At 58.6% G+C, this 57515-nt stretch carries 54 protein-coding genes and 1 other RNA gene (2 of these 55 only partly in view); 33 read left to right on the plus strand and 22 right to left on the minus strand.

The genetic code is table 11. The features are described 5' to 3' along the window. The 3 genes in view from tatB to MARHY_RS15745 are tightly spaced (each overlapping or abutting the next) and all read left to right on the plus strand, a layout consistent with a single transcriptional unit that may run on beyond the window. Positions 1–433, plus strand: partial view of a Sec-independent protein translocase protein TatB gene (tatB, locus tag MARHY_RS15735; protein ID WP_014422691.1) — the 3' portion only. It extends 23 nt beyond the left edge of the window; the window shows 433 of its 456 coding nt (coding positions 24–456); its start codon lies beyond the left edge, outside the window; the stop codon is at positions 431–433. Next, on the plus strand, positions 430–1212 hold the full coding sequence (gene tatC, locus MARHY_RS15740) for a twin-arginine translocase subunit TatC (RefSeq protein ID WP_014422692.1): 783 nt from the start codon (positions 430–432) through the stop codon (positions 1210–1212). The genes tatB and tatC overlap by 4 nt, the downstream gene beginning before the upstream one ends. Continuing rightward, complete coding sequence (locus MARHY_RS15745; RefSeq protein WP_014422693.1) at positions 1212–1931, plus strand: 16S rRNA (uracil(1498)-N(3))-methyltransferase; 720 nt, start codon at positions 1212–1214, stop codon at positions 1929–1931. Before tatC ends, MARHY_RS15745 begins: the two co-directional genes overlap by 1 nt. A 21-nt stretch (positions 1932–1952) precedes the next feature. Here MARHY_RS15745 and MARHY_RS15750 read toward each other — a convergent pair whose 3' ends face one another. From MARHY_RS15750 to MARHY_RS15770, 5 genes are all read right to left on the minus strand, one after another. Continuing rightward, a complete protein-coding gene (locus MARHY_RS15750) occupies positions 1953–2867 on the minus strand; it encodes a DUF808 domain-containing protein (RefSeq protein WP_014422694.1) in 915 nt (304 codons plus the stop codon). A gap of 92 nt (positions 2868–2959) precedes the next feature. Continuing rightward, positions 2960–4186 (minus strand): UbiH/UbiF/VisC/COQ6 family ubiquinone biosynthesis hydroxylase, encoded by a 1227-nt coding sequence (locus MARHY_RS15755; RefSeq protein ID WP_014422695.1) that lies wholly within the window; start codon positions 4184–4186, stop codon positions 2960–2962. Further along, positions 4176–5462: a 2-octaprenyl-6-methoxyphenyl hydroxylase gene (gene ubiH / locus MARHY_RS15760; protein WP_014422696.1), complete on the minus strand. Its 1287-nt coding sequence runs from the start codon at positions 5460–5462 to the stop codon at positions 4176–4178. The genes MARHY_RS15755 and ubiH overlap by 11 nt, the downstream gene beginning before the upstream one ends. Positions 5463–5466: 4 nt before the next feature. Continuing rightward, on the minus strand, positions 5467–6786 hold the full coding sequence (gene pepP / locus MARHY_RS15765; RefSeq protein ID WP_014422697.1) for a Xaa-Pro aminopeptidase: 1320 nt from the start codon (positions 6784–6786) through the stop codon (positions 5467–5469). Positions 6787–6798: 12 nt separating this feature from the next. Next, positions 6799–7395, minus strand: coding sequence for a UPF0149 family protein (locus MARHY_RS15770; RefSeq protein ID WP_011786840.1), 597 nt, complete (start codon positions 7393–7395; stop codon positions 6799–6801). Between the two features lie 184 nt (positions 7396–7579). Between MARHY_RS15770 and MARHY_RS15775 the strand changes: the two genes are divergently transcribed. Further along, entirely contained in the window at positions 7580–8161 is a 582-nt protein-coding gene (locus MARHY_RS15775) for a ZrgA family zinc uptake protein (protein WP_014422698.1), read from the plus strand. A gap of 4 nt (positions 8162–8165) precedes the next feature. On the opposite strand, the gene MARHY_RS15780 is transcribed toward MARHY_RS15775, so the two are convergent. After that, entirely contained in the window at positions 8166–8681 is a 516-nt protein-coding gene (locus MARHY_RS15780; protein WP_014422699.1) for a DUF3299 domain-containing protein, read from the minus strand. 69 nt (positions 8682–8750) lie between these two features. On the opposite strand from MARHY_RS15780, the gene MARHY_RS15785 reads away from it, so the two are divergent. The 5 genes from MARHY_RS15785 to ssrS all read left to right on the plus strand — a co-directional run bounded on the left by MARHY_RS15785 (position 8751) and on the right by ssrS (position 11601). Beyond that, positions 8751–9464: an ABC transporter ATP-binding protein gene (locus tag MARHY_RS15785; RefSeq protein ID WP_014422700.1), complete on the plus strand. Its 714-nt coding sequence runs from the start codon at positions 8751–8753 to the stop codon at positions 9462–9464. After that, positions 9461–10738, plus strand: coding sequence for an ABC transporter permease (locus MARHY_RS15790; RefSeq protein WP_014422701.1), 1278 nt, complete (start codon positions 9461–9463; stop codon positions 10736–10738). Before MARHY_RS15785 ends, MARHY_RS15790 begins: the two co-directional genes overlap by 4 nt. Positions 10739–10856: 118 nt before the next feature. Beyond that, positions 10857–11063, plus strand: a complete 207-nt coding sequence (locus tag MARHY_RS15795) for a TIGR02449 family protein (protein WP_011786845.1) — start codon at positions 10857–10859, stop codon at positions 11061–11063. Further along, the gene (locus MARHY_RS15800) at positions 11063–11359 is read left to right on the plus strand and encodes a cell division protein ZapA (protein ID WP_011786846.1); all 297 of its coding nucleotides are present in this window, start codon (positions 11063–11065) and stop codon (positions 11357–11359) included. Before MARHY_RS15795 ends, MARHY_RS15800 begins: the two co-directional genes overlap by 1 nt. 61 nt (positions 11360–11420) lie before the next feature. Beyond that, positions 11421–11601: non-coding RNA, 6S RNA (ssrS, locus tag MARHY_RS18650), on the plus strand. A gap of 7 nt (positions 11602–11608) precedes the next feature. On the opposite strand, the gene MARHY_RS15805 is transcribed toward ssrS, so the two are convergent. Continuing rightward, a complete protein-coding gene (locus MARHY_RS15805) occupies positions 11609–13393 on the minus strand; it encodes a tetratricopeptide repeat protein (RefSeq protein WP_081496578.1) in 1785 nt (594 codons plus the stop codon). Between the two features lie 118 nt (positions 13394–13511). On the opposite strand from MARHY_RS15805, the gene MARHY_RS15810 reads away from it, so the two are divergent. After that, positions 13512–14147 carry a 5-formyltetrahydrofolate cyclo-ligase gene (locus MARHY_RS15810; protein ID WP_014422703.1) on the plus strand — a complete coding sequence of 212 codons (636 nt, stop codon included), beginning with the start codon at positions 13512–13514 and terminating at the stop codon, positions 14145–14147. On the opposite strand, the gene MARHY_RS18870 is transcribed toward MARHY_RS15810, so the two are convergent. Together MARHY_RS18870 and ilvA are read right to left on the minus strand one after the other, a co-directional pair. Beyond that, positions 14129–14293 (minus strand): hypothetical protein, encoded by a 165-nt coding sequence (locus MARHY_RS18870; RefSeq protein ID WP_022993092.1) that lies wholly within the window; start codon positions 14291–14293, stop codon positions 14129–14131. The two genes, MARHY_RS15810 and MARHY_RS18870, sit on opposite strands and share 19 nt — an antisense overlap. Positions 14294–14443: 150 nt before the next feature. After that, positions 14444–15979 (minus strand): threonine ammonia-lyase, biosynthetic, encoded by a 1536-nt coding sequence (gene ilvA / locus MARHY_RS15815; protein WP_014422705.1) that lies wholly within the window; start codon positions 15977–15979, stop codon positions 14444–14446. A 134-nt stretch (positions 15980–16113) separates the two neighbouring features. Between ilvA and rpiA the strand changes: the two genes are divergently transcribed. The 3 genes from rpiA to ppa all read left to right on the plus strand — a co-directional run bounded on the left by rpiA (position 16114) and on the right by ppa (position 18702). Then, on the plus strand, positions 16114–16791 hold the full coding sequence (rpiA, locus tag MARHY_RS15820) for a ribose-5-phosphate isomerase RpiA (protein WP_011786849.1): 678 nt from the start codon (positions 16114–16116) through the stop codon (positions 16789–16791). A gap of 146 nt (positions 16792–16937) precedes the next feature. Further along, positions 16938–18077, plus strand: a complete 1140-nt coding sequence (locus tag MARHY_RS15825) for an acyl-CoA dehydrogenase family protein (protein ID WP_014422706.1) — start codon at positions 16938–16940, stop codon at positions 18075–18077. 97 nt (positions 18078–18174) lie between these two features. Continuing rightward, positions 18175–18702 carry an inorganic diphosphatase gene (gene ppa, locus MARHY_RS15830; RefSeq protein WP_014422707.1) on the plus strand — a complete coding sequence of 176 codons (528 nt, stop codon included), beginning with the start codon at positions 18175–18177 and terminating at the stop codon, positions 18700–18702. Positions 18703–18789: 87 nt separating this feature from the next. Here ppa and MARHY_RS15835 read toward each other — a convergent pair whose 3' ends face one another. Both MARHY_RS15835 and MARHY_RS15840 read right to left on the minus strand, forming a co-directional pair. Beyond that, positions 18790–19842: a DUF2333 family protein gene (locus MARHY_RS15835; RefSeq protein ID WP_014422709.1), complete on the minus strand. Its 1053-nt coding sequence runs from the start codon at positions 19840–19842 to the stop codon at positions 18790–18792. Positions 19843–19864: 22 nt separating this feature from the next. Further along, complete coding sequence (locus MARHY_RS15840; RefSeq protein ID WP_081496579.1) at positions 19865–21856, minus strand: bifunctional diguanylate cyclase/phosphodiesterase; 1992 nt, start codon at positions 21854–21856, stop codon at positions 19865–19867. Between the two features lie 213 nt (positions 21857–22069). On the opposite strand from MARHY_RS15840, the gene MARHY_RS15845 reads away from it, so the two are divergent. The 12 genes from MARHY_RS15845 to MARHY_RS15900 all read left to right on the plus strand — a co-directional run bounded on the left by MARHY_RS15845 (position 22070) and on the right by MARHY_RS15900 (position 35683). Beyond that, positions 22070–23683 carry a diguanylate cyclase gene (locus MARHY_RS15845; RefSeq protein WP_014422712.1) on the plus strand — a complete coding sequence of 538 codons (1614 nt, stop codon included), beginning with the start codon at positions 22070–22072 and terminating at the stop codon, positions 23681–23683. Between the two features lie 255 nt (positions 23684–23938). After that, on the plus strand, positions 23939–24379 hold the full coding sequence (aroQ, locus tag MARHY_RS15850; protein WP_011786855.1) for a type II 3-dehydroquinate dehydratase: 441 nt from the start codon (positions 23939–23941) through the stop codon (positions 24377–24379). 26 nt (positions 24380–24405) lie between these two features. Next, positions 24406–24876 (plus strand): acetyl-CoA carboxylase biotin carboxyl carrier protein, encoded by a 471-nt coding sequence (gene accB / locus MARHY_RS15855; RefSeq protein WP_014422713.1) that lies wholly within the window; start codon positions 24406–24408, stop codon positions 24874–24876. Between the two features lie 24 nt (positions 24877–24900). Then, the gene (gene accC / locus MARHY_RS15860; protein WP_227499547.1) at positions 24901–26241 is read left to right on the plus strand and encodes an acetyl-CoA carboxylase biotin carboxylase subunit; all 1341 of its coding nucleotides are present in this window, start codon (positions 24901–24903) and stop codon (positions 26239–26241) included. A 2-nt stretch (positions 26242–26243) separates the two neighbouring features. Next, on the plus strand, positions 26244–27140 hold the full coding sequence (gene prmA, locus MARHY_RS15865) for a 50S ribosomal protein L11 methyltransferase (protein ID WP_014422714.1): 897 nt from the start codon (positions 26244–26246) through the stop codon (positions 27138–27140). 73 nt (positions 27141–27213) lie between these two features. Next, positions 27214–28479, plus strand: coding sequence for a DUF3426 domain-containing protein (locus tag MARHY_RS15870; protein ID WP_014422715.1), 1266 nt, complete (start codon positions 27214–27216; stop codon positions 28477–28479). A gap of 208 nt (positions 28480–28687) precedes the next feature. Further along, on the plus strand, positions 28688–29686 hold the full coding sequence (gene dusB / locus MARHY_RS15875) for a tRNA dihydrouridine synthase DusB (RefSeq protein WP_014422716.1): 999 nt from the start codon (positions 28688–28690) through the stop codon (positions 29684–29686). Further along, positions 29683–30000, plus strand: a complete 318-nt coding sequence (gene fis / locus MARHY_RS15880) for a DNA-binding transcriptional regulator Fis (RefSeq protein WP_011786861.1) — start codon at positions 29683–29685, stop codon at positions 29998–30000. The genes dusB and fis overlap by 4 nt, the downstream gene beginning before the upstream one ends. 104 nt (positions 30001–30104) lie before the next feature. After that, positions 30105–31685 carry a bifunctional phosphoribosylaminoimidazolecarboxamide formyltransferase/IMP cyclohydrolase gene (gene purH, locus MARHY_RS15885; protein ID WP_014422717.1) on the plus strand — a complete coding sequence of 527 codons (1581 nt, stop codon included), beginning with the start codon at positions 30105–30107 and terminating at the stop codon, positions 31683–31685. A 22-nt stretch (positions 31686–31707) separates the two neighbouring features. Beyond that, positions 31708–32994, plus strand: a complete 1287-nt coding sequence (gene purD / locus MARHY_RS15890; protein WP_014422718.1) for a phosphoribosylamine--glycine ligase — start codon at positions 31708–31710, stop codon at positions 32992–32994. A 103-nt stretch (positions 32995–33097) separates the two neighbouring features. After that, entirely contained in the window at positions 33098–34033 is a 936-nt protein-coding gene (locus MARHY_RS15895) for an alpha/beta fold hydrolase (RefSeq protein WP_014422719.1), read from the plus strand. Between the two features lie 78 nt (positions 34034–34111). Further along, positions 34112–35683: a cation:proton antiporter domain-containing protein gene (locus MARHY_RS15900; protein WP_014422720.1), complete on the plus strand. Its 1572-nt coding sequence runs from the start codon at positions 34112–34114 to the stop codon at positions 35681–35683. On the opposite strand, the gene senA is transcribed toward MARHY_RS15900, so the two are convergent. The 3 genes from senA to MARHY_RS15915 all read right to left on the minus strand — a co-directional run bounded on the left by senA (position 35653) and on the right by MARHY_RS15915 (position 41568). After that, a complete protein-coding gene (gene senA / locus MARHY_RS15905) occupies positions 35653–36987 on the minus strand; it encodes a selenoneine synthase SenA (RefSeq protein WP_014422721.1) in 1335 nt (444 codons plus the stop codon). The genes MARHY_RS15900 and senA overlap by 31 nt on opposite strands. Positions 36988–37282: 295 nt before the next feature. Next, positions 37283–40393, minus strand: a complete 3111-nt coding sequence (locus tag MARHY_RS15910) for an efflux RND transporter permease subunit (RefSeq protein ID WP_014422723.1) — start codon at positions 40391–40393, stop codon at positions 37283–37285. Then, positions 40393–41568, minus strand: a complete 1176-nt coding sequence (locus MARHY_RS15915; RefSeq protein ID WP_014422724.1) for an efflux RND transporter periplasmic adaptor subunit — start codon at positions 41566–41568, stop codon at positions 40393–40395. The genes MARHY_RS15910 and MARHY_RS15915 overlap by 1 nt, the downstream gene beginning before the upstream one ends. Positions 41569–41788: 220 nt before the next feature. Here MARHY_RS15915 and MARHY_RS15920 point away from each other — a divergent pair, with 220 nt between their 5' ends. Further along, a complete protein-coding gene (locus tag MARHY_RS15920; RefSeq protein WP_014422725.1) occupies positions 41789–42397 on the plus strand; it encodes a TetR family transcriptional regulator in 609 nt (202 codons plus the stop codon). 7 nt (positions 42398–42404) lie between these two features. Here MARHY_RS15920 and MARHY_RS15925 read toward each other — a convergent pair whose 3' ends face one another. Further along, entirely contained in the window at positions 42405–44222 is a 1818-nt protein-coding gene (locus MARHY_RS15925) for an SLC13 family permease (protein WP_014422726.1), read from the minus strand. A gap of 261 nt (positions 44223–44483) precedes the next feature. On the opposite strand from MARHY_RS15925, the gene MARHY_RS15930 reads away from it, so the two are divergent. Next, a complete protein-coding gene (locus MARHY_RS15930) occupies positions 44484–45866 on the plus strand; it encodes a sigma-54 dependent transcriptional regulator (protein WP_014422727.1) in 1383 nt (460 codons plus the stop codon). Next, complete coding sequence (locus tag MARHY_RS15935; RefSeq protein ID WP_014422728.1) at positions 45863–46924, plus strand: transporter; 1062 nt, start codon at positions 45863–45865, stop codon at positions 46922–46924. Before MARHY_RS15930 ends, MARHY_RS15935 begins: the two co-directional genes overlap by 4 nt. Positions 46925–46930: 6 nt before the next feature. Here MARHY_RS15935 and MARHY_RS15940 read toward each other — a convergent pair whose 3' ends face one another. The 5 genes from MARHY_RS15940 to MARHY_RS15960 all read right to left on the minus strand — a co-directional run bounded on the left by MARHY_RS15940 (position 46931) and on the right by MARHY_RS15960 (position 51636). After that, complete coding sequence (locus MARHY_RS15940) at positions 46931–47395, minus strand: hypothetical protein (RefSeq protein WP_014422729.1); 465 nt, start codon at positions 47393–47395, stop codon at positions 46931–46933. A gap of 4 nt (positions 47396–47399) precedes the next feature. Continuing rightward, the gene (locus tag MARHY_RS15945) at positions 47400–48185 is read right to left on the minus strand and encodes a C39 family peptidase (RefSeq protein ID WP_014422730.1); all 786 of its coding nucleotides are present in this window, start codon (positions 48183–48185) and stop codon (positions 47400–47402) included. Between the two features lie 15 nt (positions 48186–48200). Then, positions 48201–48539: a hypothetical protein gene (locus MARHY_RS15950; RefSeq protein WP_014422731.1), complete on the minus strand. Its 339-nt coding sequence runs from the start codon at positions 48537–48539 to the stop codon at positions 48201–48203. Between the two features lie 52 nt (positions 48540–48591). Beyond that, the gene (locus tag MARHY_RS15955) at positions 48592–49659 is read right to left on the minus strand and encodes a hypothetical protein (RefSeq protein WP_014422732.1); all 1068 of its coding nucleotides are present in this window, start codon (positions 49657–49659) and stop codon (positions 48592–48594) included. A 384-nt stretch (positions 49660–50043) separates the two neighbouring features. Continuing rightward, positions 50044–51636: an isocitrate lyase gene (locus tag MARHY_RS15960; protein ID WP_014422733.1), complete on the minus strand. Its 1593-nt coding sequence runs from the start codon at positions 51634–51636 to the stop codon at positions 50044–50046. A 311-nt stretch (positions 51637–51947) separates the two neighbouring features. Between MARHY_RS15960 and MARHY_RS15965 the strand changes: the two genes are divergently transcribed. The 5 genes from MARHY_RS15965 to MARHY_RS15985 all read left to right on the plus strand — a co-directional run bounded on the left by MARHY_RS15965 (position 51948) and on the right by MARHY_RS15985 (position 56934). After that, complete coding sequence (locus tag MARHY_RS15965; protein ID WP_014422734.1) at positions 51948–53435, plus strand: DUF1538 domain-containing protein; 1488 nt, start codon at positions 51948–51950, stop codon at positions 53433–53435. Further along, the gene (locus tag MARHY_RS15970; RefSeq protein ID WP_014422735.1) at positions 53432–53782 is read left to right on the plus strand and encodes a P-II family nitrogen regulator; all 351 of its coding nucleotides are present in this window, start codon (positions 53432–53434) and stop codon (positions 53780–53782) included. The genes MARHY_RS15965 and MARHY_RS15970 overlap by 4 nt, the downstream gene beginning before the upstream one ends. Before the next feature lie 13 nt (positions 53783–53795). Further along, positions 53796–54185 (plus strand): CBS domain-containing protein, encoded by a 390-nt coding sequence (locus MARHY_RS15975; protein WP_014422736.1) that lies wholly within the window; start codon positions 53796–53798, stop codon positions 54183–54185. A gap of 174 nt (positions 54186–54359) precedes the next feature. Further along, positions 54360–55046 (plus strand): transglutaminase-like cysteine peptidase, encoded by a 687-nt coding sequence (locus tag MARHY_RS15980; RefSeq protein WP_041655640.1) that lies wholly within the window; start codon positions 54360–54362, stop codon positions 55044–55046. After that, on the plus strand, positions 55033–56934 hold the full coding sequence (locus MARHY_RS15985) for an EAL domain-containing protein (protein ID WP_014422739.1): 1902 nt from the start codon (positions 55033–55035) through the stop codon (positions 56932–56934). Before MARHY_RS15980 ends, MARHY_RS15985 begins: the two co-directional genes overlap by 14 nt. Here MARHY_RS15985 and MARHY_RS15990 read toward each other — a convergent pair. Both MARHY_RS15990 and MARHY_RS15995 read right to left on the minus strand, forming a co-directional pair. Then, positions 56931–57269, minus strand: coding sequence for a hypothetical protein (locus tag MARHY_RS15990; protein ID WP_014422740.1), 339 nt, complete (start codon positions 57267–57269; stop codon positions 56931–56933). The two genes, MARHY_RS15985 and MARHY_RS15990, sit on opposite strands and share 4 nt — an antisense overlap. After that, a protein-coding gene (locus MARHY_RS15995; RefSeq protein ID WP_014422741.1) for a helix-turn-helix transcriptional regulator crosses the window boundary here: on the minus strand, positions 57253–57515 show its 3' portion. The gene runs 385 nt beyond the window's last position; the window shows 263 of its 648 coding nt (coding positions 386–648); its start codon lies beyond the right edge, outside the window; the stop codon is at positions 57253–57255. The genes MARHY_RS15990 and MARHY_RS15995 overlap by 17 nt, the downstream gene beginning before the upstream one ends.

The raw sequence follows: 57515 nt of genomic DNA on the forward strand, positions 1-57515 counted from the left end.
GCTGCTGATCTGCGGCGTGATTGCATTGCTCGTGCTCGGCCCGGAGCGTTTGCCGACGGCGGCGCGGGCGGCTGGCCGCTGGATCGGTGGCGCCCGGCGCATGGTCAGCCAGTTCACCAGTGAACTGGACCGGCAGTTGAAGGCCGAAGAACTCCGGGAGGAGCTGCGCAAGGCGGGTGATGTGGGCCTGGACGATGTGGAGAAGACCGTGCGCGGCGCCCTGGATGAGGCGAAAAAGTACGAGCACATGATCCTGCCGGACGATCAGACCCGCAAGCCCAGGCCGGCGCCGGCAACCCGGCGGGTCACGCCCCCCTCTCCGGAGGCGGACGACCAGCCCGAACCTCCGCATGAACCCGTCAGGGACGAGGCGGCGGCCAGCGATCAACCCAGTGAATCCTCACCGACCAGCCCTTCGGACAAGCATTCATGAGTGCCACCCAAAACGGCCAGCAGACGTCGTCTGAACAGCAGGAAATGCCCCTGATCGAGCATTTGCTCGAGCTGCGCAACCGACTACTGAAAATGGTGCTGGCGGTGATTATCTGTTTCGCCGTCATCTATCCGTTTGCCAACGAACTCTATCTTCTGCTGTCCCAGCCGTTGCGCGAACTTTTGCCGGTCGGCCAGACCATGATCGCCACCGACATCACCTCGCCTTTCTTTGCGCCCCTGAAGCTGGCACTGGTTCTGGCGGTATTTGTCGCCATTCCGATCATTCTCTACCAGCTCTGGAGTTTTGTGGCGCCCGGGCTCTATGCCCATGAAAAGCGCCTGGCCTTCCCGCTGTTGTTTACTTCCGTGCTGTTGTTCTACGCTGGCGCGGCTTTCGCCTATTTCGTGGTCTTTCCGCTGGTGTTTGGTTTCTTTACCGCCATCGGCCCGGAGGGCATTGTCGAACTGCCTGACATCAGCAGTTATCTGAACTTCGTGCTCAAGATGTTCTTTGCCTTCGGCATTGCGTTTGAAATCCCCATTGCGACGGTACTGCTGATTCTGACCGGCGCCACCACGCCGCAAGACCTGGCCGCCAAGCGCCCCTATGTGGTCGTGGCCTGTTTCATCATCGGCATGCTGCTGACCCCACCAGATATCATCTCCCAGACGCTCCTGGCCGTGCCCATGTGGATTCTGTTCGAGTTCGGCATCATATTTGGTCGCCTCGCCTACCGGGAACGGGCAGAGGCCGACGGAGAAGAGCCCGAAGCCTGATGAATCTGGCCCTGCTGTTTGAGGAAGACTTCGTCGCCCCGGACCGGGTGCGTCTCCGCGGCCGTCGGCTGGAGCACCTGAAAACGGTGCTCAAAGCCGGCACCGGCCATCGCATACCGGCTGGCCGGGTAAACGGCCTGATGGGCCATGCTGAAGTGCTGTCAATGACAGAGACCGAGGCCGAATTGCTGGTAACCCTGGATCAGCAGCCCCCTGCTCCCTTACCGCTCACGCTGATACTGGCTATGCCCCGGCCCAAGATGTTCCGGCGGGTACTGCAGACCTGCGCCTCTCTGGGTGTGAAGGATCTCTGGCTGATTAACAGCTACAAGGTGGAAAAGAGTTTCTGGCAAACGCCCTGGCTCACCGAGGATCATCTGAGAGAGAACCTGGCCCTCGGCCTTGAACAGGCCAAAGACACGTTGATGCCTCAGGTCCATATCCGCAAGCTGTTCAAACCCTTTGTGGAGGATGAACTACCGACACTGCTAGGTGGCAAACAGGCACTGGTGGCGCATCCGGGCATGGCGGCCCCCTGCCCCACCCACCTCAATGAGCCGGCTGCCCTGTGCATTGGTCCGGAAGGGGGCTTTACCGATTACGAAGTCGGCAAGCTGGAGGAGGCCGGCTGCCGGAGCGTGCATCTGGGCCCGAGAATTCTTCGGGTGGAAACCGCTGTGCCAGTGCTGATCAGCCGGCTGTTTGACGCCTGCCTGTGAACGGGCCGGCCCCGCCACGGATTACGCCGCCCGGCGCTCCCAAAGCTTCGCAACGGGCGTAATAACAAGAACCAGAATAGCACCGGCCAGCAGGCCAAACAGGCCATCCCCGACCGTGGTGACCAGCACTTCCGGCACTGAAGAAATCATTCCGGCCACATGGTGAATGGCCCCGTACACCGCCGGTATACCATGGGTCAGAATACCTCCGCCCACCAGGAACATTGCAATGGTGCCCAGTACCGACAGGGTTTTCATCATCCAGGGCGCCAGCCACAGAATGCCCTGCCCCAGCTTCTGAGCGAAGGCACTGGCTTTCTGGCTCAGGTAAAGGCCGGCGTCGTCCAGCTTCACAATACCCGCCACCAGCCCATACACACCGACGGTCACCATCAACGCCACGACGGTCAGCACCGCAAACTGCATTCCGAAGCTCTTGTCGGCCACGGTTCCTAACGTGATGGCGATGATTTCGGCGGAGAGAATAAAGTCGGTCCTGACAGCGCCCTTGATCTTGTCTTTCTCAACCGCTTTAAGGTTCACCTCCGGCTTTTTCAGAGCCTCCCGCAGCTCTTGCCGGTGCTTTTCTTCCTGCTCTTTGTGCAGGAACCTGTGAACCAGCTTCTCGGCCCCCTCAAAGCACAGGAAAGCACCACCGAGCATCAACAGCGGGGTAATGAGCCAGGGTACAAAAAAGCTGATGGCCAGTGCCGCCGGCACCAGAATGGCCTTGTTGATAAACGAACCCTTGGCGACCGCCCACACCACCGGGATTTCCCGGGCAGGTCGAACACCGGTGACCTGCTGCGCATTCAACGCCAGGTCATCGCCCAGCACACCGGCGGTTTTCTTGGTAGCAGCTTTGGTCATCACCGCCACGTCATCCAGTACGGCAGCAATGTCATCAAGTAATACGAGCAGGCTGGAGCCGGCCATAGACAGTTCCTTTGCAAATTGAACACGAAGGCGAGGAGTTTACGAAAACAGGCCGCCGGAAAACAGTTCCGGCGACTCAGAATGGACAACCGTTAGCGTTTTATACCCATAGCCTCGGCGGCAATGCGGTTCTTCAGCGGCGCCAGGTTGTCCAGCCAGCGCATACCGGTATTGCGCAACCACCGGATAGCCAGCTCATCCCGGGCAAACAACTGCTTGAAGCCCTCCATGGCCGCCATCATCGCCAGGTTCTCGCCTTTACGGCGGCGCTGATAACGAGCCAACACGGTCTGGTCTGCCGGCGAAAGTGCCAGTTCTTTGGCCCGCCCCAGCTCGCCCATGAGGGCCGACACATCGCCATAGCCAAGGTTTGCACCCTGGCCGGCGAGCGGGTGAATGGTGTGGGCAGCATCGCCCACCAGTGCCAGGCCGTCGGCAACATACTCCTTGGCATGACGCTGACGCAGCGGAAACGCAAAGCGGCGCGAAACGGATTCGATAACCCCGAGCTGCTGCTCAATCGCCCGCTCCAGCTCCAACCGGAATTGCTCGGTCTCCAACGCCATCAGGCGGCGGGCTTCGGCCGTATCCTGTGACCAGACGATAGAGCAATAGTGCTCGTCTCCAGACTCCGTCAACAACGGCAAAAACGCCAGCGGCCCGGTGGGCGAAAAACGCTGCCACGCAGTGTACTGGTGCGGCTGCCGGGTACGGACGGTGCACACAATCGCTTGCTGATCGTAATCCCATTCCCGGGTAGCCAGTCCCGACCACTGGCGCAGCCGCGACTGGGCACCATCGGCCCCGACCACCAGTTTGGCGGACAGCGTTCGGCCATCGTCCAACTGGATGCCGGCTCCAGCACTCCAGCCCTGCACACGCACACCATCCATCACCGTAACGTTACTGTCCGCCAGCTCGGTAAACAAAGCGCGGACAATCGACCGGTTCTCAACAATGGTACCCAGGGTATCAGCATGGAGTTCAGCCGCATCGAAGTGAATGCGACCGGTACCGTCGGCATCCCAGACCGTCATGCCACGATAGCCGCAATGCCTGCCGGCCTGGACATGGCGCCAGGCCCGGAGACGATCCAGCAGCTGCTCACTGGCCAGGGAGATGGCGCTGACCCGGGGTTCGAAGTCATCGGTATGGCTGGCGGTCTCTCCCGGGGCCAACAGATCCTGAACCCGGGCTCCTTCCACCAGTCCGGTATTCCAGCCTTGCCGAGACAACCCCAGAGCCAGGGCCGAGCCGACCATTCCGCCACCAACCACCAGAATGTCAAAACACGCCGCACCCACCGACTTACCTGTCATGTTTTTCCGCCTCGAAAGATGACACTCCGGAACCTACCAGCGGCTTGCGCCCACCCGTGCCCATGGCTTTGCGGGCGAACCAGCGTTTGGCCCCCGGCAACAGATCCAGCCCCACCAGCCCTGCATCCCGGGCGGCGGCAACGGGCGCCAGCGGCTGCCCAAATATCCGGATCAGGGAATCGGAGAACTGCACCGTCTGCTGCCAGTCCTGCCGATGCAGTTGTTGGTAACGCCCCAGTACCGAAAGTTCACCAATAGAAATCCCTTCATCAACCGCCCGACGAAACTGTTCCACCAGGGTCATCAATCCCCTGAGTGCCAGGTTAAAGCCCTGGCCAGCCACCGGGTGCAGGGCATGAGCGGCATTACCAACCAGCACAACCCCCGGGCGGGCGGGTTCATCTACCGTAGTCAGGTTCAGGGGATAATGATGGCACTGGCCAATGTGGCTAAAACGCCCAAGACGCCAACCGAACCGTTCCTGCAGTTTCTGACATTTCTGTTCATCCGACAGTGACAGGATCTCGGCCAGAGCCTCGTCTTCCAGGGTCCAGACCAGGGCCGATTGATGCCCCGGCCGCTTCGGGGAACCATGGGGCAGCAAAGCCATGGGACCGGCCTCAGTAAAACGTTCATAAGCCGTAAACTGGTGGCTGTCGCTGGTGGAGACATTGGCTATCAGCGCGTTCTGACCATAGGCTTCGGTGCGGGTTACAAAGCCCAGCTTCTCCCGCAGCCCGGAACGCCCGCCATCGGCGATCACCAGACAACGCGCGGTCAGTTCCTTCTGTGCACCATCCTTTCGGATGGCCACCCGGACACCGCCAGCCACGGGCTTCATGCCTTCCACCTGAGCCGGCGCCTGCCAACTTACCCTGGTGTCCAGCAAAGCCCGCATCAGACACAGGCCCATCCAGCGGTTGTCTGCCACATAACCCAGGGCATCCTGACCGTGTTCGTTGGCATGCAGACGGGTAGCGCCAAAACGACCCCGGTCAGAGACATGAATGTGGCGGATCGGGGTGGCGTGCTCAGACAACTGCCGCCACAGCCCCAACTGATCAAAGATCAGGCGGGAGCCCCAGGCCAGTGCCGTCGACCGGCTGTCATAGCTGGGCTGGTAATCCTCCGGCAACGCCTCTGGTGACAGCGGAAACGCCTCAACTACCGTTACCTTCAGTTCCGGCACCAGGCGCGCCAGGGCCAGGGCCAGAGTGGCACCGGCCAGGCCGCCACCGGCAATGATCAGGTCAGTATCCACGCGCTCGGTATTCACTGAATCAGTCCGCCATCAGAGCTTCAATATCGGCAATGGTCTTCGGCACGCCCTCGGTCAGGTTTCGGCAACCCTCTTTGGTGACCACCACATCGTCTTCAATACGGATGCCAATACCCCGCCAGCGAGGCTCTACGTCGGTATTGTCGGGCGCAATATACAGCCCTGGCTCAACGGTCAACGCCATCCCCGGTTCCAGTACCCGCCAGGCATCGCCCACCTTGTAATCGCCAACATCATGGACATCCAGCCCCAGCCAGTGGCCAGTGCGGTGCATAAAGAAAGGTTTGTAGGATTCGTTGGCCAGAGCATCGTCCAGCGTGCCTGCGAGCAGGCCCAGATCGATCAGGCCCTGGGTCAGCACCCTCAGAGCCGCTTCATGGGGCTGGTTCCAGTGATTGTCCGGCTTCACCGCATCGATCGCCGCGTACTGGGCCGCCAACACCACTTCGTAAAGCGCCTTCTGTTCCGGGCTGAACTTGCCACTGACCGGGAAGGTGCGGGTGATGTCCGAGGCGTAGCATTCCAGCTCACAACCCGCGTCTATCAGTACCAGGTCGCCGTCTTTCAGCGGTGCCGCATTTTCGATGTAGTGCAGGATGCAGCCGTTGGCACCACCACCTACGATGGAGGGATAAGCGGTAGAGCGCGCACTATGCTCCATAAAGGTATGAATCAGTTCAGCTTCAAGATTGTACTCATACCCGCCCTGACGAGCCCGCTTCATGGCCCGGCAGTGGGCCTCGGCACTGATCTGGCCGGCCTTTGCCATCACCTTGATTTCGGCAGCACTCTTGTACAGCCGCATATCATGCAGCAGGTGCTCCAGCGCCACCAGCTCCCCAGGGGGGTGCGCTCCGGAACGAACCTTGCTGCGAATCACCTTGAGCCAGTCCATCACCCGGTTATCGAATGCCGGATCCTTGCCCAGCGGATAGTAGACCCGGCTTCGGCCTTCAATCATGCCGGGCAGAATATCGTCGATATCCGCAATGGGGAAAGCATCGTCGAAGCCGTAACGTTCGATGGCGCCCTCAGGGCCCACCAGAAAACCATCCCAGAGCTCTTTCTCCGGATTCCGCTCCTTGCAGAACAGAACCGCTTCACCATGCTCGCGGCCTGGAATCAGGGCCAACACCGCTTCGGGCTCGCCGAAGCCGGTCAGATACTGGAAATCGCTGTCCTGGCGAAACGGGTGTAACACATCGCGGTTACGCACCCGCTCCGGCGCCGCAGGCAGAATGGCGATGCTGTCCGGGGCCATCCGGTCCATCAACTTGCGACGGCGCTCGGCAAACTCTTTCACGGGAATGGTCACAGCCATGATAGCTCCTGATCAGTGCAGGGTGGGCGAATCGCCTGCCGGCTTCTCCGGCTCATTGAACTCGGTGAACACCGCCAGCGCGCCAAGGCGCACGTACTCGGTAATTTCAAGCAGTTGCTGTTCACTTTCGTCGTCGGATTCTTCGTCCTCCGACAGCTGGCTGATGGCCACCATATCCTCGATCAGCTCCCGGATCTCATCCGGAGCCTGGCCAAGGGAAGCGCCGGCCGCCAGCGCCATGCCTTCCAGAAATCCTCGAACCCAGGCCACCAGGGCTTCCAGTCGTTGTTCGATGGCATAGTCGTCATCTGGCAACAACGGCTGAAAACTCATGTCGGTGGACTGCAATTGCTTGAGCGTTTTACCGTAGGCGCTGTTCATAAAGGGGGCGAGGTCATCCGACTCTTCAGCCGCTTCATCAGCCAGCCCCATGTGTTCGCAAACCATAGCCAGCCACTCGGGCTCGTCAATACGGGAGCCTGCCGCCAGCCGGCCACAGAGCACGCCATGCAGCTCAGAGGGGTGGCTGAACGCCTTGTGCGCGGTAAACACGTTGGCCCAGCGTTCAAATTCAGCCGCACGGGCGGCGGAGGTATCGGTTTCGGACATGAAGCTGCCGTTTCCTTAAATCGGTGGTGTACGTTCAGATACGCGCCGGGGCGGTGCCCCGACGAATACCGTATCCTAGCATTCTGGGGAAATCCTGGCACGAATACCCGGGCAGGCGGGGTTGCTTTTATCTTCACGTCAGACAAAAATGTTATAACATATCAGATATGGACAGGATGACCCGATGCGCAGATACGTTATGCCTCTCATGACCGTGGCACTGGCAAGCGCCGTACTGGCTCCGCTGCCCGCGGGCGCGGCCAACAACCCCAGCGCCCATCAACATGGCCACGCGGAGCTCCAGGTAGCCATAGACACCAACACCGCCGATGTCTTCCTTCGCTCACCCGCATACAATCTGCTTGGCTTCGAGCACGAGCCACGCACAGAGCAACAGCATCGGCAACTGGCGGATCTGGAGCAGTGGCTGATGTCGACCCCTCTGATTAACACTGAGGATGGCAACTGCAACGTGGAAGATGCCAGCTTTCACAGCTCGTGGCCCGAGGCGACCCGCCATCACAGTGACCATGCGCACGAACACCATGACCACGATCACGATCACGGGCAAGCAAACGACCACAGCGATATCGAGATTACCCAATCACTGACCTGTGACGGACTTGCCGATCACCAGACACTGACCACACCGATGGCGAAGCACTTTCCGGCACTGGAACACCTGGATGTTCAGTGGATCGGCCCTGAAGGCCAAGGCGCCACAAGACTGGAAGCCGGCGACCAGCAATTCCGGGTTGGCCGCTGAACCGTTACTCGGTGTAAGGTTCTACCGACTGCGCCACCATGGAATAGGAGGAAGTGCCGAGATCATTCTCGGTTCGCTCAATCACCAGTTCCCCCTCGATCCAGACCGGGTCGTATAGAGCCTCCAGGGTAAACCCTTCATGGTATTTTACGTGGATGATCTGGTTTGGGGGTGGTGGCGGCACATGGATGCAGGCGCCGTAGTAGGGCACCAGGAAGAACTCGAGAATGCGCATATCGTCCGTGGTTTTCAGAGGTACCACAAAGCCCGGAATCCGGCCCTCGACGTTGCCCATTTCCGGAACCACCCGCCCGGTCATGATTTCGTCCGGCAACAGGGGCGGGCCATCGCCCTCATGTTCGATTTCCGGCATAGTCTCGAGCAGCGCCAGATCTTCCGCAGGCATTAACTCAAGCCAGTCGATCTCCCGGGGCTCGGCACGGACCGCCAGGGAAACCAATAACAACAAGCCCAGTCCAAGACAGGCAAGCAGCTTGCGGGACAGAACATCAGTGAACATCAACACGGGTTCTCCAAAAAACCAGATCAGCAACCGGCGCCATCATACAACGGCGAGCACGATACGGATATGAACAGCGAGACACGACAACCGCCGGACAGTTCCCGCCCGGACACTCTGGCCATCCGAACCCGGAATCTGCACTTCCGATGGCAAAACCAGGCTCGAGAACTGGCCTTCCCCGATATTCAGCTGACACGGGGTGAACACCTGTTCCTGCACGGCCCCAGTGGTACGGGTAAAAGTACGCTGTTGGGACTACTCGCAGGCATGCACACGCCCAGCCGTGGCAGCCTTCAGCTGCTGAATCAGGAACTGACCACCATGAAGGCCGGCGCCCGGGATCGACTTCGCGCCGATCATATGGGCGTCATCTTCCAGCAGTTCAACCTGGTGCCCTATCTGAGCGCTGTGACCAATGCACTTTTGCCTTGCCGGCTATCAAATCTGCGCCATTCGCGTGCGATACCCTCCGCCACCGAAGCTGCCCAACACCTGCTGACACAACTGGGCATTCCGCAAAGCCACTGGCACCAGGGAGTGACCCGGCTATCGATCGGCCAGCAGCAGAGGGTGGCTGCCGCCCGCGCGCTGATCGGCGCTCCCGAGATCATTCTTGCAGATGAGCCCACGTCTGCTCTGGATAGCGACAATCGGGACCGCTTTCTTGAACTACTGCTAACTCTGGCCGAGCGCAGTAACAGCTCGGTTGTATTTGTCAGCCACGATCAGTCACTGGCCAGGCACTTTCATCATCGCATGGCCCTGGAGGTGGCGCCATGAACAAGCTCAAGCTCACCATCTTCCTCTCCGCCGCCAGTCTGTGGTACCGGCGCCGTGTACTGGCTCTCGTTTGCCTGACCCTGACGCTGAGCGTAACCCTGCTGCTTGGCATCCAGTACCTGCGCACAGAAATCCGACAATCATTCACCAGTACCATCAGCGGCACCGACCTTATCGTAGGGGCCCGCAGTGGCCAGCTGAATCTGCTGCTTTACACGGTGTTCCACATCGGTGATGCCACCAACAACATTCGCTGGTCCACCTATCAGTCCATGACTGAGGACAGCCGCATCGACTGGCTGATCCCTATTTCCCTGGGCGACAGCTACCGCGGCTTTCGGGTTGTCAGCACCAACGAGCAGTTCCTGGCCCGCTTCCGCTATGGCAACGACCAACCGCTGACCCTGGCGAGCGGAGACTGGTTTTCTGATCTGTTTGACGTGGTGATCGGCGCCGGCGTGGCACGGCAGCTTGACCATAAACTGAACGACGACCTGGTCCTTTCCCATGGCGGTGGCCGCACCAGCTTCTCGAATCACAAGGACCTGCCATTCCGGGTATCCGGCATTCTCGCGCCAACCGGCACGCCCGTCGACCAGGCGGTTTACATCAGCCTTGAAGCCATGGAAGCCATGCATGTGGGCTGGGAATCCGGCGTGGCCATCCCGGGCCGGACCCTGTCGGCCGACCAGGCCCGTAACCGGGATTACACACCGAACACCATCACCGCCGTGTTCATTGGCCTGGACCGCCCGATCCTCACCTTCCAGGTTCAACGGGAGCTGAACCAGGCCCGCGAGGAACCTCTGTCGGCCATCCTGCCGGGTGTGGCCCTGAGCGAGCTCTGGCGGATGATGGGGCAATTTGAAAAAGCCCTGCTGGGCATCAGCGGCTTTGTCGTGATCACCAGCCTGGTGGGACTGATTGCGGTTTTGCTCACCCTGCAAGCCCAGCGGCAACGGGAGATTGCCGTTTTGCGAGCGACCGGAGCTTCACCGGGGCTGATTGCCGGCCTGTACAGCCTGGAGTGCGTCGGGCTTGCCCTGGCCAGTTGCCTGTTCGCCCTGCTGCTCGGCGCTGCCGCCATCGCCGGCCTCAGCCCCTGGCTACTGGAACACTACGGACTGCAAATCCGGCTTCGGCCGCTGGCCCGGGAGGAGTGGCTGTTACTGGTGGCAGTGCCGCTCTCTGCGTTGGCAGTGTCCGCCCTGCCCGCACTGAACACCTGGCGAGCAGGCCGACAACAGGGGTTCGGGGCACAGGATTCCAGCTGATCTGACGCAAAAGGTGACAGGCCTCACGGCGGGCACGCCATGACAATGCGGTAAATTGACCGGTCTGGCGCGCGCACTTATAGTAACTCTCATCAAAATCACCGATGTTGGGCAGGTCATGGAACAGTCCGAAGTACAGGCATTAGCGGACAAGCTGGACAAGCTGATCGAGCGCTGCGACAAGCTGGAGAAAGACAACGCCCTGCTAAGGGAGCTGCAGGACGACTGGAACCGGGAACGGGCCCAGCTAATGCACAAAAACGATCTTGCCAAAAACAAGATTGAAGCCATGATCGGCCGTCTTCGGGCACTGGAGCACCACTGATGTCACAGACCCCAACCACCGTGGAAGTCAGGATTCTCGACAAGGAATACCTGGTGGCCTGTCCGCAGGAAGAGCAGGAAGCCCTGCTACGTGCGGCCCGGCATCTGGACACCAAAATGCGTGAAATCCGCTCCAGCGGCAAGGTATTCGGTACCGAGCGCATTGCCGTGATGGCCGCCCTGAACATCACCCATGAACTGCTGGAGCGCGACACCATGTCGGACGCCACCAGCAGCATCCTGCGTGCCATGGATAACCGGCTTGATGAAGCGCTGGGAGAGCCTTCGGGCAACTGATCCGGAAAGAATCCGGAAACGGGGTTGCAATCCTCCCCGGCCCTGCCCGTATAATGGAACCAACTTCCTGGGCTGTTCGCTGGTCGGGTACGTCCTCGAGCCGATGCGCATTACCCAGGTGGCTACTTCAGGGCATTGTGAGCATGTCCCCCAAGGGGGAAAGCCTAATATGTCACAGCGGCCACCGACCTTGAACTTCTGGGTTCAAGGGCTACATCCGATAACGGCAGCCCGGGAAGCTTTTCACCGTTACTCCGATTGCGACTTCCTGAATCTCAAGTGCAGCAAAGCGTCCTGAACCTCCTGGTTACCGAACCGCTCATCGAACAACAATCCAGACCACACTGATTCGTCCGACTTGGCCTGATTCTTTCGTTGCTGGTACAGCGAATCCCAGCGTTCCAGGTACTGATAGGCCAGCTCATCGTCCGCGGCCACCCGCTCACCCCGGTAGTACATCAGCCCGAGGTACGCCAGAGCGGCCATGTTCTCCTCCTCCGCCGCCATCTCCAGAAGCTTTCGAATTTCTTCTGTATGAACCTCGGCCTGACCGGCGTAATACATTGCCTGTCGATAGCGCGCATTGGAGACAGCTTGACGCAGGTTTTCCGGCACATCGGCAACCGGCATAAGCACAAACCGCTCGCGAGCTTTCGCAGCGCTCTCATCCCGGCCGTCCTGCCACAACTCTCGCGCCAAAAGCAGTTGTGCGGGCAGGTGGCCCTTATCAGCGGCGCGCCTCAACCAACCTACAGCATCCACCAGACTGGGGGGAATACTGGCCAGCCCCTGACTGTAGATCGCACCAAGTTTGTAGGCCGCCTCCGCATCCCGGTAAGCCATGCCTTCTAACAGTTCCAAGGCTCGGCGATGCTGTTCTTCGGCCATACCCGGCAGGCTCGAGAGATAGATATCGGCCAGCAAGTGCTTGGCCCGATCGTCTTCCCGTTCTATCTGTTCGAGACGCGCAACGGCCAGACCCACCTGCATCGAGCGCCCCTCTGCGGGATTCAGATACAGGTGAGCCAACCAGAGATTCGCCTCTTTCTCGCCCCGGTCGGCCGCACGCTCCAGTTGATCCAGCGCCTCAAGATAATCAGCCTCGGAACGCTGCTGTCCGCGAGCCAGTGCCACACCTCGGGCCAGCAGTGCGTTCGGGTAGTTCTGATCGGCCGACCGTTGCAGCCATTGCTCTGCTTCGGCAGGGTTAAACCAAGGTGAATCTGACGCTCCGTATATTTGGGCCATCATGTACTGAGCGCGGGCGCTGCCTTTATCTCCGGCATACCGGTACCACGCTACCCGGCGTTGCGCACTGGGATCCACCAGGGCCGGATACAATGTAGCCAGGTAGCGCATGGTGCCTGCATCGGTGTCCGGACGACTTGCGCGCCATACCTCGTCTGCACTCTGGAGAATAAACTCGCCTTCCTCATCCAGACAGGCCCAGGCAGGTACCCTGTCCCGGGTGTCGGGGCCGCAGTATTCAGCCAGAGCCCGGTGATGAAACAGATTCGAAGCATTATCTACCTCACCGATTTCGGGGATCAGTGCCACCGCCTGTTTGCGATCCTGCTCGACCAGCTCCCCGGACCAATAGATCATCGCGAGATCAATCAAGGCTCGCGGATAGTCCGCCGCACGGAGAAGCACTAACGACCTGGACACATCACGGTTCTCTGCCTGCCCTCGCCGATAGATCTCGGCCAACAAATGCCGCGCTTCGCGCTCGTAGACCGAAAACGGTTTCTGAAGCTCTCGCTCCAGCAACTCGGCAGCTGCCCGCTCATCCGCTGGCCCACCCAGGCCAAGATACGTCAAGCGAGCCAGTTCATAGCGCGCCCGACTGCTTTCATAACTCTCGGTCTCACCGTCAAGGTAACTCTGGAGATGGTGGCGGGCACCGGAATATTCAGCAGAAGCCAACGCACGAACACCCACCCGGTAAACCTCGGGGGATCCGGTCGCGCAACCAGACAAAGCAACAATCAAAACCGCAGGAAGCAACAGGCGAGCGTATCGGGGGAAATCCATGGCAGAATACAGCCTCTGAAAAAACAACGGACTGCAGACTAGCAGAATTTTAACGGGGCGTTATTGATGTGATACAACATAGGCCGAATTCACGACGCAGCAGCAGGTAATCGCCATCTTGAATCCGCATCATCAAGCAAGGACGTTTGACGCCGGCAATGATCGGGCCTCACGCCGCCAGCTCCGCCAAACTCTTCGCCAGAAACGGAGAAGCCTGTCGTTTGAAGAACAGCGGCAAGCTTCCGAACGTCTCGCCCTTAACCTGCTGAGGCACCCCGACCTGCACCGGGCACGCCACATTGGCATCTACCTGGCCAACGACGGCGAAATTGACCCGTCCCTGTATATTGATCTGGCTCGCAAAAAAGGCATCCGGTTCTACCTGCCCATTCTGCACCCGATCTACACGGGCAAGCTGGTTTTCAGCCCCTATTTTGATGGAGTGCAACTGACGGCAAACCGCTTCGGCATTCCAGAACCCCCGTTCCCGCGCTCAAGACGCAAGCCGGCCTGGGCACTGGATGCAGTGCTGTTTCCATTGGTAGGGTTTGACGAAACCGGAGGGCGACTGGGTATGGGCGGCGGCTTCTACGACCGAACCTTCGCGTTCAGCCGAATCAGGCCCTGCATGGCACCAAAGCTGGTTGGCCTGGCCCACGATTTTCAGCGCGTGGAACAGTTGCCAATTGAGCCCTGGGATGTGCCTTTACACGGTGTGGTAACGGATAAGCGTTGTTACCGTTTCAGACCCTGATTGGCAGACAGAACATAGCCTACTGCAGATGCTTCGCGGTCGGCACGCTTGTCCTCAGATGCCTGAATGGACGTAAAACCCGTAATCACAAGGCCGACAGCAAAGATGAGCACAATGGCACGAATGATGTCAGGCTTGCTCCCCATTTCTTGGATTCCCGTTATTCTTTCATTCAATTGGCAGGAAAATCAGACAACTATTACTGATTCGCAGAATTAGACGAAAGACTAACACGTAACTTGATTTTTACAATTTTTGACAGATTACCGTTATGTAAGAGTTGTAGCGTTCCACCCTCAGGTGGAACGCCCGTTGCCTGCTCCCAAAAACAGCCGATAGGCCTCGTTGTCAGTCATGTTTTCATAACGAAAACCGACCTTGTCGAGCATGCCCTCAAAGTCCGCCACCTCATTGTCCTCAACCTGCGCGCCCAATAGCACCCGGCTGTAGGCCGCACCATGATTGCGGTAGTGGAACATGGAAATATTCCAGCGCGTTCCCAGCGACATCAGGAACTTCAGCAAAGCTCCCGGGCGCTCGGGAAATTCAAACTGGAACACCTTTTCATTGGTAATCGTCGGTGCATGGCCCCCGACCATATGGCGAATATGCTGCTTGGCCAGGTCGCTGTCGGTAAGGTCGACCACCGAGTACCCGCTTTCCCGAAGATCCTGCACCAGTTCTTCCCGGCCATGTCCGCCAGCGGCAATCTGGATTCCCACGAAAATGGTGGCGTTCTGAGCATCCGCATAGCGGTAATTAAACTCGGTGATGCTGCGCTTGTGCAGCGCATTGATGAACGTTTTGAACGCGCCCGGCTTCTCCGGGATCGTTACCGCCAGAATCGCCTCGCGCTTCTCTCCCACTTCGGTGCGCTCGGACACATAGCGCAGTCGGTCGAAGTTCATGTTGGCACCACTGAGGGTGGCAATCAGGTTTTCATCCTCGATCTTTTCCCTCGCGATGTACTTCTTGATACCCGCTACACCCAGAGCACCTGCCGGTTCGGCAATGGAGCGAGTATCTTCAAACACATCCTTGATGGCCGCACAGATCTCATCCGTGGACACTGTGATCACTTCATCTACGTGATCCTTGCAGATTTCCCAGGGATACTCACCGATCTGTTTGACCGCCACGCCATCGGCGAAGATGCCCACCTCATCCAGCACCACACGCTCACCGGCCTTCATGGCCGCCTGCAGACAGTTGGAGTCTTCCGGCTCCACACCAATCACTTTGATTTCCGGGCGCAGATACTTGATATAGGCCGCCATGCCGGCAATCAGCCCGCCGCCACCGACACAGATGAAGATGGCATGAATCGGCTTGCTGAACTGCCACATGATTTCCATGGCTACAGTGCCCTGACCGGCGATCACATCCGGGTCGTCGTAGGGAGGGATGTAGGTGTAGCCGTGTTTCTGGATCAGCTCCTGTGCGTGGGCTGCCGCCTCATCAAAAGCATCGCCCTTGAGAACCACTCTGGCGCCGTGGTCACGAACTGAGCGTACCTTGATCTCCGGCGTCGTCTGAGGCATCACAATAACGGCTTTGATGCCCAGCTTCTTTGCGGCCAGAGCCACGCCCTGGGCATGATTGCCGGCAGAAGCGCAGATAACCCCCTTGGCCTTTTGTTCTTCCGACAACTGAGCAATCCGGTTGTAGGCGCCGCGAATCTTGAAGGAAAACACCGGCTGAAGGTCTTCACGCTTGAGCATAATATTGTTGCCAAAGCGCTTGGAAAGACTACGGGCTTCAGTCAGGGGTGTTTCGATGGCCACGTCGTAGACGCGCGCATCGAGTATCTTCTTGATATAGCGTTGCGGCATGATGGTTCCGGTTGCTGGTGAGTGATCAGGAAAAACCCACAGTGTAGAAAGTTTGCACGCTTGCCGTCTATAAGCAGAGTTGCTGCAGGCGTATAATAGCGCCCAAATTCAACGCAAACCTCCGGGAGCCCCCCATGACCCAGGACGAACTGAAACAAGCCGTTGCCAAAGCTGCAGTGGATCACATCGCCCCTCACCTGGAACCGAGCAGCATTGTCGGGGTGGGCACCGGCAGCACCGCCAACTTTTTCATCGACTACCTGGCGGAATACCGCAACGACTTCGACGGCGCCGTCGCAAGCTCCGAGGCAACCGCCGAACGACTGAAAAAGCACGGCATCCCGGTATACGACCTCAACGCCGTTAACGAAATCGAGTTTTACGTCGACGGTGCCGACGAAACCAACGAGAGCCTGGAACTGATCAAGGGCGGTGGCGGTGCCCTGACCCGGGAAAAGATTGTGGCCGCCGTCGCCAAGACCTTTATCTGCATCGCCGATGAGTCCAAGCAAGTCGGCATCCTGGGCGAATTCCCGCTGCCCGTGGAAGTTATCCCCATGGCCCGCAGCCATGTCGGCCGCGAGATCGTAAAACTCGGGGGCGATCCGGTTTACCGGGATGGTTTTGTCACCGACAACGGCAACATCATCATCGACATCCACAACATGGATATCTCCCGCCCGCTGGTGGTGGAAGAAAAGCTCAATAACATTGTCGGCGTGGTCACCAACGGACTGTTCGCCCGCCGCCCGGCCGACCTGCTGCTACTCGGCACACGTGACGGGGTGAAAAGCATTGCCCGCGGTGCATAAACCCCTGTAAGGCACTCCGCCTGACAAGCTGGCCATTCGGGCCAGCTTTTTTATTGCCGGAACAAACCCAAACCAAGCGCTTGCTTGGTGGCCGGGATTGCGCGACACTCACCTCATCGCAAAACAAGAACACAGGGAGCCAATCCGTGTCTGACTACTTCAACGAAACCCATGAACAGGTGCGCCAAACCGCCCGGAAATTCATCGAGACCCACGTGCGGCCCCATATTGACGACTGGGAAGAAGCCGGTGAATTCCCCCGTGAAATCTATAAACTCGCCGGCGACGCCGGACTCCTGGGCATCGGCTTCCCTGAAACTCTGGGCGGCATCGGTGAAGGCGATATCTTTATGAAAGTCGCAGTTTCCGAGGAACTGATGCGATCCACCTCTGGCGGCTTCGTGGCCAGTATCGGCTCCCTGGATATCGGCCTGCCGCCGGTGGCCAAGTGGGCAAAACAAGACATTCGCGAACAGATCGTGCCGCCCGTCCTACGCGGCGACAAAATCGCCGCCCTGGCCGTGACCGAACCCGGTGGCGGCTCCGACGTCGCCAACCTGAAAACCCGTGCCGTAAAAGACGGCGACCACTACATCGTCAACGGGAGCAAAACCTTCATCACCAGCGGCATCCGCGCCGACCATTACACCGTCGCCGTGCGCACCGGGGGCGAAGGCCACGGCGGCATCAGCCTGTTGCTGATCGACAAAGGCACACCAGGCTTCACCACCGGCAACAAACTCCGGAAAATGGGCTGGTGGGCCAGCGACACCGCCGAGCTCTTCTTCGAGGACTGCCGGGTACCGGCCGACCGCCTGATCGGCGCCGAAAACGCCGGCTTTATCGCCATCATGAGCAACTTCCTGGCTGAACGCCTGAGCCTGTCCGTCATGGCCTACATGACCGCCCAGATCGCCTACGAAGCCGCTCTGGATTACACCAGACAACGCCAGGCCTTCGGCCGCCCCGTTGCCGGCTTTCAGGTCACCCGCCACAAACTCGTTGACATGGCCACCCAGATCGACATCGCCCGGGAATACACCTACCGCTGTGCCGCACTGATGCAGGCCGGGAAAAACCCCATTAAACAGGTGGCTATGGCCAAGAACTTCGCCGTGGACGTGTGCGAAAAAGTCACCCGCGAGGCGGTACAGCTGTTTGGTGGTATGGGCTATATGCGGGAGTCGGTGGTGGAGCGGCTGTACCGGGATGCCAAGATTCTGTCCATTGGCGGCGGCACCACGGAAATCATGAAGGAGCTGATTGCCAAACAGATCAGGCTGTGACCAAGGTTTAGTTTCGAATGGCAAGAGACTTCCGTATAATTGCGCCCACTTTTTAAACGCAGTTAAACGAACCCTAACGTACCAGGAAGGATCGCACATGCAATTCGACAACATCCCCGCTGGCAAGAACCCGCCAGAAGACATCTACGTTGCCATCGAAATCCCGGCCAACAGCTCTCCGGTCAAGTACGAACTGGACAAGGACATGGGCGCCCTGCTGGTTGACCGTTTCATGGCCACTCCGATGTTCTACCCGGCCAACTACGGCTTCATCCCCCACACCCTGGCCGACGACGGCGACCCACTGGACGTCCTGGTGGTCACCCCGTACCCGGTGCAGGCTGGCTCGGTTATTCGTTGCCGCCCGGTAGGCGTACTGAACATGGAAGACGAAGCCGGTGGTGATGCCAAACTGGTGGCCGTGCCCCACGACAAGCTGACCCAGACCTACCACAACGTTCGTGAAATCGAAGACCTGCCGGAACTGCTGCGTGATCAGATCCGTCACTTCTTCGAGAACTACAAGACTCTGGAGCCCGGCAAGTGGGTGAAAGTGCAGGGCTGGGACAACGCTGCAGCCGCCAAGAAAGCTATCGAAGACGCCATCAACGCCTACAAGGGCTGATCACGCTTCGAACATAAAAAAGCCGGGCAAGTCTAACGACTGCCCGGCTTTTTTGTGCCTGAGCCAAAGCTCAGACAACGGCGCTTATCAGCCCCGCGACAACAGGTCCCGCATATCACTGATCGCAGCATTCGCCCGTGACAGATAAGCCGCCATGGTCAACGAATGGTTGGCCAGCACACCGAAACCACTGCCATTGAGAATCACCGGACTCCACATGGAAGCCTGGGTGCCCTCCAGTTCGATAATGATCTGCTTTACGCTCGCCATGGCGTTCTTGTCCTGCAACACCTTCCGGAAGTCCACTTCCACCGCCCGGAAAATATGCAGCAACGCCCAGGCACTGCCTCGCGCCTCGTAAAAGACATCATCAATTTTGGTCCACGAGGTTTTGACATCCTCGCCACCGGTCTCTTCCGCCAGAGGATCATCCGGATTCAGATTGGCCACGGCATCCGACACCGACGCCTTGCCCACGCTTTCGCTGAGCGTGCGGGACAGGCTACCCAACCGGGTTTCCAGATCCGCCAGCCAGTTGTTCAGGTTATCCGCCCGGGCAAAAAACTGGGCGTCCGCCTGGGCCGGATCGGACAGGCGATTCAGATAGCGCTTGAGCGCATTGATACCACGCCGGTACTCGTTCTCGGTCGATGGAATGGCCCAGCTTTCACTGTCAAAGTGGAACTGGGGCTCGGCAATGGTCAGATCCGGGTCTTCCGCTGACTGGCTCTGGGAACGACTGATATCCTTACGCATCGCCCGGGAAAGATCCCGCAACTGGACCAGCACGCCATATTCCCAGTTCGGCATATTGTCCATCCACAGACCGGGAGGCGCGATGTCGTTGGAAATATAACCGCCGGGCTTATCCAGCAGGGTCTCGGCAATGCGGATCATGGTGGCGGTGGTGGCAAAACCGGTCACCGGCTCCCTATCCATGGTGCTTGCCAGCGTACGGGTGTGATCACGTACAGAAAAGGTATCTGGCTCACTGCTCCAGTAGATACCCAGAACCATCGTAATCAGCAGGTAGACCACCAGCAAGGCAACCACCAACTTGCCAATAACACCGCTACCGCCGGTGTAATCCTGCACATCGTCTTTCTTGTCCCTGAAGTACTGTCTGATCTTGCCAGGCATAAGACTCCTGATCTCCTGTTGATTACGTGTCTGCGGCAAATGGTCTGCCAAGATGGTAGCCCATGGCGCCGTCAATACCCAGTCTACAGAGTACCGAGTATTCCGCCGCAGTTTCTACTCCCGTAGCGTACACCTTCACCCCCCGACTGTGGGCAATACCCACAACCGACTCCAGCCAGAACCGGTTTTCATCATGACGGTCCAGGTTGTGGATGAAGCTGTGATCAATCCGAACGGCCCTGAACGGCAGCCGCTTGAGATAACTGAATGGCACGCCGCCCACGCCGAACCGGTCAACCAGCACCGGTACACCAAGCCGCGACAACTCTCTTACCAGAGAGCTGACGGCTTTGCGGTGATGCTGAATGGTCACTTCGGCAATACCGACCCACAAGCGCCCGGCTGTGCGCCCCGCCCGGGTAACCATGGTCAGCAGATCGTCACGGAAGCTATCAGACGCGATCGAATTACTACCCAGTGATACCGCCAGCCGTCGCTCCGGGTGGCGTTCAAGACACTCCAGCGCCCGGGTAAGCAGCATACGGTCGATATCACTCACCAGCCCCAATCGCTCGGCCATGGGCACAAACAAACCAGCTTTCAGCGGCCCTTCTGCAGACTCAATACGGGAGAACACCTGATAATGGACCAGTGTCTGCTCCTCACCATGCACCATGGGCTGGAGCCAGAGAGACAGCTTATCTTCCCGAATCGCCTGGGTAATGATCGTGCGCCAGGTCTCCATATTGTGATGGCTCTCAACACCGGAATCGGGTAGCAGCAGGCTGCAGGAGTCCCCCCTTTGCTGGGCTGCCCTGAGAGCTTCATCGGCGGCGGCCAACAAGACCCTGATGCCATCACCGGGTCTGGCCACCGCCAGGCCAGCATGAACATGAGCGTCCATCGGGGCGGAGAGGTCCGAGTAGATTCCATCCAGCTCCCGCACCAGCTGCTCGGCCCAGATTCGCACGTCCGCTGCGGAGGCACCGGGCACAAACACCGCAAATTCTGCACCGGTTCTGCGCCCGGCAAAGGATTCGGCATGTCGGGCGACAAACGCCCGGATGCCACCGGCCACCTGGCGCAACAACCGGTCCCCCTCGTCCCGGCCATAGGCCAGGTTATAATCTGCAAAATAGGCCAGCTGCAGCATGATCAGAACGCCAGGCGCCGACTTCTCTTCCGATTCCACTTCCACCTTCATGCGTTGGTCAAACGCGCTGCGGCTCGCCAGCCCCGTCACCGGATCTTCATTGTTCACGCGCCGCAAGTGCTGGATAAGCTTGCCCTGCCCCTCGAATAACTGACCCAGGTCATCCGCCATCTGGTTCATAGCCTCTGTCACCCGGTTCAGCTCCCGGGTGGAGCGAATACTCACTCGCTTCCGGAAATCCCGCTGGCCAAGCGCCCGGGCCTGGGCCTCGACCTCTTTCAAGGGCCTCAAAGTCCTCCGGAGTAACAGAAACAGCCCCAGCAAGCCACCAGTGGCGATCACCAGGGCGGATAGCAGCAGCCCCAGGGAAATATGCCAGAGGTCGTCGTAGGCCCGCCCGGGATGACTCACCACCCGCACCTTGCCCAACCGGCTCCAGCCCCTGACTACCTCCGCTTCCGCCACCGGCAAGGGCAATGCCGCCAGGGAAACAAACCACTCTGGCGCGCGGTTAGCCTGCAGCGGCATGCGCCGACCGGCAATCATCTCACCATCGTGCCCCAGATATTCGACAGCCAGGTAACGACCACTGTCGAATACCGCATCAATCAGTGACGCCGAGGCCACCGGATCAGAACCGTCAATGGCATTGGACAGTGAAAGCCCGGTTGCGGTGGCACCATCGCGGGCATGAGCGGACAGTTGATCGGCAACATAGCCCCGGAAATAGCCATAGCTGGTCACGAACGCAACCACCAGCGTGAGCGTCAGCAGAGTGCCGGCGAATAGCAACAGCAAGGTCTGCAAGGTAATTTCCCCTCGCTGCCTGCGGTTATAAAAGTTGTCGAGCATCCCTGCCATCACATCGGGGCTCCATCAGAGAAACAAGTATCAGGTTAGCTGTGACCCGGGCCGCAGAGTTGACAAACATTTACATAGCGCAACCTACGCCCACAACATTAAACACTATAGACTCTACACAAGGACCATAAAGCCTCTGTATAACTCATAAATGGCAAAAATTCGCGCAGACGGATATCGCGATCAACAATTGGACAGACAGGCCGGAGCACCATGAACGACGAGAGCCAGAAAGAGAAACTCAGGCAGCATTTCGCCCGCCGTGTCACCACCCAGGCCCGGGTGGTGCTTGATACCTGGCAGAAAATCCGCGACGACCGCAGTCAGGCGCCCGCCCATCGGGACGATCTGATTGCCGCAGCCGACAAACTCGTTCGTTATGCCCGGCGTTTCGAGATGGACAGCCACGCGGCTGCCGGCGAGCTGATCCTGGCCCTGTTGACGGACTGGCATCAGGACACCCCCCTGGACGATGCCAAAGCCAAGGCACTGGAAGATGCCACCGAGAATCTGCGCCTATCCACCCAGCGTCGCACCGACCAGGACACCTCCAGCGCGCCCCAGCAGTATCGTCGAACACCAGTTTATATTGCCCTGTCGAACGAAGAGATGGCCTCACGACTGATCCGGCAACTGGAATTTTTCGGTTTTCGCGCTTCCGCCTTCAGCGCATCAGCAGACCTGATTGAGGCCTGTGCGCTCAGCAAACCGGAAACCATCCTGATGGATGTCAGCTTCGGCGGCAGAGATAATGACGGCATTGCGACCGTGGAACAGTTACAGGAGCAACACGACACTCCGATCCCCATCATTTTCGTCAGCGACGAGGACGGCAGCATCGAAACCCGGCTGCGCGCCTCCCGCTGCGGCGGGGAGGAGTTCTTCTACCCGGCGGTGGACCCCGGCCAACTGATAGAAAAGATCGAAACCTATACCCACGGCAACACTGTCGAGCCCTACAAGGTGCTGGTCCTGGACGATTCCCGGGCCCAGGCCAAATACATGGAAACGGTATTGAAAAAGGCGGGAATGACCGCTCACATCATCACCGATCCGATGCAGATCATTCATGCCCTGGAGGAGTTCTCACCAGAAATCATCATCCTGGACATGTACATGCCCGGCTGCACCGGCATGGAGATTGCCCGTGTCATCCGCCAGCAGGATCGTTTCCACAGTGTTCCCATCATTTACCTGTCGGCGGAAGAGGACGTCAGCAAACAGCTGCACGCCATGAGCCTGGGCGGTGACGACTTCCTGACCAAGCCCATCGATCCCAAGCACCTGATTGCGACCCTGCACAACCGGGGTCGGCGGGCCCGCTCACTGCTGGCACTGATGATCCGCGACAGCCTGACCGGCCTGTTCAATCACACCCACACCCTGCATCTGCTGGAGCAGGAAATCGTGCGTGCGCGCCAGAAAGATCAGCCCATGTGCTTTGCCATGATCGATATCGACTTCTTCAAGAAGGTAAACGACACCTTTGGCCACCCGATTGGCGACCGGATTCTGCGCAGCCTGTCCATGTTCCTGAAACAACGTCTGCGCAAGACCGATCATATTGGCCGCTACGGTGGAGAAGAGTTCGCCATCATCCTGCCGAACACCCGCCCGGGCGATGCCCGCAATGTCCTCAACGAAATTCGTGAGCGTTTCTCCGAGCTGACCCAGCAGGCCGGCGACCGGGAATTCAATGTCACCTTCAGTTGCGGTATTGCCGACTGGCAGGGTGAAACCGCCCAGGCCCTGTGCGAGCGCGCAGACCGCGCCCTGTATACGTCCAAGGAGCACGGCCGCAACTGCGTGACCCTGGCCGAGACCTGACCTTCCGGGCCGGGCAATCGCCCGGCCCATGAAACCAATGTCGAATACCGACATTCACCGCCATGATCAACAATGATTGTCATCAACGAAATGTCATCGCGTGACAGCAGGTTGCTGTGTAACCTTTTCAGAGCAATGGACAACCGGCAGGATTGTCAAAAAGTGTTGATCTGGGGATAACAAGCACGCACCATTGGGGTAACGTGCCGTCATCTTCGGCGATCCTGTTCAAAAACCATCAAGGCAGACAGAACCATGTCGACCATTCTTGTGCTCCACGGCCCAAACCTGAATATGCTCGGAACCCGAGAGCCCGAGGTCTATGGCCACGAGACCCTGGCCGATATAGACGACCGCTTGCGCAGCAAGGCGGCTGAGAAAGGCCATCATCTGTTACACCTGCAGTCAAACGCGGAATATGAATTGATAGAAAGAGTGCATGAAGCCAGGGCTGAAGGGGTGGATTTCATCATCATCAATCCCGCCGCCTTCACCCACACCAGCGTGGCCCTTCGGGATGCCATGCTGGCGTCGGGCATTCCCTTTATTGAAGTGCATCTTTCAAACGTGCATGCGCGGGAACCTTTCCGCCATCACTCTTATTTTTCAGATATCGCCGAAGGCGTTATCTGCGGGCTGGGCAGCCAGGGCTACGATCTCGCCCTGAAGGCAGCCCTGCAACGAATTCACCGATAGAACACAGAAACGGGACTGGAACAGTTATGGATATTCGCAAAATCAAGAAACTCATTGAGCTCCTTGAGGAATCAGACGTCGAAGAACTGGAGATCCAGGAAGGCGACGATTCGGTTCGCATTTCCCGCCGTCGCGAGCCCGCCGCCGGTGGACATTACGTCAGCCATTACGCGGCACCAGCCCCCCAGGCCGCTGCCCCGGCTCCGGCACCCGCGGCTGATGCCTCCCCGGCTGCGGAATCCTCGGCTCCGGCAGCCCCCTCGGGGCACGCCGTGAAATCCCCGATGGTTGGCACCTTCTACCGTGCGCCGTCCCCCACCGCCAGCTCCTTTGTTGAAGTGGGCCAGAAAGTGAACGTGGGTGACGTGATCTGTATCGTTGAAGCCATGAAGATGATGAACCAGATCGAAGCCGACAAGGCCGGTACCGTGACCGAAATCCTGGTCGAAAATGGCCAGCCGGTTGAGTTTGACCAGCCCCTGGTCGTCATTTCCTGAATTCGGTGATTGCTAACCATGGCCATGTTAGAAAAAGTTCTGATCGCAAACCGCGGTGAAATCGCCCTGCGTATTCTCCGCGCGTGCAAGGAGCTGGGCATCAAAACCGTTGCGGTACATTCCCAGGTAGACCGCGACCTGATGCACGTTCGCCTTGCCGACGAATCTGTCTGCATTGGCCCAAACAGTGCCACAGACAGCTACCTGAATATCCCGACCATCATCAGTGCCGCTGAAGTGACCGACTCGGTGGGCATCCATCCGGGTTACGGATTCCTGGCCGAGAATGCCGACTTCGCGGAGCAGGTCGAAAAAAGCGGTTTCCGCTTTATCGGCCCCCGGGCAGAGACCATCCGCCTGATGGGTAACAAGGTGTCCGCCATCGAAGCCATGAAAAAGGCCGGCGTACCCACAGTTCCCGGCTCCGACGGCCCGCTGACGGACGACGACGAACGCACCCTCAAGCTGGCGAAGCAGATTGGCTACCCGGTGATGATCAAGGCGGCCTCTGGTGGTGGTGGCCGAGGCATGCAGGTGGTGCACTCTGAAGCCGCCCTGCTGAAAGCAGTACAGATTACCCAGAGCGAAGCCAAGAATGCCTTCGGCGATCCCACCGTGTATCTGGAGAAGTTCCTGGAAACCCCACGTCACGTGGAAGTCCAGGTTCTGGCCGACATGCACGGCAACGTCATCCATCTGGGTGACCGGGACTGCTCCATGCAGCGCCGCAACCAGAAGGTCATTGAAGAAGCACCGGCACCGAACATCAACCAGGAATCCCGCGAGCGAACGCTTAAGGCCTGCGTGGATGCCTGCAAGGAAATCGGCTACGTTGGCGCCGGCACCTTCGAATTCCTGTATCAGGACGGCGAGTTCTACTTCATTGAAATGAACACGCGGGTACAGGTTGAGCATCCGGTCTCGGAGATGGTCACTGGTGTGGACATTGTGCGCGAGCAGCTGCGTATTGCCAGCGGTCTGCCACTGCAATACAGCCAGGACCAGATCCACATTTCCGGCCATGCCATTGAATGCCGGATCAACGCCGAAGACCCGAAAACCTTCGTTCCCAGCCCTGGCAAGATCAGTCATTTCCACGCTCCTGGCGGCAACGGCATCCGCGTGGATTCCCACCTGTACAGCGGCTACACCGTACCGCCGTACTACGATTCCCTGGTGGCCAAACTGATCACCTGGGGCGACGACCGGGAGATCGCCCGCCGGCGCATGAAGAATGCGCTGGACGAAATGCTGGTCGAGGGCATCAAGACCAACCAACCCCTGCATCGAAAACTGGTACGCGATGGTGGCTTTAAACAGGTAGACTTCACCATCCACTACCTTGAGAAACTGATGCGGGATTAATCATGCCCTGGATACAACTCCAGATTCCAGCTGATCCGGACACTGCGGATCAGCTGGAAGATCTGTTAATGGAAATGGGCGCCGATGCCGTTTCCATGGAAGACGCCGCCGACCAGCCGCTGTACGAGCCCGACCCGGGCACTACCCCCCTCTGGAGCCAGACCACCGTCACTGGCCTGTTCCAGTCTGACCGCAATATCGAACAGTTACTGGCGGAGATTCGCGACGCCTGGCACCAGCAGACCCAGCAGTCTTTGGCCGATATTGACGTTACCCTGGTGGAAGACAAGGACTGGGAGCGGGCCTGGATGGACGACTTCCACCCGCTGCAGTTCGGTGAACGCCTGTGGATTGTGCCCAGCTGGCACGAGGCACCAGACCCGGACGCAGCCAACCTGTTGCTCGACCCGGGCCTGGCGTTCGGCACCGGCACCCACCCGACCACCGCGCTGTGCCTGGAATGGCTTGACGGCCAGGATGTCTCGGGCAAGCAGGTGACCGACTACGGTTGTGGTTCCGGCATTCTGGGCCTGGCCGCCCTGTTACTGGGGGCAGAACATGTCGTTGGCGTCGATACCGACCCCCAAGCCCTGGAAGCCAGCCGTGACAACGCCCGCCGGAATGGCGTTGAAGATAACCGCCTGGATTTGTACCTGCCCGGCAACGATCCGGACACCCTAGCCGATATCATGTTGGCCAATATCCTTGCCCAGCCGCTGATCGGCCTGGCACCGAGACTGGCCGAACTGACCAGGCCCGGCGGGGATCTGGTACTGTCCGGCATCCTGTTCAATCAGGCCCGTGACGTGATGGAAGCCTATGAGCCCTGGTTCATCATGGACGAACCGGAACAGAAAGAAGACTGGATACGCCTCACAGGACGGCGCAAGGACGGATGACGACACAGGCGTTTATGTCTAAACTGCCTCCATCGTAGTGATCGACCAGAGATCGAGCTTTCAGGAACGAAGCATGACCCAGAGCAGCCTGCAGACCCAATGCCCCAACTGTGAGACCCGTTTCCGGGTAACAGACGAACAGCTGAGCGTCGCCAGGGGCAAGGTACGCTGCGGGAACTGCATGAAGATTTTCAATGCGGTCGAACACCAGGTGGTCTCTGGCAAAGATAATGCCGGGGCCCGCCCGTCGCCCTCGTCATCTGGCTCTGAAACCGGAGCAACCAGGCCCGGCCGGTTCGACGATGAAGAGGAACTGATCTTTGCGGACAACCCCGAGGAAGATGCCACCGAAGGCCGCTATGCCGGCAGCAAACTGACGTTCTCAGATGATGAGCTCAGCGACAGCTTCCGCAATTTCGACGAGCCCGAGGAATCCGGCTTCAGCGACGACGACCTGACGCCGGAAAACCAGAATATCGACGAGAGCTGGGCCGAGGCCATGCTCAACGACGACGAGCCCGCGAAGCCATCGGCTCAGCCAGAATCAGCGAAGCCTCAGCGTCCTGCCCCGCCGCAGCCCGAACCGGAACAGGCATCACTTCAGACGCCCCCTGCTGCCGAAACACGGCCGGAGCCGCTGCGCCGTGAGGACAGCGAGTCCAATGGAACAACCCAACCCGCCAACGAGGCCACTTCAGCGGAGCCGTCCACGGAACCGGATATCACGGACCTCAGCTTGGCGGATGACGATCGCGTGGGCGACCCGATTGTCAGCCGCACTCGCAAGCAAGCGGCGCCAGACACCCTCTACCATGACCTGCGACGGGATCCTGTATCCGTCGGTAACGGCAGAGGCCGGCTCAGAACCGTATTCTGGGCACTGGCGGTGCTGGCCCTGCTGGGCGTACTGATTGCCCAGGTTACCTGGTACCAGCTTGACCGGCTTTCTGCCATCCCCCAGCTCCGACCGTTCTACGAGAAGGGCTGCGAGATTGCCGGATGCGAACTCAAACCCCTGGGGAATGTCGAGGCTATCCAGAGCCGTAAACTGGTGGTGCGCACCGACCCGGAGAACCGGGATCAACTCATTGTCGATGCCGTGATTCTCAACCGCGCCGGCTTTGAGCAGCCGTTCCCGGCGATCGCACTGACCTTCTCCAACCTCAATGGCGATGTAGTGGCCCAAAGCACCTTTACGCCAGAAGAGTACCTGGCCGGTGAGGCCGCAGAACTTGCCAGCATGCCGGTAGAAACGCCGGTGCGGATCGCCATCCGGATACGCGACCCCGGGCGGGATGCCGTCAACTATAACCTGAGCTTTCGTCCCTGGGCGCCTTGATGCGAATCAATAGCCTTCGGGCCGACAGTTGACAGCGCAAAAGTCAACCAGAAAGCGCGAAAAATAATCAATTTTTTAACGCTTTCGCCCCTTCAATCAGCTTGCCCCCGGCGGTATCATTACCGCCCTTCGGAGACCGGAGCGGTCAGAAATTGAACAACCGCTCCAGCCGAATTTTGCTCAACCCGCTGTGACACGGACTCAGATCATGCTGCCAACGGCAAAAATCGGGCCGTACACCCTGCCCAACCCGCTGATTGTTGCACCCATGGCCGGTGTAACCGATCGCCCTTTCCGGCTTTTATGCCGACGAATGGGGGCCGGGCTGGCGGTATCGGAAATGGTCATAGCGGACAGCAAGCTCTGGCATACGCGTAAATCCCGGACTCGCCTGAATCACGAAGGCGAACCGGAACCCAGATCGGTCCAGATCGCCGGCGGCGACCCCGAGATGCTGGCCGATGCAGCCCGGCAAAACGCTGAATTCGGTGCTCAGATCATCGACATCAACATGGGGTGTCCGGCCAAGAAAGTCTGCAACAAGGCCGCCGGTTCGGCCCTGATGAAAGACGAGAAGCTGGTACGGGCAATTCTGGAAGCCGTGGTGAAGGCGGTAGATGTGCCGGTGACCCTGAAAATGCGAACCGGCTGGGACAGAGACAACCGCAATGCTCCGGTCATCGCCAGGATGGCGGAAGATGCCGGCATTCAGGCTCTGGCCGTACACGGCCGTACCCGCGCAGACAAATACAACGGCGACGCGGAGTACGACACCATCGCAGAGGTCAAGGCCAGCGTTGGCATACCGGTGTTCGCCAACGGCGACATTACCACGCCGGAGAAGGCCCGGCAGGTACTCAGCCATACCGGTGCCGACGGCTTGCTGATTGGCCGGGGTGCCCAGGGCCGGCCCTGGATTTTCCGGGAGATTCTTCATTATCTGGAAACCGGAGAACACCTGCCACAACCGCCCATGGATGAAGTAGAGCGCATTCTGGCCGGGCACCTGGAAGAACTGCACCGTTTCTACGGCGAATTGATGGGCGTGCGTATCGCCAGAAAACACGTGGGCTGGTATCTGCAGTCCCATGATGACAGCAAACAGTTCCGACAACGCTTCAACGCCATCGATGATGCGCTGGAGCAGAAAGACAGCATCGCACAGTATTTTGCAGGCTTACGAAATGGAGAGGTATTCGCAGCATGACCGCTGAGACTTTGGCAAATCAATCCCTAAGCACCCCGGCCAACGATGATCTGCATCAGTTGCACACGGTAAACCACAGCGGCAACAGCGTCACCCTGCGTGACAGCGTAGAAGTTGCCCTGAAGAACTACTTTGAGCAACTCGATGGCGCGCCGGTTACCGACGTGTACCAACTGGTACTGTCAGAAGTGGAAGCCCCGCTGCTGGAGCAGGTGATGAAATACACCCGCAACAACCAGACCAAAGCCTCCACCATGCTCGGGCTGAATCGCGGCACCCTGCGCAAGAAACTCAAGCAATACGGTCTGCTATAATCAGACCTGACCCCACAAGGGCCTCCCGGATGCGTTCGCGAGGCCCTTGTTATTTGCACCCAGGCTTACAATCCGGCTTATCTGACCAGCGAAGAAAGTGACCCATGGCAAACCAGGCAAACACCCCCGTCCGTCGCGCCCTGATCAGCGTGAGTGATAAAACCGGCATCGTCGATTTCGGCCGTGCCCTCACCGAACGCGGCGTCGAGCTGCTCTCCACCGGCGGAACCTTCCGCCTGCTCAAGGAAAACAACGTACCGGTCACCGAAGTGTCCGATTACACCGGTTTCCCGGAAATGATGGATGGCCGGGTCAAAACCCTGCACCCGAAAATCCACGGCGGCATTCTGGGCCGGCGTGGCACCGACGATGCCATCATGGCTGAGCACGGAATCAATCCCATCGACATGGTGGTGGTGAACCTGTACCCGTTCGAGGACACCGTGGCCAACCCGGACTGCGACCTGGCCACAGCCATTGAAAACATCGACATTGGCGGCCCCACCATGGTTCGTGCCGCCGCCAAGAACCACAACGATGTTGCCATTGTCGTGAACGCCTCCGACTACAACCGCGTTCTGAAAGAACTGGCGGACAACGACGGCGAGCTGACCTATAGCACCCGCTTCGACCTGGCCGTGAAGGCCTTCGAGCACACCGCCGGCTACGACGGTGCTATTGCCAACTATCTGGGCGGGCGTACCCCGGATAACGACAACGCTGACTTCCCCCGCACCTTCAATGCCCAGTTCGTGAAAGTTCAGGATATGCGCTATGGGGAAAACCCGCATCAGCGCGCTGCCTTCTACGCCGAGCGCCACCCGAAGGAAGCCTGTGTCGCCACCGCCAAACAGCTTCAGGGCAAGGAACTGAGCTACAACAACGTAGCCGACACCGATGCGGCGCTGGAGTGCGTCAAACCCTTCGCCGACCCGGCCTGCGTCATCGTCAAGCACGCCAATCCCTGTGGCGTGGCCATCGGTGCCGACATACTGCAGGCCTACGACCTGGCCTTTGCCACCGACCCGACGTCGGCCTTTGGCGGCATCATCGCCTTCAACCGTGAACTGGATGCGGCGACCGCCAAGGCCATTGTGGATCGCCAGTTCGTGGAAGTGATTATCGCCCCGAGCGTTGCGCCGGAAGCAGTCGAGATTGTTGCCGCCAAGAAGAACGTACGCCTGCTGGCCTGCGGCGAATTCGACGGTGAACGCGCCCAGACCATGGACTACAAGCGCGTCACCGGCGGCCTGCTGGTGCAGGATCGCGACCTGGGCATGGTGGCCATGGAAGACGTGAAAGTGGTCACCGAACGCCAGCCCACCGAGCAGGAACTGAACGACCTGCTGTTCGCCTGGGAAGTGGCCAAGTACGTTAAATCCAACGCTATTGTCTATGCCAAAGCCGGTCGCACCATCGGCGTCGGCGCCGGCCAGATGAGCCGCGTCTACAGCGCCAAGATTGCAGGCATCAAAGCCGCCGACGAAAACCTGGAAGTGAAGGGTTCCGTCATGGCGTCGGATGCATTCTTCCCGTTCCGTGACGGCATCGACGCCGCGGCCGAAGCCGGCATTACCGCCGTGATTCAGCCCGGCGGCTCCATGCGCGACCAGGAAGTGATCGATGCCGCCAACGAGCATGGCATTGCCATGGTCTTCACCGGCATGCGCCATTTCCGTCACTGATCGAAGAACTCAGGAGTAACACATGAACATTCTGGTTATTGGCAGTGGCGGACGTGAGCACGCCCTGGCGTGGAAAGCCGCCCAGTCACCGCAAGCGGATAAAGTGTTTGTCGCACCGGGTAACGCCGGCACCGCCCGGGAACCGAATCTGGAAAACGTCGACCTGGACGTGATGGACCTGGACGGCCTGGCCAACTTCGCCGAGCAGAACAACGTCGGCTTGACCATCGTTGGCCCGGAAGCCCCGCTGGTGGCCGGCGTGGTGGACAAATTTGAAGCCCGCGGCCTGCGCATCTTCGGTCCCAGCGCTGGCGCCGCCCAGCTGGAAGGCTCCAAGGCCTTCACCAAGGACTTCCTGGCCCGCCAGAAGATTCCCACCGCCGACTACGCCAATTTCACCGATGTCGACGAGGCCCTCGCCTACGTGCGTGAAAAAGGCGCACCCATCGTGGTTAAAGCCGACGGCCTGGCTGCCGGTAAAGGTGTAATCGTCGCCATGACCCTGGCAGAAGCCGAAGATGCCATCCGCGACATGCTCGCAGGCAACGCCTTTGGCGATGCCGGCAGCCGCGTGGTGGTGGAAGAGTTTCTGGACGGCGAAGAAGCCTCCTTCATCGTGATGGTCGACGGCAAGAACGTACTGGCCATGGCCACGTCTCAGGACCACAAGCGCGTAGGCGACGGCGACACCGGCCCCAACACCGGTGGCATGGGAGCTTATTCTCCCGCCCCGGTGGTCACTGCCGATGTGCACCAGCGGATCATGGACGAGGTGATCTACCCCACGGTCAACGGCATGGCGGCGGAAGGCCATCCGTACAAGGGTTTCCTGTACGCCGGCCTGATGATCGATACCAGCGGTGCCCCCAAGGTCATTGAGTTCAACTGCCGCTTTGGCGATCCGGAAACCCAGCCGATCATGCTGCGCATGAAGTCCGACCTGGTGGAACTGTGCCAGGCCGCCGTGGATGGCAAGCTGGACGCGTGCGATTCCGAGTGGGATGAACGCGCCTCTGTCGGCATCGTACTCGCTGCCGGTGGCTATCCCGCCAGCTACGACAAGGGCGATGTCATCTCCGGCCTGCCGGACGGTGAAACAGAAGGTGAGAAGGTCTTCCACGCCGGCACCAAACTCAACGGCGACGACGTAGTCACTGCCGGGGGCCGCGTGCTCTGCGCTACCGCTCTGGGCAACACCGTCACCGAAGCCCAGCAACGGGCCTATGAGCTGGCAAAGAAAATCAGCTGGAACGGCATGTTCTACCGCAACGACATTGCCTACCGGGCCATTGCCCGGGAGCAGAGCTGAGGCTCCGGCTCGCCGAGTAACAGCGTCAGCCCGGTCATTGACCGGGCTTTTTTATGGGTTAGTGTTGGCATTCAATAATAGCCATAACGAAAAGGAGTTCCCTGTGCGCCGCACTCACCTGAAGCTGTTCCTGCTGCTGACCGTTACCCTGCTGGTCAGCGCCTGCTCCCGCCAGAGCATCTACGAAAACGCCATAGGCTGGGAACGTTCAAGCGCCGGTCTGGAGGCCGCGCAAGTCACCGTTGGCGATCTGGACATTGCCTACCTTCGCAGTGAAGAACCGGTCGATGGCGACACCCTGGTGCTGATTCACGGCTTCGGCGCCAACAAGGATAACTGGACCCGTCTGGCCAAAGAGTTCCAGGGTGAGTTCAACATCTATGCCCTCGATCTGCCAGGCCATGGCGACAGCAGTAAACCCCTGGACATCGGCTACCGTTTTGAGGATCAGGTAGAATACGTCCACCAGATACTGAAGGAGCTCGGGGTGGAACGCTTCCACATGATGGGCAACTCCATGGGCGGTGCCATCACTGCCCTCTACGCTGCCACCCATCCAGAACAGGTTCACACAGCCGTACTGTTCGACCCTGCCGGTATCTTCGAATATGAAAGTGAGCTGGTGGACCTGGTCATGGATGGCGACAACCCGCTCATCCCGAAACGGGAAGGCGATTTCGACCGCCTGCTGGACTTCGCTCTGGAAAAACGCCCTTTCGTGCCCTGGCCGATCTTTGATGTGATGGAAGAAAAGGCCATCGCCAACCGGGAAGTCAACGAAGTCATTTTCCGGGCCATCCGAGACACCGGCTTCGAGCCGGATTTCCGCAACGCCATCACCAACATCCAGGCGCCGGTTCTGGTGGTCTGGGGCAAACTCGACCGGGTAATTGACTATCGCAATGCCGATGTCTTTGTCGAAGCTATCCCGAACGCGCGCAAGGCCATTCTCGATGATATCGGCCACGCGCCGATGGTGGAGGCGCCGGAGGAATCGGCAGCCCTGTTCCGGGACTTTCTTGCCGACCGGCAGCCCTGAAACCATTCGCCACTACAGCTAGGCCCGAAAAAAAGGTAGGCTTCAGAGCTTTGGATTCCGTCGTCAGAAGATTCGCCCATGCCTGAAGCCATCTGGATAAGTTTTGCCTTTGTTATCGGCCTTCTCGTCAAGGGAATCGGTTTGCCTCCGCTGGTTGGCTATCTGGCCGCCGGCTTTGTGCTCAGCGGCCTCAGCGCGACTACCAGCATCACCGCAGAGCCCACCGATGTACTGGCCCACATTGCTCATCTTGGCGTTTTGCTGCTCTTGTTTACAGTCGGCCTGAAGCTGAAGCTACGCTCCATTGTCAGCCCGGAAGTCATCGGCGGCAGTCTGCTCCACTTCGCGATTACCTGTGTGGTGTTTGCCCCCGGCCTCTACCTGCTTTTTGACCTGGACTGGACAACGGCCCTGATGCTGGCGATCGCCCTGTCCTTTTCCAGCACCGTACTGGCCGCCAAGGTACTGGAAAGCAAACGGGAACTCAGAGCCTTCCACGGCCGGGTCGCTATTGGCATATTGATTATGCAGGATCTGATTGCACTGGTGGTGATGAGTCTCGCGGCCGGCAAAACACCCTCAGAATGGGCCGTCATTGTATTCGGCCTTCCGTTGCTCCGGCCGCTGCTCTACAGGCTGCTGGATGCCAGCGGGCACGACGAACTGCTGGTACTGCTCGGGCTTCTGCTGGCCCTGGTGGTTGGTGGCCTTGGGTTTGAGGCCGTGGGTCTGAGCTCGGAATTGGGTGCATTGGTGTTCGGTGCCATGCTGGCCAACCATCCCCGTTCCCAGGAACTGGCCAAGTCCCTTTGGAGCGTGAAAGAAATCTTCCTGGTTGGTTTTTTCCTGCAGATCGGCATTGACGGCCTGCCAGACCAGCAAGCTCTGATCTTTGCGGCAGTAGCAGCCTTGCTCTTGCCACTCAAAGGCATCCTGTTCTACTTCCTGCTGCTGGCTTTCCGCCTGCGGGCTCGCAGTAGCTTCCTCACCTCACTGTCACTCACAAACTACAGTGAATTCGGGCTCATTGTCGCCAGTGTTGCCCTGCCAGAATGGCTGGTTCCGCTGGCGATATCGGTTTCCCTGTCGTTTGTATTTTCGGCGCCGCTCAACCGGTTTTCTCACAGTATTTACGAGCATGTTGCCCACAAGCTGGTTCGTTTCGAGAGTCAGAAACGTCATCCTGATGAGCAACCTATCTCGCTGGGTACTACACAGGTTCTGGTGATGGGCATGGGGCGAACAGGCACAGCGGCTTACGATTGGCTTGCACCCCATGAAACGCGAATCATGGGGATCGACTCAGACCCTGCCAAAACCGAGAAACACCAGAAAGATGGGCGCAATGTCGTCTTTGCAGACGCCGAAGACACCACCTTTTGGGAAGGTCTGCACATGCCGGAACTCAACTCGGTGGTGCTGGCAATGAGTGACATCGAAGGCAAGCTTATCGCCGCGCGGATGCTGCGCAAGCTCGGCTTCGAGGGCTATATCGTGGCGCACACCATGTATGCCGATGAAGCCGTAAAAATTCGCGAAGCCGGCGCCAATGATGCCTACCTCACGATGAGTGAGACCGGTGTGGCCCTGGCAAGTCACCTTATGGACAAATCAGGAATTCAGGCGGCGCAGGTGCGGAACCCGGTGTAAACATCACTGCGAAACGGCAGATACGCCTGCCGGTAGGTGCCACGGATCAGGTTGGATGAGGTGGCACAGCTGCCGCCCTTGGTGACTTTGTGCGTGGCAAACTGCAGGGTCGACATGAATGGGTACATATCTACCTTGAAGCCGTCATAGGGCAGGAACTCGTTGCTGGTCCATTCCCACACCGAGCCAACCATCTGCCGGCAGCCAAACGGGCTATCGCCGGCCGGGTAATCCGACACCGGGTTACGAGCCATGGTCCGGGCATTCATATCCGCCCGCACAGCATCCGGTGACTCATTACCCCACGGAAAACGCCGAAAAGGGCTACCGGGTTTATTGCCCAGCGCCGCCACTTCCCATTCATACTCGGTCGGCAACCGCCGCCCGGCCCAGGTACAGAAGGCTTCCGCCTCCCAGTAGCTGACATGGGTAACCGGAGCGTCTGGCTGCAACGGCAGCCAGCGGTCGAACACCCGTACCTGCCACTGTTCGTCATGCCACCGCCAATACTGCGGATGTCTGGACAGCCGCATCATTGGCTCGCCAACCCCATGGACCAGGCTGACGTCCTGCTCCGATTCCAGCCACTTGCGGCCGCCAAACGACCAGAGTTCGGGACGCCTGTAACCATCATCGTCTACAAACGCCTGGAATTCTCCGTTGCTCACCAGCGTGCGACTGATGGCAAACGCCGGCAGCTCTACCTCAAAACGGGGCTTCTCGGCATCAAAGGCAAAGTCTTCGGTCGCGTACTGTTGCGACTCACCGGGCATGCCAATAACCCAGCGACCGGCCGGGATCTGCACATCACCGCTGATCGACTCGCCCGGAGCAGGCCGATCACCTTTGTAATCCAAAGGCGCCGGATAGCCGACTGTCTGCCGACACCAGATGAGCGACTCGATGTGCATGTTCTGGTGATAAATGGCGTAGCGGTAGAGATACAGCTCCTGGTCGCTCAGCTCCCCACCCTTGATGCGTTCGGCAACCCGGTCGTAGATGGTGTTGAAATACTTGAGAGTTTCCTCCCTGCCCGGAAACAGATCCCGACTCCAGCGATCTTTGTGATCGACATGGAATGAATCCCAAAGGTCATCCATGGAGGGATCGTAGCTCGGTGTTCCGTCCAACAGGTTGAAGACAAAGACCTCGTAGAAAAACGCTGAGTGGCCCATTTCCCAAAGTGGCGGATTCACCCCCGGATGATACGGGACCTCGAGCTTGTCTTCCGGTAACGACACAATCAGGCTCTCGGTGCGGACGCGAGCCTGTTCCAGTTCATCCAGAAGCTCTTTTTTGTTCATGGTTAGACCTTATCTCTCTCAGCCTGAAACCTCGGTGCAGGAGCAAGTTCCGAGAGGCTTTCCAAAAAGCGCTCCTGCCGGCACATCCATGTGTCGCTTATGTTCCGCCATCCATGGCTCCACAAATTTTTGGAAAGCCTCTCGGAACTTGCTCTTCATACGCCTTAGATAGACGAGAGTATCAAACAAAAAACCGCCGCCGGTAGTCACCGACGACGGTTATCTCTTTATGACGACGATAGCCTGCCCCGATTCAGCTCACTCGCAAGTGGCAAGCAGGGCGCAAAAACTGCGATCAGGCGGCTTTGCGTTTGCGCCGCCAGTCCGCCAGGTCTTCGATCAGCTTGTAGAACAAGGGCACGAAGAACAGGGCCAGGGTACTGGCCACCAGCATGCCGCCAACCACCACGGTACCGATTTCCTGCCGGCTCACGGCACCCGCGCCGGTACTGAATGCCAGCGGCAAAGAACCCACGATGAACGTCAGCGCGGTCATCATGATCGCCCGGAAGCGCTGGCGGGCTGCGGTGCTGGCCGCCTCAAACGAGCTCATGCCCGTTTGCCGGTTCTGGGCGGCGAACTCAACGATCAGAATCGCGTTTTTCGCCGCCAGGCCAATCAGCACCAGCAACCCTACCTGGAAGTAGATGTCGTTGGGGAAGCCACGCAACAGCGAGGCCAGTGCTGCCCCGAATACCCCGAAGGGTACCGCGGTAGCCACTGCCACCGGCAGACCCCAGCGCTCGTATTGGGCGGCGAGGATCAGAAACACCAGTAGCAGCCCCATGCCAAAGGCGAGCGTGCCGGAGTCCGCAGAGTCCTGCAGCTGATAGGCTTCACCGGTCCAACCCAGCAACGTGTTTCGGTCAAACTGCTGATTGGCAACTTCCTGCAGCGCGGTCAGGGCTTCGCCCGTGGTGTGGCCCGGCGTCGGGTCCGCAAGCAGTTTGGCCGCGGGGTAGACGTTAAAGCGGTTCAGGATGTCCGGTCCGCTCACCCGCTCCAGCTCCACGAGTGAGCTCAGGGGAATCATCTCCCCATAGGAGGAACGCACAAACACCTTGCGCAGGTCATCCGGGTGGCTTCGGAATTCGCCTTCAGACTGCAGTGTCACCTGCCAGTTCCGCCCCTGCAGGGTAAAGTCGTTCACATACAGGCCGCCAAACGTACTCTGCATGGTGGTGAATATCTGATCAACCGGCACACCTGCCGCCTGGGCTTTTTCCCGGTCAACAATCGCCTGATAGCGGGGAATGCCGGTATCCAGGGTCACCCGGACGTTGGTCAGTTCCGGGCGCTGGTTGGCAGCCTGAGTGAACCGGTCCGCCATCGCCTTGATCTCGGCTGGTGTGCGGCCACCACGGGCCTGGATGTAACCTTCCACACCGCCGGTGGTCGACAGCCCCTGGATCGGTGGCGGGGTAAAGGCAATGACAAAGGCTTCGGGCATACCAAACCCGATACCCATAATCTTGTTGGCAATGTCGGCCGCGCCCTGGCCTTCGCCTTCTCGCTCAGCCCAGTCCTCCAGCGTTACGAACGCGACACCGCTGTTGGTGCGCAAGGCACTGGAAATAATGTCAAAACCGGCAAAGGCGACAACGTCTTTCACCTCAGGCAGCTGCAGCATGTTCTGCGCCAGCTCGTCCCGGGTGCCTTCGGTGCGGCTGAGGGAAGAGGTAGCCGGTAATGAATAAGCCGTCAGCACAAAGCCCTGGTCCTCCTGGGGGACCAGCCCGGACGGCATCTTGTTGAGCAGGAAAACGGTGCCACCGATCATGGCTGCGAACAGCAGTACGCCGATCACGGCGTGGCGCAGTAGCCAGTCCACAACCGCCGAAAAACCGTTGGTGACCTTGTCGAAACCGGCATCGAACCAGCGGAATACGGTGAGCTGTTTGCCTTCATGGCCGAGCAACAGGGCGCACATGGCAGGCGTCAGCGTCAGGGCGACGACACCGGAGATCACCACAGATACCGCAATGGTGATAGCAAACTGCCGATAGAGTTCACCACTGAGCCCACCCAGGAACGCAACCGGTGCAAACACCGCCACCAGCACCAGCGTGGACGCCACCACGGCCCCGGATACCTGGCTAACCGTCGTCACGGCGGCATTGTAAGGCGACATGCCCTCTTCCTTGATCAGCCGTTCTGCGTTTTCCATGATGATAATGGCGTTATCCACCACCACACCGATGGCCAGTATCAAGCCAAACAGGGTCAGCAGGTTGACCGAGAACCCCATGGCCTGCATGCCGGCAAAGGTGCCCACCAGGGACACCGGAATGGCGATCAACGGAATCAGCGTGGCGTTGAAATGCTGCAGGAACAGGAAGGTCACCACAACCACCAGCAGCACCGCCACGATGAAGGTGGAGATCACCTCCTGAATGGAGATATCAATGAAGCGGGTGGTGTCGTAGGGTACATTGTATTCGAGGCCTTCCGGGAAACGGTCGGCAATTTCCTTCATGGCTTCGTTCACCGCTTCCGCAGCATCCAGCGCATTGGCGCCCGGCTGCAGATACACACCCATCGGCACCGTGGCTCCGCCGTTATAGATGGCGGCGAAATCATAGTTCTGTGCGCCCAGCTCTATCCGTGCCACATCTTTCAGGCGCAACGACGCGCCCTGATCATCACTGCGAAGAATCACTTCGCCAAATTCTTCCGGGCTGGTGAGCCGGCCCGGAGCGGACACGCTGAAGGTGAACGCCTGGCCTTCCGGCGCCGGCTCTGCCCCTATCCGGCCAGCGGCAAACTGGGCATTCTGGGCCCGCAACGCTCCGGCCACATCCGCCGGCGTCAGCTCGAACTGGGCCAGTTTGTCCGGGCGCAGCCAGATACGCATGGAGTAATCCTGGGCACCAAACAGCGAGGCGTCCCCGATGCCGGGCAGGCGCACCAGCTCATCCAGCACGTTCAGCAGCGCGTAGTTGGAAATCTCCACCACATCCATGGAGTTGTCCGGTGAGGACAGGGTAATCACCTGCAGGATTGAGGTGGAACGGGATTCCACCTTCAGACCCTGGTCCCGGACGGTCTGAGGCAACCGGGCCAAAGCCTGCTGCACACGGTTGTTGACGTTGATCGTAGCCTGGTCCGGATCGGTGCCGATTTCAAACGACACCGTCACTCGAAAACTGCCGGAGTCAGTGGCACTGGATTCCATGTAGATCATGTCGTCCACGCCGTTGATTTCCTGCTCAAGCGGCGCCACCACCGAATCGGAAATCACATCGGCACTGGCTCCCGGGAAGCGGCCGTCCACCACCACCTGAGGCGGCACCACGTTGGGGTACTGTTCTACCGGCAAACCCAGCAGGGCCAGCGCTCCACCAAGGGTAATGATGATCGAGATAACCGAGGCGAAGATCGGCCGGTCGATGAATGTTCGCAGCATCAGTTGGCCTCCTCCGGGCTATCCGGATTGGTGACGTTAACGGCGGCGCCATCACGGAGGTTCACCAGACCACTGACAATATAACGATCGCCCGCATCCAGGCCGCTCAGGAGGATCTGCCGGCCATCACTCACCGGCCCAAGCTCCACCTCCCGGATCCGGGCTTTGCTGTCGTCATCAACCACATAGACCACAGGGCCATTCTGCCCCTGGGTTACCGCCCTCTCAGGCACGGTTATCACATCGTCAAAACTCTGCAGTTCCACCCGCACCCGGACAAACTGCCCCGGTACAATCACTTGCTCCGGATTCGGGAACACAGCTCGGGCGGACACCGTGCCGGTGCGGGGGTCGAGGGTGGAAGCGGTAAAGTCGATGCGTCCATCCAGGTCGTATTCGCTGCCGTCCGCCAGAACCAGGCGCGCCGAGACATTCTGTTCCTGATCTGCCCGTACCATGCCCTCACGGGCAGCACGGCGAATGTTGGCGTCGTTTTCCGGAAGCGCAAAGCGAACGTGAACGGGGTCGAGCTGAACAATGGTGGTCAGCAGGGTGCCGGTATCGATCAGGCTACCCTCCGGAAAATCCTCCAGACTGGTCACGCCGCTGATTGGCGCCGTGACATCGGTGTAGCCGAGATCCAGTTCAGCCTGGGCCACGCCGGCATTGGCCACCGCCAGGTTGGCCCGGGCCAGTTCCAGTGCAGACTGGGCTGAATCCCGCTCCCGTTCACTGACGGCGTTACGCTCAAACAAGGAGGAAATACGTTTCCATTCCCGCTCCGCTTGCTGAACATCCGCCTCGGCAACCTGGCGCTGGGCCCGGGCTCTCTGCAGTGCCGCCGCTGCAGGCTTGCGATCTATGCGGAACAAGGCATCACCTTCCCGCACCATCTGCCCTTCTTCGTATAGCCGCTGTTCCAGAATGCCACTGATGCGAGCCCGGACTTCCACCTCCCGGGCACCCCGGGCACGGCCGGCGTAATCCTGCCTCACCGTGACATCGGCCAGCGTCGCCTGTTGCACCACAACCGCCGCCGGAGGCATGCCGCCCGCGCCGGCCTGCTGGCCCTCACCATCCTGACCGCTGCACCCCGTTAGCATCAGCAGTGTCGACAAACCAGCAAAAAGCAGTCCCTTGCGGGCGTTAGGGCGATGAGACATTTCAACGGGCATGGCGCGCTCTCCTGAACACCGAAACAGATCGTGTCATCAATTATGTAAATGTGTCCGGGCCAGCCAGCCCGGAGTGGCAATCGGTAAGATCAGGCAAGATACATTCATCCATGTATGTATGTAAACTGTCTTCGGGTATACTTACGTAGTTCCCGCAAGCGGTTCATACCCTGACGGGCCGGGACAAAGCCGGCGCAACACACCACCGGAAGACTTCATCATGGCGAGAAAGACAAAAGCCGAGGCGGAAGCCACCCGCGAATCCCTGCTCGATGCCGCCGAGAGCATGTTCATGGAGAAAGGCGTTGCCCGGGCATCGCTGGAAGAAATTGCCCGTACCGCCGGTGTAACCCGGGGCGCGGTCTACTGGCACTTCCGCAACAAGCAGGACATCCTGGATGCCATGCTGGAGCGGGTTCGCGCGCCCCTCGGCGAAATGCTCGATGAAGCCGCCATCAGCCAGGACAGCCTGACCAACCTGAAGCATCTCTGCGTTATCGCTCTCAGCAAGCTGGCCGAAGACGAACAGTACTTCCGGGTGTACTACATCCTCTTCCACCGCAACGAATCTGATCAGGCGCTGAACAAACACCGGGAGCTTGCGGAAGAGGGAATTGCCTTTGTGACCGACATTTTCCGCAGTCCTGAAAACGCGAAAAAACTGCGTCCGGGCCTGAGCCCGGAACTGGCGGGCTATCTGGTGCATACCCAGATGCTGGGACTATTTTTCGACTGGCTGGCCAAACCTGAGCGCCTTCCGCTGGCCGAGGTTGCACCGATACTGGTGGAAACCGTTTTCAGTGGTCTGCTGGGTGAGCCGGAAGCCTGAGCTCCAGTCAGCCCCATACCCAGAGAATAACCGGCACCGCCGTGGCGGTGACCACCACAGACAGTGGCAAACCCAGGCGCCAATAATCGCCGAACCGGTAACCCGCGGGTTCCATGACCAGCGCATTGGATTGATGCCCTATCGGGGTCAGAAACGCGCAGGATGCGCCAATGGCGACGGCCATCAGCGTTGCGTCCGAAGACAGCCCCAATTGACCAGCAACGCCCAGGGCAATAGGTGCGACCAGAATGGCCGCCGCGGCATTGTTCACCACATTGGATAACAACATGGTGCCAATCAGAATAATCGACAGCACCAGCCAGGGCGCCTGTCCCTCACCGATGGCCAGAATCTGACGGGCGATAAGATCGGCGCCGCCGGTGGTCTCCAGGGCCTGCCCCACCGGAATCATCGCCGCAAGCAATACCACCACCGACCAGTCGATGGCCTTGTAGGCATCACTGGCTTCCAGCAGTCCGGCCAGCACCATGGCGACCGCACACGCCACCAGCGCAACGGGAGGCGTCACCCAGCCGGCGACAATAACGAGGATGGCAACGGCAAACAGCCCACCGGCCAGTCCGAGGCGTTTCTCCCGGCCAAACGCCAGCCCCCGCTCAGCCAGTGGCAGACAGCCCAGCGTCCTCAGATTAGCCGGAAGCGTCTCCTCGAAGCCCTGCACCAGCAGGATATCACCGGAACGAAAACGGATATCCGCCAGCCGCTGTTTGAGACGGTGGCCCTGCCGGGCGACGGCCACGACGTTGACACTGTAGCGCTCCCGAAGATTCAGACGGTTTGCGGTACGGCCGACCAGCTGTGAACCGGGAGTCACAACCGCCTCGATCAAGCGGGCATCGCCAGCAACCAGCTCATCCTCCGCCTGTTGCCGACGCCCTTTGCCCCCGGTGCCATCCTTCTCTACTTCCTCGTTCGGCGCGCCCGAAGCCAACGTCAGACCGGTGATCTCCAGAAACTCGCCCAGACTTTCAGTATCGGCTTCCACCAGCAGGACATCATTTTCACGCAGAATGGTAAAGGTTGAGGGTGCCGGCGTTGTTTTGTCATCGCGGATCAACGACAAGACCACCAGATTGTTCTGGCTGTCTCCGGCCGTCAGCAGGTTGTGCAGGGTGCTACCGGCATAGTCAGAACCTTCGGTCAGTTTCAGCTCCGTCAGGTAATCGCCCACGCTGAACAGTTTCTCGCCGGCGGCCGGGTCCTCCCGTTTCGGTGTCAGGCGCCAGCCGATCAATCCAATAAAGACGATACCCGCCAGGGTAATTGCCAGCCCCACGGGCGCAAAGTCAAATAGCCCGAAGGTGCCCGCCTCTCGATAGCTGGCGATGATGATGTTAGGCGGGGTACCGATCAGCGTAATGGTGCCGCCCAGTAGCGACCCGAACGCCAGAGGCATGAGCAACAGTGAAGGCGACCGCCCGGCTTCCCGGGACATCCAGATGGCGACCGGCATCAGAAGCGCCAGTGCCCCCACATTGTTGATAAATGCCGAACACACGGCCACCACGAGGGTCAGGGTCAGCACCTGAAGCACGGCATTGTTCCCTGCCCGGGCCAGCAGCCGCGCCACCTCGTCTACCACACCACCGTTAACCAGCCCCTGACTGATAACCAGCACCGCCGCCACCGTAATCACGGCCGGGTGCCCGAAACCGGCGAATACACTGTCAACCGGCACCAGTCCCGCAATGGCAACCGCCAGCAGCGCCAGCATGGCGACAACATCAAACCGCAACCGGTTCCAGATAAACGCTGCCAGGGTGACAAGCAGAACGGCAAATACAATCCATTGATCCGCTACCATGCCCCTCGACTCCCTCCATAACCGTCAATAAGTTTTACAGATCGAGCCCGCGCCAGCTCGGGAACCATTAGCAAGCATCTGTATTAACGGGATTACCCGATTCTGGTGCAAAACCTGCTATCGATCAGCTGAGACATTACCTGCTTGGAAGCCCAGGCAGGTCACAGGGTCGTGGTCGACTATAGCAGTTCCCGCAGCAGTCCCCTCTCGTTTTCGAATACAGCGTTGTCGGTTGTTCAGTCCCTTTGCCGGAGCAAAGCTATGGAACAGAAACGACCGCTTGTCTGGTTGTCGGCGGCCCCTGATGCTGAAAACACACAGCTGCCCAACCTTCCTGGCTGGCAGATGACCGTCATCAATAGTCAGCATGCCCCCGTGCTCCCAATGCCCGACTACCTGGGCAAACCCGTTGGGGTCTGTGTTCTCGCCGACCAGGACCCACCCACCCTGGAAAACACCAAAGGCTGGCTGGAAATGCTACCGGTAACCACCTGGTTGGCGGTGGTCGGGCGACAGCAACTGAACAACGCGATGGTGTGCCGCCTGATCCGCGACTACTGCCAGGATTACCACACTCTTCCACTGGATCATCAACGACTGATCAATAGCCTTGGCCATATGTGGGGCATGCACGCCCTGAGCGCGAACCTGACTGGCCCGGAACTGCTCAGTTACCAGGACTATGTACTGGATGGTCCGTCACCGGCTATTCGTCAGGCCCGCAGCCTGTTGCGACGCTTTGCCGCAACTCAGGAACCCGTCATCGTCTACGGGGAAAACGGCACCGGCAAGGAGGCAGCAGCCCGGTTTATCCATGAACACTCGCCGCGCCACCATGGCCCCATAGCGGTCATCAACTGCGCCGCGCTACCCGAGCCCCTGACCCAGAGCGAACTGTTCGGCCATGAGCGCGGTGCCTTCACGCACGCACTGAAATCCAGAAAAGGCCGTATCGAAGCCGCCAACGGCGGCTCCCTGGTGCTATTGGGTGCCGATGAGCTTGGCCTTATGCAGCAATCTGCCATCCTGCGTTTTCTTGAGGAAGGCACGATCGAACCCGTGGGCTCGAACCATGCCGTGCAGGTGGATGTGCGGGTAATCGCCACCTGCAATTCCCAGCTCGACCAGAAAGTCGCCCAGGGCAGTTTCAGAAGCGACGTTTTCTACCGGCTTGGTAACCTCACGGTGCCCCTGCCACCACTCAGTGAACGTCTGGAAGACCTTCCGTATCTGGCCCGCCGGGCCCTGGGCGCATCTGAGGGAGAACACTACCGGCTTGGTAACGCCACTTTGCTGGCCATGGCCGCACATTCCTGGCCGGGCAATCTGCGGGAACTGCAGAACCGGCTCCGGCAGGCCGTTCTGCTTGCCCGGCAATTAAACATCCAGCCCGAAGACCTGGGGCTGCCTCCGGCCACATTACCCACACACATCGACCAGTTCAGCCTGGAGGCCTACCGGGCCCGGGCCGACCAGGAAGCCATCGCGACCAGTCTCGCCCTGACGCATCACAACGTCTCGGCTGCGGCGAGGCTACTGAATATTTCCCGAGTGTCGTTTTACCGACTGCTGGAAAAACACCAGCTGCAACCACCGTCGAACCACGGCCTTCCCAAGAAACGCGATCATGGAGATCTGTCATGAAACGTCTGGCCCTGTTCAGCTTCAGCCTATGCCTTACTCCGCTTGCCCTGGCCGAACCGCCTGCTCCGGATGAACGCACCGCCGGCACCACCGAGCAGCGGGAAGCGGCGGCCCAGGACAGCGCAACCACGATTGCCTCCATTACCGCAGACCGGGGTATCGTCACCCGGCCCGGGCGATTTACCATCGAGCCATCGTTTTCCCACGCCCACAGCAACGCAACCCGCGTGGCGGTTGAGGGGTACACAGTCATTCCGGCTCTGTTGGTGGGCTTGATCAACATCTCCGAGATCCAGCGCGATATTTTCGTCAGCGCGTTATCCCTGAAATACGGTTTCACCAGCCGGCTGGAAGGCAGCCTGCGATTGCCCTACCTGAGCATTCGGGAAGACCTTCGGGAACGGGAAGTGTTTCAGGGAACGCCGGTCGATACCGTGCGGGAATCGTCCGGTGATGGCATCGGTGATGCCGAGTTATCGATACGTTACCAGCTCAACGATGGCCTCGATGGCTGGCCTTATCTGATCGGTACTTTCCGGGCCCGGGCGCCCACCGGCGAAGGCCCCTACGATGTCGACCAGCGAATCATTACCGACAGCAGCGGCAACCCCATCGGGGTAGAGCTGGCCAACCGCCCCACCGGTTCAGGCTTCTGGGCGGTGGAACCGGGACTTTCCTTTATCTACCCGAGCGACCCGGCGGTTCTGTTCGGAAACCTGAGTTACGCCTGGACCATCAAGGAAGAGCAGGGCTTTGAAAACGGGGGCACCGTCGACCCCGGTGACGTGGTGCGATTCGGCTTTGGTATGGGCTTTGCGTTTAACGAACGCACTTCGTTCAGCCTGGGCTACGATCATTCGGTCATTCGCAAAACCACCTTTGAACATGGCAACGATCTTTTCTCATCGAACTTTGACCGGATTCAGGTGGGGTCACTGTCCTTTGGGCTGTCGCACCGGTTATCGCCCTCGACCACCATGAGCCTGACGGTGGCAGTGGGAGTCACCGACAGCGCACCGAACAGCGAGATCACCCTCAAGCTGCCGATTAATCTCTGAGGCTGATCACGGCAACATGGGCAGACTGAAATCCCGTGGCAACCGATAGGCGCCACCGAGGTTGTTCAATTCAATATTCAGTTGCCGGATGTTCTGGATGGTGGTTCCGTTCAGACTGTTCTGGATGACCGTCATCCAGCCGCCCGAGCCGGCCACGGCAGTATCAAGCGCCAGCTGCCCTGCTCCGCTCTCCCACGCTCCCTGAATGGATGCCAACTGGGTGCTCAGCCGGTCTGCGACCATGGGGTCGTTCAAATTCGGAATGGTCAGGCGATTTACAACCAGGGTCTGTCCGTTCACGGCCAGCACCTGCTCAAAGCCGATGGAGATCTCCAGATTGTTCATCACAAAGCCGCCCCGAAGCTGATCCAGCTCGGCATCCGCCAGGCTGGTGACAGGTAGTCTCAGCTCGGCACGAACCGGCCCGGCAAGAAGACTCAGGGAGATCAGAAAAGCGTATCGTTTAACCATGGCCTTACCACTCCTGTGTGCTGGGCCAGTATGGCAGGGTGTGCCCCAGTGCCGGTGAGCCAAGACCCTTGAACAGAGGCGCCCGGGCAAGGCCCGGCCAGTCGTCCCGGTCCAGAAAACTGGCTCGCCCCATATCCAGATGGCTGCGTATCACGAAGGCCGAGCCATCCCAATGCTCCTGGAATTCCGCCCAACTGTAGGCTTTAAGTCCCCGGGCCGGATCGCCCACCAGCACTTCCTGATCACTGATGCCCTTGATCACCACAAAATGCCGATAACCTCCCAGCGTTACCAGGGCAATCACCGGCACGCGAACCTGATCCCTGAGACCGGCCAGCGGCATGCGGAATCCATCGGCCAGATATCCTTCGGACTCCAGATAACGCTTCATATCCAGCATGGAGAAGCCCTGCTGGCGCACTTTATCCTGATCCGCCAGAGTCCACATACCTTCAAACACTTCCTGCTCACTGACCTCATCGCCGTAGTGAAAGGACAACAGCGATGCCAGTGCCGCCGAGCCACAGCTGAAATCGTATTCCTGCTGGAACACGGCCGAAAATCGCTGATTCTGAAAACTGGTGACAGACACCGGAACATCCCCGGCAGGCCCGGGAACCAGCACGGTGCCGGCGTGACCGGCGGTTGACAACATTCCGGCCATCACACCGGCCAGACAATCCCTGAAAAGCGACCGGCGGGAAAGGCCGCCACGCCTGGGCGCTACGGGAGTTGCCGACCGCACCTGACGGATGCGTTCCTGACGGTTCCCGATGCGATTGGTAGCCATGGCGGCCGCCCCTCCTCAATGGTTGATGAGAATATTGATTTGCGTGCTGTCCTGAATGACCACCTGGTTGCCGGTGTTCTGGATGACGGTGGCAATGCCGCTCATGTTGCCGAAAGCCTGATCACTGATACGGTTGTCTCCCGTCTTGACCGGGCCAGACAACACGTTGCCAGACACCAGAGCGTTCTGTTCTGATTCATTGAGTTGCCAATGGAGCGGAATTCCCTGTCGCCCGCTGGCAGCCTCCAACTGATCAGCACTCATTGGTTCCGCATCAGGCCAATCCCCGGCCCAGCTTGCGGACGCCACAGACACCAGCGCAGCCATCAGCATCCTGTTGATGAATCTGGCCATGACACATCTCCCGACAAAACCGGGCTGCCCTGGCCGGGCAGCCCGACCTGTCTCAGTTGCTGCCACCACCGGTACTCAGGTTGGACATTACGCTTACATTGGCCTGGGTTACGCTGCCAACGCCAGCATTCTGGGCAAATGCCCCGACGCCGGTGAAGTTGGCGGAGCCACCACTGATCTCGTTACCAGTGCGGGTATCCACATAGGAACCTTCACCGTTGGCGCTGCCATAAGTGACATTGGTGCCAGAGACCGAGCCGTTAAGCTCTGCATCGTTCATGAACACTTCCAACGACAGATTCAGCGTGGTGGCGCTGTTGTCTGAGTTGTCACTGCTATCGCTGTTGTAGGAATCGGTAGCGTTGGTGGAGTTGTCAGAACTGTCACTGTTGCCACTGTCCGCGATCTTGAACGAATCGTTCACGTTGGTGCTGTTGTCGGAATTATCGGAGTTGTCAGAGTTATCTGAGTTGTCCGAATTGTCGGAGTTATCCGAGTTATCCGATGCATCGGTGTTGCCACTATCGGCAATCTTGAAGGCATCGTTCACGTTAGTGCTGTTATCGGAATTGTCAGAGTTATCTGAGTTGTCCGAATTATCGGCGTTATCCGAGTTGTCTGACATGTCATTGCCACTATCAGCAACCTTGAACGAATCGCTGACGGTGGTGCTGTTGTCAGAGTTATCCGAGTTATCGGAGTTGTCAGACGCATCGGTATTGCCACTGTCGGCAATCTTGAAGGCGTCGTTCACGTTGGTGCTGCTGTCCGAATTATCGGAATTATCCGAGTTGTTCGAATTATCGGAGTTATTGGAGTTGTCCGAATTATTCGAGTTATCAGACATGTCGTTTCCACTGTCGGCGATCTTGAAAGAGTCTGCCACATCGGTACTGTTGTCTGAATTGTTGGAGTTATCGGAGCTGTCCGAGTTATCGGAGTTGTTGGTGGAGTTGTCGTTGCCAGAGTCCGCGTTACCGGAATAGTTGGTATTGGCAGCGGAGTTGTCGTTGGCATTGTTATTGGGGTCACCGTCCCCACCCTGGTCAGCCAGTGCAAATCCGGAGATACCCATGCTCATGGCGATGGCAGCGGCTAGCAGTTTTTTCTTGGTATTCATGATGTCATGTCCTTTTGATGGTATTGGCTTAGAGGGGTCCAACCCAACCCGCCAGCATTCGGGTAAGCCAAGGTCCAGACCCGCCCGGAGATAAGAGCGATTCCCGTGCCAGAAGCCAAAAAAATTACTCAGGACATTGAAAAATAAAGAGAAATAAAAATTTCAAGAACACCAGAAAACAACTGTGAACTGACGAACTGTTGCGCTGGTGAAACAGCAAACGGTGGCTACATATCAGCCATTTCGCTTTTGTCCCCCAATATCAGCAACCTGGAAAAATCCGCCAGTGTTAAAAAACAAAACCCCGCAGGGCGATAGCCATGCGGGGTTTCTGGTAGCTGGCAGGCACCTGCGGGTGCCTGCCGGACAACCTGAACCGGTCGATTAACCGAACTGGTTCATGGTGTTGTCTTTACCACCGGCTTTCAGAGCCGCTTCACCAGCGAAGAACTCTTTGTGGTCATCACCGATGTTGGAACCGGCCATGTCCTGGTGCTTCACGGTAGCGATGCCCTGACGGATTTCCTGACGCTGTACGCCAGCAACGTAGGCCAGCATGCCTTCGTCACCGAAGTAGCCTTTGGCCAGGTTGTCGGTAGACAGAGCCGCAGTGTGGTACGTCGGCAGAGTGATCAGGTGATGGAACACACCAGCTTCACGGGACGCATCACGCTGGAAGTTACGGCACCACTCGTCAGCCAGCTGACCCAGCTCAGTGTTGTCGTACTCGGCGCTCATCAGCTTGGCACGGTCGTAGGCAGATACGTCTTTGCCTTCTTCCTGCATGGCATCGAATACCTGCTGACGGAAGTTCAGAGTCCAGTTGAAGGACGGGCTGTTGTTGTAAACCAGCTTGGCGTCGGGCACCACTTCCTTGATGCGGTTAACCATGCCAGCGATCTGGCCAACGTGCGGCTTCTCGGTTTCGATCCACAGCATGTCAGCGCCGTTCTGCAGGCTGGTGATGCAGTCCAGAACAACACGGTCTTCGCCAGAACCCGGCTTGAAGCAGAACAGGCCAGAGGCCAGACGCTTCGGCTTCAGCAGCTTGCCGTTGGACTTGATCACAACGTCGCCGTTCTCGATCTGGGAAGCGTCGTCGATGTACTCGCCGTCCAGGAAGCTGTTGTACTGGTCGCCCAGGTCGCCCGGCTCGTTGGTAACAGCGATCTGCTTGGTCAGGCCAGCACCCAGGGAGTCAGTACGGGCAACGATCACGCCGTCGTCCACACCCAGTTCCAGGAACGCCAGACGAACCGCGTTGATCTTGGACAGGAAGTCGGCATGGGGAACGGTTACTTTGCCGTCCTGGTGGCCACACTGCTTCTCGTCAGACACCTGGTTCTCGATCTGGATACAGCAAGCACCGGCTTCGATCATCTGCTTGGCTAGCAGATAGGTCGCTTCGGCGTTACCGAAACCAGCGTCGATGTCCGCAATGATGGGCACAACGTGGGTTTCGTGGTTGTCGATCTGCTTGATCAGCTCTTCGGCCTTGGCAGTATCGCCAGCGTTTTCAGCTTCTTCCAGGGCGCGGAACAGGTGGTTCAGTTCCCAGGCATCGGCCTGACGCAGGAAGGTGTACAGTTCTTCGATCAGGCCAGAAACAGCAGTCTTCTCGTGCATGGACTGGTCAGGCAGCGGGCCGAACTCGGAACGCAGGGCAGCAACCATCCAGCCAGACAGGTACAGGTAACGACGCTTGGTGGTACCGAAGTGCTTCTTGATGGAGATCATCTTCTGCTGGCCGATGAAACCGTGCCAGCAACCCAGAGACTGGGTGTACTTGGAAGAATCGGCATCGTAAGCAGCCATGTCTTCACGCATGATCTTGGCGGTGTACTTGGCGATGTCCAGACCAGTCTTGAACTTGTTCTGGGCGCGCATGCGGGCCGCGTGCTTCGGGTTGATGGCGTTCCAGGTGGGGTTCTGCTTCACGAGGGAAGCGATTTGGTCGACGTCTTGTGCGTAAGGCATGGTCTCTATCCTTTCTACGTTTGTGTTCAAAAGGTTCGGAGTGCTGCTGCCAGCAGCCTCCGGAGTCAGCCACCGGCCGGATTAACCGGGCTGGTGGTGACGTTGGGCGTAACTTTAGTGCTTTCGAATTTATAATTGAAATTTATATGGTGTATTTTCGGCATTTTTTAAATGAATACACATAATCCCTGCCGACAGGCTGAAGGCCTATTATTGAGGCGGGTCATTTCGGACAGACTACAGCGTGCTATGATTCAGGCACTTGACCCAGATCAGCAACCTCCCTCACCCACGGGCTACAGGGGCATTCTGTGTTCTACGTCCGCGCCTTCAATCATTCACTCCTGCACGCACTGAAGAACCTGCTTCCCATTGTGATCGTGGTGGCGTTCTTTCAGGTCGCCATTCTCCAGCAGGTGCCAGAGAACCTGTTCAGCATGGTTGCCGGCCTGTTTGTGGTTGCCATCGGTGTTGCCCTGTTTCTGCAAGGGCTCGAGCTTAGCATCTTCCCGCTCGGAAAGAGCCTGTCGAATCAGTTTGCCCGGCGCGGTTCCCTGGTCATTCTCCTGGCCTTCGGCTTTGCTATGGGCTTCTCTGCGGTGATCGCCGAGCCAGCCCTGATTGCGGTGGCCGAGCAGGCGCAAACCATCAGCGAGGGGCGCATCGACAGCCTGACACTCCGGGTGCTGGTGGCGTTGTCCGTGGGTTTCGTGGTGGCCCTCGGCATTTTCCGGACCATCTTCGGCTACCCGTTACACTGGTTCATGATTACCGGTTACGTCATCGTGGTGATCGTCACCTGGTTTGCACCGGAGGAAATCGTCGGTCTGGCGTACGATTCCGGCGGTGTCACCACCAATGTTGTGACCGTGCCGCTGATTGCCGCGTTGGGCATAGGTCTGGCTGCGTCGATCCGAGGCCGGAACCCGCTGATTGACGGTTTCGGACTGGTCGCACTGGCGGTGATGGTACCGATGGTCACCGTGCAGGTTTACGGCATGTTGGTGTACTCAGGTTCTGCCGAAGCCGAGGGTGTCCCGCTCTCACCAGATGTCGGAGAAACCAAGCCTTCCGGCGTGGTCGGCGCACTGCTGGACCTGGTCACCATGATTCGGGATGTTCTGCCCATCATCATTACGGTGCTCTTCTTTCAGTATCTGGTACTGCGCCGCAAACTTCCCAATCCACGCAAGGTCATCTTTGGTTTTACCTTGGTGATTCTGGGGCTTTATGCCTTTGTGATCGGTCTCAAGATGGGGTTGTTTCCGATTGGTACCAGCATGGCCGAACAACTGACGGCCAGAGACAACTATCTTTACGTGTACCTCTTTGCACTGATGATCGGCTTTGCCACGACCATGGCGGAACCGGCGCTGATCGCCATCGGCAGACAGGCGGAAGAAGCCGCCGGGGGAACCCTGAACGGCAATGTCATTCGCATACTGGTGGCGGTCGGGGTAGCCGTCGGCATCACTATCGGCGTTCACCGGATCATCACCGGCGACTCCATTCACTACTACATCATGGGCGGCTATATTCTGGTCGTCGGCCTGACCCTGATTGCGCCCCGCTACATCATCGCGCTGGCCTATGATCTGGGTGGGGTCACCACGTCGGAAGTAACCGTCCCTCTGGTTACCGCCCTGGGCATTGGCCTGGCCAGCAGTATCGACGGACGCAGCATTCTCATCGACGGCTTCGGGCTGATTGCCTTTGCTTCAATCTTTCCTATCGTAACGGTGATGGCCTACGCCATCGTATCCCAGTATCTTGCAGAACCACGTAAGGAGACACCATGAAATTCTCGGCACTGGTGGCCATCGTTCCTGAAGACCTGGAGCAAGAGTGTATTGATTCTGCCCGGGATTGCGGTGCCGGAGGAATCACTGTGATGTCCGGCCGGGGCATCAGCAATACCGCGAAAAAAACGTTCTTCGGCCTCACCTATGACGGCAGCCAGAGCGTGTTACTGATGGTGCTGGAGAAAGGGTTGTCGCTGGACGTACTGAAAGCCATCCAGAAAGCCATCATGCCGGATGGCAAGGATTCCCAAGGCATGATCTTTACAGTACCACTGGAACATCTCGGCGGTATCGACATGGCCCAGGTGGAAAGATTTGAACAATACCTGAAAGACTCTCTGTAACCGGAGCACGATAATGAAACTGGTCAAAGACGTGATGATGACGGACATCATACGAATCTCCGCCTTCGCCAAGATACGCGAAGCGTTGTCCCTGATGAAACGGCACAATGTTAAATCCCTGGTGGTCGACCGCCAGAGCGAGCACGATGCCTGGGGGCTGATTACCTATACCAATATTGTCAAAACCATCATCGCGGAGGACGGGGACATTGACCTGCTGAACGTATTTGATGCCTGTGCCAAACCGGTGATCAGCATTGGTGAAAGCCTGAACGCCAGGCACGCCGCCAGCCTCATGATTCGATACCGGGTCAAACGACTGTTGGTGGTAGAGAATAATGAACTGCGAGGTTTACTCGTCATGGATGACTTGATGACAGCGTTACTTGACAATATAGACTGAGAGCAGAATGCAGGCTGCTTTCAGGAGTTACACATTAACAACTGACAATCGACGTGGCGCGCAGACAAACTGACTACTCAAATCGCAGCATTGCGACAAGCGAACCCAAGGAGTCGAAGCGTGTTGGCGCGCTGCACAAAAAACAGCACCAGCATCGTATCAAAAACAGCGGTCTTGGCGACTCTCTGTTTTTTCCTGGCCGTTACGGGGCTTTTTTCGCTCTATTCCAGTGCCTCAAGCGGGCTCCACACCCGTATCGATTTTGAGGAAAACGAGAGGGCGTGGCATCGAATGGTGTCAGGCGATAATGCCGCAAAACTAAAGCGCTGGCATGGTGTGCTTGAACAGGTAAGATCGTTTGATAATCCTGAAAAGCTTAGATATATCAATTCCTTTGTCCACGATGCACTGTCTTACCAGCTGGACAGGGCACTCTGGGGAAAGGAAGACTATTGGGCAACCCCTCTTGAAACCCTGTCCAGGGGCCGCGGCGACTGCGAGGATTATGTCATCATTCAATATATAAGCCTGCTCAACGCCGGCGTAAGCGATGACAAGCTTCGCCTTATCTATGTCCGCGCCCGAATTGGCGGGCCCTCCAGCCCCATCACCCAGCCTCACATGGTGCTTGGTTACTATCCGGAGCCCGGCGCCGAACCGCTTTTGCTGGACAGTCTGGTTGAAGACATCCTGCCTGCCAGCGAACGAACCGACCTTACCCCGGTCTTCAGCTTCAACATTAGCGAACTCTGGGCGGCTAGTGGAGCCTCCGCGGGCAGTGCTACCGCTCGCCTGTCCCCATGGCGCAATGTACTAGAGAGAATCAAGAGCGAAGGAGTGAGCTTCAATGTCCCTCGTTAAACAGTTATGGCTGGGCACCAGTTTGCTGATTCTGACAGCTTTCCTGGCAAGCCTGGCGGCGAGTCTGGTCTCCGCGCAAAGTTATTACCAAGAGCAGTTGATGCTGAAAAACATCGATAGCGCCAACTCACTGGCACTGACCATGTCGCACTCTGAAAAAGAGCAGGCATTGATGGCGTCCTTCCTCGATGCACAGTTTTCAACAGGGCATTATCAACGCATCGAGTTGTCGCAAACAGACGGCCAGTCACTGTCTTTCACTGCTTCGCCCGCTGATCATCAGGCGCCCAGCTGGTTTCGTGTGATGTTTCCCCTGGACATTCCGCCCGGTGTAGCCACGGTTTCCGATGGCTGGGTGAACTTTGGGACGCTGTATGTCGAGAGCGCCAGAACATACGCCCAGACATCGCTATGGGTGACAGCCCAGCGCCTGTTCATTTGGCTGTGCCTCGTAGCCGTGATTGCTGGACTGATTGGCAGCTGGCTGGTGCGACGCATCAGCAGCCCATTGAACGATGTGGTGAAACAGGCTGAAGCGATTGGAGAAAAACGCTTCATCGTGTCCGAGGAACCCAACACTACGGAGTTCCGGCGCGTTGTCAGCGCCATGAACAAGCTCTCGAGGCGTGTCGAAACGATTCTGGAGTCTGAGGCAAAAGCGCTGGCAGACATGCGTGAACGGGCGCTGAATGATCCGGTCACTGGCGTTGCCAATCGGGAGTTTTTCATCAGTCAGTTAAACAGTCTGATCGATGACCCGGAGTCTGACACCAGGCACACGCTGGTTCTTCTTCGGATACCCGGATTGGCAGAACTCAACGCGCAGCTCGGACGAGATCAGGTCAATGAAGCACTCCAGATTATGTGCGGTAATGTGCTGAAAGCGCTGAGCAATAGCGATCTCTTGTTTCAGGATGCCTTCATGGGCCGCCTGAATGGGTCTGACTTTGGGCTCTTGGTCACTGGATTCCAGGATGCATCACACATTCTTCCGACCCTTGAACAGATGCTTACCGGCCCAGTCATGCGCCGGGCGAGGCTGTCAGTCTCAACATTCGACTCGACAGCGACGCACGCAGCCGTACTGATGCATGCGGACCATCTGCTCGCAACCGCCGAGCAAACCAACCAGCGAGCCGTTGTTGATGAGGACAACCCTGAGGACATTCCATTCCGCAATGCCGCCGAATGGCGCACCGCACTCAATCAGGCGCTGGAGGAGCGAGCCATCGACGTCGCCTTCCACCCCTTGATTGATCGTTCTGGTAACATCATTCAGGTCGAGGCGAAGGTGCGGCTCAAACTACTGGATCAATGGCGCCCGGCTGGCTTTTTTCTTCCCTGGGGGCGGCGGCTTGGCCTTTTACCTCACGTTGACACAGCCATGGTCCAGTATCTTCTTGAAACGTTCACGGAGCAGGGCGAACTCCCGGTTGTCGTTCATATCGCCAGAGAAACCTTACTGGATGAGACTTTGCGGCGCACCATCGTCAATCTCCTGAGCCAGCGCCACGAGCCCAGACGATCCTTCCGGCTTGAGCTGCCCGAGGAGGTCCTCGCCGAGGGAGAGCTGCTGCTTGGCCGCTTCGTCGAAGAAATACAGACACAAGGTTGCCAGGTGGGAATCAGCGGAATTGGCAAAAACCTGGAAAGCATTGCCAAGGTCCACGAGCTGGGTCTCGACTACCTGAAAACAGATCCTGTTTATGCCCAGCGGCTTGAAGACGACCCAGCCACTCAGCAATATCTCCAGCGTTTGACCGGACTGGCTCACTCCATAGGGCTGAGTATCTACCTGGCGGGCGCAAAGACAGACGGATGCGTCCAGGCTGCCTGGAATGTGGGATTAGACGGGGTCACCGGGCCGGGCGTGAAGTCAGGCAATTAATCAAAATCGAACAGATCGTCTCCGCTGTTATCAATCAAATTGAGGTGATCGTCCTGCCCCCGCATGGACTTTCGTTCCATCAGCTTGGCTTGGGCTTCCGAGGGCAAATCGGTAAAGCGTATGACACCTTTCATCGCCAACAGGTCCACCAGGTCCTCAATGACCCGAATGAGGGAAGAATCCGACGCCCTGAAGCGGACGTCGGCATCGACGTCAGCGCGGCTGTAAAGAAAGGCTTCGACAGAGGGATCGTCGTCTGGAGCCTCAACGAAACCGGCTAAAGGCTCCTCACTGACAGCAACAACTCGGCCGGACTGGTTACGCCTGATGAACATTGTCTTGCTTCCTGTTGGCAAGCTGGCCATTCACATAAAGCATCAACTGCATACGGTCCTTAACGGCCAGCTTCTTGAATATGGCCCCCATATGTTCCTTGACAGTGCGTTCGGTAATGCCGAGGTCTGAGGCAATCTGCCGGTTACTCAACCCCTTGGACGCACTTAACGCAACTTCAGTTTCTCGGCTGGTCAGCGACTGCAAATCGCCTTTTGGCTCATGCCCCTGATCCGACTCGACGGCAC

Origin of the sequence: Marinobacter nauticus ATCC 49840 (genome assembly GCF_000284615.1) — a bacterium.
Classification (GTDB): domain Bacteria; phylum Pseudomonadota; class Gammaproteobacteria; order Pseudomonadales; family Oleiphilaceae; genus Marinobacter; species Marinobacter nauticus.

Bases quoted from the DNA above. Each gene is read 5' to 3' on its own strand.
- MARHY_RS15775 (WP_014422698.1), top strand. From the start codon at position 7,580: ATGCGCAGATACGTTATGCCTCTCATGACCGTGGCACTGGCAAGCGCC.
- MARHY_RS15770 (WP_011786840.1), bottom strand. From the start codon at position 7,395: ATGTCCGAAACCGATACCTCCGCCGCCCGTGCGGCTGAATTTGAACGC.
- ppa (WP_014422707.1), top strand. From the start codon at position 18,175: ATGCAATTCGACAACATCCCCGCTGGCAAGAACCCGCCAGAAGACATC.
- purD (WP_014422718.1), top strand. From the start codon at position 31,708: ATGAACATTCTGGTTATTGGCAGTGGCGGACGTGAGCACGCCCTGGCG.
- MARHY_RS15970 (WP_014422735.1), top strand. From the start codon at position 53,432: ATGAAATTCTCGGCACTGGTGGCCATCGTTCCTGAAGACCTGGAGCAA.
- accB (WP_014422713.1), top strand. From the start codon at position 24,406: ATGGATATTCGCAAAATCAAGAAACTCATTGAGCTCCTTGAGGAATCA.
- MARHY_RS15915 (WP_014422724.1), bottom strand. From the start codon at position 41,568: ATGCCCGTTGAAATGTCTCATCGCCCTAACGCCCGCAAGGGACTGCTT.
- purH (WP_014422717.1), top strand. From the start codon at position 30,105: ATGGCAAACCAGGCAAACACCCCCGTCCGTCGCGCCCTGATCAGCGTG.
- MARHY_RS15950 (WP_014422731.1), bottom strand. From the start codon at position 48,539: ATGGCCAGATTCATCAACAGGATGCTGATGGCTGCGCTGGTGTCTGTG.
- aroQ (WP_011786855.1), top strand. From the start codon at position 23,939: ATGTCGACCATTCTTGTGCTCCACGGCCCAAACCTGAATATGCTCGGA.
- fis (WP_011786861.1), top strand. From the start codon at position 29,683: ATGACCGCTGAGACTTTGGCAAATCAATCCCTAAGCACCCCGGCCAAC.
- dusB (WP_014422716.1), top strand. From the start codon at position 28,688: ATGCTGCCAACGGCAAAAATCGGGCCGTACACCCTGCCCAACCCGCTG.
- MARHY_RS18870 (WP_022993092.1), bottom strand. From the start codon at position 14,293: ATGGGGAGCAAGCCTGACATCATTCGTGCCATTGTGCTCATCTTTGCT.
- MARHY_RS15945 (WP_014422730.1), bottom strand. From the start codon at position 48,185: ATGGCTACCAATCGCATCGGGAACCGTCAGGAACGCATCCGTCAGGTG.
- ilvA (WP_014422705.1), bottom strand. From the start codon at position 15,979: ATGCCGCAACGCTATATCAAGAAGATACTCGATGCGCGCGTCTACGAC.
- MARHY_RS15975 (WP_014422736.1), top strand. From the start codon at position 53,796: ATGAAACTGGTCAAAGACGTGATGATGACGGACATCATACGAATCTCC.
- senA (WP_014422721.1), bottom strand. From the start codon at position 36,987: ATGAACAAAAAAGAGCTTCTGGATGAACTGGAACAGGCTCGCGTCCGC.
- MARHY_RS15790 (WP_014422701.1), top strand. From the start codon at position 9,461: ATGAACAAGCTCAAGCTCACCATCTTCCTCTCCGCCGCCAGTCTGTGG.
- tatC (WP_014422692.1), top strand. From the start codon at position 430: ATGAGTGCCACCCAAAACGGCCAGCAGACGTCGTCTGAACAGCAGGAA.
- MARHY_RS15870 (WP_014422715.1), top strand. From the start codon at position 27,214: ATGACCCAGAGCAGCCTGCAGACCCAATGCCCCAACTGTGAGACCCGT.
- MARHY_RS15935 (WP_014422728.1), top strand. From the start codon at position 45,863: ATGAAACGTCTGGCCCTGTTCAGCTTCAGCCTATGCCTTACTCCGCTT.
- MARHY_RS15845 (WP_014422712.1), top strand. From the start codon at position 22,070: ATGAACGACGAGAGCCAGAAAGAGAAACTCAGGCAGCATTTCGCCCGC.
- MARHY_RS15840 (WP_081496579.1), bottom strand. From the start codon at position 21,856: ATGGCAGGGATGCTCGACAACTTTTATAACCGCAGGCAGCGAGGGGAA.
- MARHY_RS15745 (WP_014422693.1), top strand. From the start codon at position 1,212: ATGAATCTGGCCCTGCTGTTTGAGGAAGACTTCGTCGCCCCGGACCGG.
- MARHY_RS15900 (WP_014422720.1), top strand. From the start codon at position 34,112: ATGCCTGAAGCCATCTGGATAAGTTTTGCCTTTGTTATCGGCCTTCTC.
- MARHY_RS15780 (WP_014422699.1), bottom strand. From the start codon at position 8,681: ATGTTCACTGATGTTCTGTCCCGCAAGCTGCTTGCCTGTCTTGGACTG.
- MARHY_RS15930 (WP_014422727.1), top strand. From the start codon at position 44,484: ATGGAACAGAAACGACCGCTTGTCTGGTTGTCGGCGGCCCCTGATGCT.
- prmA (WP_014422714.1), top strand. From the start codon at position 26,244: ATGCCCTGGATACAACTCCAGATTCCAGCTGATCCGGACACTGCGGAT.
- MARHY_RS15955 (WP_014422732.1), bottom strand. From the start codon at position 49,659: ATGAATACCAAGAAAAAACTGCTAGCCGCTGCCATCGCCATGAGCATG.
- accC (WP_227499547.1), top strand. From the start codon at position 24,901: ATGTTAGAAAAAGTTCTGATCGCAAACCGCGGTGAAATCGCCCTGCGT.
- MARHY_RS15990 (WP_014422740.1), bottom strand. From the start codon at position 57,269: ATGTTCATCAGGCGTAACCAGTCCGGCCGAGTTGTTGCTGTCAGTGAG.
- MARHY_RS15985 (WP_014422739.1), top strand. From the start codon at position 55,033: ATGTCCCTCGTTAAACAGTTATGGCTGGGCACCAGTTTGCTGATTCTG.
- MARHY_RS15750 (WP_014422694.1), bottom strand. From the start codon at position 2,867: ATGGCCGGCTCCAGCCTGCTCGTATTACTTGATGACATTGCTGCCGTA.
- pepP (WP_014422697.1), bottom strand. From the start codon at position 6,786: ATGGCTGTGACCATTCCCGTGAAAGAGTTTGCCGAGCGCCGTCGCAAG.
- MARHY_RS15920 (WP_014422725.1), top strand. From the start codon at position 41,789: ATGGCGAGAAAGACAAAAGCCGAGGCGGAAGCCACCCGCGAATCCCTG.
- MARHY_RS15835 (WP_014422709.1), bottom strand. From the start codon at position 19,842: ATGCCTGGCAAGATCAGACAGTACTTCAGGGACAAGAAAGACGATGTG.
- MARHY_RS15925 (WP_014422726.1), bottom strand. From the start codon at position 44,222: ATGGTAGCGGATCAATGGATTGTATTTGCCGTTCTGCTTGTCACCCTG.
- MARHY_RS15755 (WP_014422695.1), bottom strand. From the start codon at position 4,186: ATGACAGGTAAGTCGGTGGGTGCGGCGTGTTTTGACATTCTGGTGGTT.
- MARHY_RS15940 (WP_014422729.1), bottom strand. From the start codon at position 47,395: ATGGTTAAACGATACGCTTTTCTGATCTCCCTGAGTCTTCTTGCCGGG.
- MARHY_RS15805 (WP_081496578.1), bottom strand. From the start codon at position 13,393: ATGGATTTCCCCCGATACGCTCGCCTGTTGCTTCCTGCGGTTTTGATT.
- MARHY_RS15960 (WP_014422733.1), bottom strand. From the start codon at position 51,636: ATGCCTTACGCACAAGACGTCGACCAAATCGCTTCCCTCGTGAAGCAG.
- rpiA (WP_011786849.1), top strand. From the start codon at position 16,114: ATGACCCAGGACGAACTGAAACAAGCCGTTGCCAAAGCTGCAGTGGAT.
- MARHY_RS15795 (WP_011786845.1), top strand. From the start codon at position 10,857: ATGGAACAGTCCGAAGTACAGGCATTAGCGGACAAGCTGGACAAGCTG.
- MARHY_RS15785 (WP_014422700.1), top strand. From the start codon at position 8,751: ATGAACAGCGAGACACGACAACCGCCGGACAGTTCCCGCCCGGACACT.
- MARHY_RS15800 (WP_011786846.1), top strand. From the start codon at position 11,063: ATGTCACAGACCCCAACCACCGTGGAAGTCAGGATTCTCGACAAGGAA.
- MARHY_RS15910 (WP_014422723.1), bottom strand. From the start codon at position 40,393: ATGCTGCGAACATTCATCGACCGGCCGATCTTCGCCTCGGTTATCTCG.